This window comes from Candidatus Goldiibacteriota bacterium HGW-Goldbacteria-1 (assembly GCA_002839855.1).
GTDB lineage: Bacteria > Oederibacteriota > PGYV01 > PGYV01 > PGYV01 > PGYV01.
This window is the reverse complement of sequence record PGYV01000001.1, coordinates 173,015-230,685: the sequence shown is the minus strand read 5'-3', so window position 1 is coordinate 230,685 and position 57,671 is coordinate 173,015. Positions and strand designations below refer to the sequence as shown.

Annotated in this window: 51 protein-coding genes and 1 tRNA gene (2 of these 52 running past the window's edge); 43 read left to right on the top strand and 9 right to left on the bottom strand. The window is 42.3% G+C overall.

Features of this window, described 5'->3' with window-relative positions:
* The 28 genes from CVV21_00915 to CVV21_00780 all read left to right on the top strand — a co-directional run.
* Window positions 1–429, top strand: partial view of a hypothetical protein gene (locus CVV21_00915; protein ID PKL92936.1) — the 3' end only. 3,411 nt of this gene lie to the left of the window's left edge; the window shows 429 of its 3,840 coding nt (coding positions 3,412–3,840); its start codon lies off the left edge, out of view; its stop codon occupies window positions 427–429.
* A gap of 662 nt (window positions 430–1,091) precedes the next feature.
* Window positions 1,092–7,418 (top strand): hypothetical protein, encoded by a 6,327-nt coding sequence (locus CVV21_00910; protein ID PKL92935.1) that lies wholly within the window; start codon window positions 1,092–1,094, stop codon window positions 7,416–7,418.
* Between the two features lie 661 nt (window positions 7,419–8,079).
* Window positions 8,080–8,892, top strand: coding sequence for a hypothetical protein (locus CVV21_00905; GenBank protein PKL92934.1), 813 nt, complete (start codon window positions 8,080–8,082; stop codon window positions 8,890–8,892).
* Between the two features lie 63 nt (window positions 8,893–8,955).
* Window positions 8,956–9,393, top strand: coding sequence for a hypothetical protein (locus CVV21_00900; GenBank protein ID PKL92933.1), 438 nt, complete (start codon window positions 8,956–8,958; stop codon window positions 9,391–9,393).
* A 249-nt stretch (window positions 9,394–9,642) separates the two neighbouring features.
* Window positions 9,643–10,827: an AAA family ATPase gene (locus tag CVV21_00895; GenBank protein ID PKL92932.1), complete on the top strand. Its 1,185-nt coding sequence runs from the start codon at window positions 9,643–9,645 to the stop codon at window positions 10,825–10,827.
* Between the two features lie 23 nt (window positions 10,828–10,850).
* On the top strand, window positions 10,851–11,666 hold the full coding sequence (locus tag CVV21_00890; GenBank protein PKL92931.1) for a hypothetical protein: 816 nt from the start codon (window positions 10,851–10,853) through the stop codon (window positions 11,664–11,666).
* Window positions 11,656–12,792 (top strand): hypothetical protein, encoded by a 1,137-nt coding sequence (locus CVV21_00885; GenBank protein ID PKL92930.1) that lies wholly within the window; start codon window positions 11,656–11,658, stop codon window positions 12,790–12,792. Before CVV21_00890 ends, CVV21_00885 begins: the two co-directional genes overlap by 11 nt.
* Entirely contained in the window at window positions 12,789–13,781 is a 993-nt protein-coding gene (locus tag CVV21_00880; protein ID PKL92929.1) for a hypothetical protein, read from the top strand. Before CVV21_00885 ends, CVV21_00880 begins: the two co-directional genes overlap by 4 nt.
* A 53-nt stretch (window positions 13,782–13,834) precedes the next feature.
* A complete protein-coding gene (locus tag CVV21_00875; GenBank protein PKL92928.1) occupies window positions 13,835–14,896 on the top strand; it encodes an epimerase in 1,062 nt (353 codons plus the stop codon).
* 645 nt (window positions 14,897–15,541) lie between these two features.
* A complete protein-coding gene (locus CVV21_00870) occupies window positions 15,542–18,073 on the top strand; it encodes a hypothetical protein (GenBank protein ID PKL92927.1) in 2,532 nt (843 codons plus the stop codon).
* A 99-nt stretch (window positions 18,074–18,172) separates the two neighbouring features.
* Window positions 18,173–18,997 (top strand): AAA family ATPase, encoded by an 825-nt coding sequence (locus tag CVV21_00865; GenBank protein PKL92926.1) that lies wholly within the window; start codon window positions 18,173–18,175, stop codon window positions 18,995–18,997.
* A 10-nt stretch (window positions 18,998–19,007) separates the two neighbouring features.
* Window positions 19,008–19,832 carry a hypothetical protein gene (locus CVV21_00860; GenBank protein ID PKL92925.1) on the top strand — a complete coding sequence of 275 codons (825 nt, stop codon included), beginning with the start codon at window positions 19,008–19,010 and terminating at the stop codon, window positions 19,830–19,832.
* A 96-nt stretch (window positions 19,833–19,928) separates the two neighbouring features.
* A tRNA-Gly gene (locus tag CVV21_00855) sits at window positions 19,929–20,003 on the top strand.
* A 39-nt stretch (window positions 20,004–20,042) separates the two neighbouring features.
* Window positions 20,043–20,261, top strand: a complete 219-nt coding sequence (locus tag CVV21_00850; GenBank protein PKL92924.1) for a hypothetical protein — start codon at window positions 20,043–20,045, stop codon at window positions 20,259–20,261.
* Window positions 20,233–20,748 carry a hypothetical protein gene (locus CVV21_00845; GenBank protein ID PKL92923.1) on the top strand — a complete coding sequence of 172 codons (516 nt, stop codon included), beginning with the start codon at window positions 20,233–20,235 and terminating at the stop codon, window positions 20,746–20,748. Before CVV21_00850 ends, CVV21_00845 begins: the two co-directional genes overlap by 29 nt.
* Before the next feature lie 98 nt (window positions 20,749–20,846).
* Window positions 20,847–23,858, top strand: a complete 3,012-nt coding sequence (locus tag CVV21_00840) for a hypothetical protein (protein PKL92922.1) — start codon at window positions 20,847–20,849, stop codon at window positions 23,856–23,858.
* The gene (locus CVV21_00835) at window positions 23,855–25,540 is read left to right on the top strand and encodes a hypothetical protein (GenBank protein PKL92921.1); all 1,686 of its coding nucleotides are present in this window, start codon (window positions 23,855–23,857) and stop codon (window positions 25,538–25,540) included. The genes CVV21_00840 and CVV21_00835 overlap by 4 nt, the downstream gene beginning before the upstream one ends.
* A gap of 39 nt (window positions 25,541–25,579) precedes the next feature.
* Window positions 25,580–26,194, top strand: coding sequence for a MotA/TolQ/ExbB proton channel family protein (locus CVV21_00830; GenBank protein PKL92920.1), 615 nt, complete (start codon window positions 25,580–25,582; stop codon window positions 26,192–26,194).
* Window positions 26,195–26,203: 9 nt separating this feature from the next.
* On the top strand, window positions 26,204–26,635 hold the full coding sequence (locus tag CVV21_00825) for a biopolymer transporter ExbD (GenBank protein ID PKL92919.1): 432 nt from the start codon (window positions 26,204–26,206) through the stop codon (window positions 26,633–26,635).
* Complete coding sequence (locus tag CVV21_00820; GenBank protein PKL92918.1) at window positions 26,632–27,354, top strand: hypothetical protein; 723 nt, start codon at window positions 26,632–26,634, stop codon at window positions 27,352–27,354. Before CVV21_00825 ends, CVV21_00820 begins: the two co-directional genes overlap by 4 nt.
* Window positions 27,351–27,716 (top strand): ribosome silencing factor, encoded by a 366-nt coding sequence (rsfS, locus tag CVV21_00815; protein PKL92917.1) that lies wholly within the window; start codon window positions 27,351–27,353, stop codon window positions 27,714–27,716. The genes CVV21_00820 and rsfS overlap by 4 nt, the downstream gene beginning before the upstream one ends.
* Complete coding sequence (locus tag CVV21_00810) at window positions 27,716–27,991, top strand: hypothetical protein (GenBank protein PKL92916.1); 276 nt, start codon at window positions 27,716–27,718, stop codon at window positions 27,989–27,991. Before rsfS ends, CVV21_00810 begins: the two co-directional genes overlap by 1 nt.
* Window positions 27,992–28,122: 131 nt before the next feature.
* A complete protein-coding gene (locus tag CVV21_00805; GenBank protein PKL93053.1) occupies window positions 28,123–28,698 on the top strand; it encodes a ribonuclease HII in 576 nt (191 codons plus the stop codon).
* Between the two features lie 28 nt (window positions 28,699–28,726).
* Window positions 28,727–29,098, top strand: a complete 372-nt coding sequence (locus CVV21_00800; protein ID PKL92915.1) for a YraN family protein — start codon at window positions 28,727–28,729, stop codon at window positions 29,096–29,098.
* 77 nt (window positions 29,099–29,175) lie between these two features.
* Window positions 29,176–29,499: a hypothetical protein gene (locus CVV21_00795; GenBank protein ID PKL92914.1), complete on the top strand. Its 324-nt coding sequence runs from the start codon at window positions 29,176–29,178 to the stop codon at window positions 29,497–29,499.
* A gap of 268 nt (window positions 29,500–29,767) precedes the next feature.
* Complete coding sequence (locus CVV21_00790) at window positions 29,768–30,904, top strand: hypothetical protein (protein ID PKL92913.1); 1,137 nt, start codon at window positions 29,768–29,770, stop codon at window positions 30,902–30,904.
* A 16-nt stretch (window positions 30,905–30,920) separates the two neighbouring features.
* Entirely contained in the window at window positions 30,921–31,865 is a 945-nt protein-coding gene (locus tag CVV21_00785) for a hypothetical protein (protein PKL92912.1), read from the top strand.
* 59 nt (window positions 31,866–31,924) lie between these two features.
* Window positions 31,925–32,305, top strand: a complete 381-nt coding sequence (locus tag CVV21_00780) for a hypothetical protein (GenBank protein PKL92911.1) — start codon at window positions 31,925–31,927, stop codon at window positions 32,303–32,305.
* A gap of 341 nt (window positions 32,306–32,646) precedes the next feature.
* On the opposite strand, the gene CVV21_00775 is transcribed toward CVV21_00780, so the two are convergent.
* A complete protein-coding gene (locus CVV21_00775) occupies window positions 32,647–33,579 on the bottom strand; it encodes a methionyl-tRNA formyltransferase (protein PKL92910.1) in 933 nt (310 codons plus the stop codon).
* Window positions 33,576–34,100: a peptide deformylase gene (gene def, locus CVV21_00770; protein ID PKL92909.1), complete on the bottom strand. Its 525-nt coding sequence runs from the start codon at window positions 34,098–34,100 to the stop codon at window positions 33,576–33,578. The genes CVV21_00775 and def overlap by 4 nt, the downstream gene beginning before the upstream one ends.
* 169 nt (window positions 34,101–34,269) lie before the next feature.
* Here def and CVV21_00765 point away from each other — a divergent pair, with 169 nt between their 5' ends.
* The 3 genes from CVV21_00765 to trxB are packed head-to-tail and all read left to right on the top strand — an operon-like array spanning window position 34,270 to window position 36,680.
* Window positions 34,270–34,593 (top strand): transcriptional regulator, encoded by a 324-nt coding sequence (locus CVV21_00765; protein PKL92908.1) that lies wholly within the window; start codon window positions 34,270–34,272, stop codon window positions 34,591–34,593.
* Window positions 34,517–35,659, top strand: a complete 1,143-nt coding sequence (gene trxA / locus CVV21_00760; protein ID PKL92907.1) for a thioredoxin — start codon at window positions 34,517–34,519, stop codon at window positions 35,657–35,659. Before CVV21_00765 ends, trxA begins: the two co-directional genes overlap by 77 nt.
* Before the next feature lie 31 nt (window positions 35,660–35,690).
* Window positions 35,691–36,680 (top strand): thioredoxin-disulfide reductase, encoded by a 990-nt coding sequence (trxB, locus tag CVV21_00755; GenBank protein ID PKL92906.1) that lies wholly within the window; start codon window positions 35,691–35,693, stop codon window positions 36,678–36,680.
* A gap of 432 nt (window positions 36,681–37,112) precedes the next feature.
* Here the strand turns inward: trxB and CVV21_00750 are convergent, their stop codons facing one another.
* From CVV21_00750 to aroQ, 5 genes are read right to left on the bottom strand one after another with little or no spacing between them, the layout of a single operon-like run.
* Window positions 37,113–38,246 (bottom strand): hypothetical protein, encoded by a 1,134-nt coding sequence (locus tag CVV21_00750; GenBank protein PKL92905.1) that lies wholly within the window; start codon window positions 38,244–38,246, stop codon window positions 37,113–37,115.
* Between the two features lie 44 nt (window positions 38,247–38,290).
* Window positions 38,291–38,710, bottom strand: a complete 420-nt coding sequence (locus CVV21_00745; GenBank protein PKL92904.1) for a hypothetical protein — start codon at window positions 38,708–38,710, stop codon at window positions 38,291–38,293.
* 59 nt (window positions 38,711–38,769) lie between these two features.
* Window positions 38,770–40,983 (bottom strand): hypothetical protein, encoded by a 2,214-nt coding sequence (locus CVV21_00740; protein PKL92903.1) that lies wholly within the window; start codon window positions 40,981–40,983, stop codon window positions 38,770–38,772.
* A complete protein-coding gene (locus CVV21_00735) occupies window positions 40,980–44,252 on the bottom strand; it encodes a hypothetical protein (protein ID PKL92902.1) in 3,273 nt (1,090 codons plus the stop codon). The genes CVV21_00740 and CVV21_00735 overlap by 4 nt, the downstream gene beginning before the upstream one ends.
* The gene (gene aroQ, locus CVV21_00730; GenBank protein PKL92901.1) at window positions 44,249–44,683 is read right to left on the bottom strand and encodes a type II 3-dehydroquinate dehydratase; all 435 of its coding nucleotides are present in this window, start codon (window positions 44,681–44,683) and stop codon (window positions 44,249–44,251) included. Before aroQ ends, CVV21_00735 begins: the two co-directional genes overlap by 4 nt.
* Window positions 44,684–44,833: 150 nt before the next feature.
* Here aroQ and CVV21_00725 point away from each other — a divergent pair, with 150 nt between their 5' ends.
* The 8 genes from CVV21_00725 to CVV21_00690 all read left to right on the top strand — a co-directional run bounded on the left by CVV21_00725 (window position 44,834) and on the right by CVV21_00690 (window position 53,600).
* A complete protein-coding gene (locus tag CVV21_00725; GenBank protein PKL92900.1) occupies window positions 44,834–45,745 on the top strand; it encodes a hypothetical protein in 912 nt (303 codons plus the stop codon).
* A gap of 92 nt (window positions 45,746–45,837) precedes the next feature.
* Window positions 45,838–46,596, top strand: a complete 759-nt coding sequence (locus tag CVV21_00720) for an ABC transporter ATP-binding protein (protein PKL92899.1) — start codon at window positions 45,838–45,840, stop codon at window positions 46,594–46,596.
* A complete protein-coding gene (locus CVV21_00715) occupies window positions 46,574–47,383 on the top strand; it encodes an ABC transporter permease (GenBank protein ID PKL92898.1) in 810 nt (269 codons plus the stop codon). The genes CVV21_00720 and CVV21_00715 overlap by 23 nt, the downstream gene beginning before the upstream one ends.
* 184 nt (window positions 47,384–47,567) lie before the next feature.
* Window positions 47,568–49,706, top strand: coding sequence for a hypothetical protein (locus CVV21_00710; protein PKL92897.1), 2,139 nt, complete (start codon window positions 47,568–47,570; stop codon window positions 49,704–49,706).
* A gap of 51 nt (window positions 49,707–49,757) precedes the next feature.
* Window positions 49,758–50,171 (top strand): two-component system response regulator, encoded by a 414-nt coding sequence (locus CVV21_00705; protein PKL92896.1) that lies wholly within the window; start codon window positions 49,758–49,760, stop codon window positions 50,169–50,171.
* Window positions 50,172–50,292: 121 nt separating this feature from the next.
* Window positions 50,293–50,682, top strand: coding sequence for a diacylglycerol kinase (locus tag CVV21_00700; protein ID PKL92895.1), 390 nt, complete (start codon window positions 50,293–50,295; stop codon window positions 50,680–50,682).
* Window positions 50,683–50,845: 163 nt separating this feature from the next.
* Window positions 50,846–52,000, top strand: coding sequence for an aminotransferase (locus CVV21_00695; protein ID PKL92894.1), 1,155 nt, complete (start codon window positions 50,846–50,848; stop codon window positions 51,998–52,000).
* A 16-nt stretch (window positions 52,001–52,016) separates the two neighbouring features.
* The gene (locus CVV21_00690) at window positions 52,017–53,600 is read left to right on the top strand and encodes a phosphoglycerate dehydrogenase (GenBank protein ID PKL92893.1); all 1,584 of its coding nucleotides are present in this window, start codon (window positions 52,017–52,019) and stop codon (window positions 53,598–53,600) included.
* Here the strand turns inward: CVV21_00690 and CVV21_00685 are convergent.
* Window positions 53,595–53,861, bottom strand: coding sequence for a hypothetical protein (locus CVV21_00685; protein ID PKL92892.1), 267 nt, complete (start codon window positions 53,859–53,861; stop codon window positions 53,595–53,597). The two genes, CVV21_00690 and CVV21_00685, sit on opposite strands and share 6 nt — an antisense overlap.
* Window positions 53,862–54,331: 470 nt before the next feature.
* On the opposite strand from CVV21_00685, the gene CVV21_00680 reads away from it, so the two are divergent.
* From CVV21_00680 to CVV21_00665, 4 genes are all read left to right on the top strand, one after another.
* Complete coding sequence (locus CVV21_00680) at window positions 54,332–55,612, top strand: adenylosuccinate synthase (GenBank protein ID PKL92891.1); 1,281 nt, start codon at window positions 54,332–54,334, stop codon at window positions 55,610–55,612.
* Window positions 55,613–55,657: 45 nt separating this feature from the next.
* On the top strand, window positions 55,658–56,005 hold the full coding sequence (locus tag CVV21_00675; GenBank protein PKL92890.1) for a hypothetical protein: 348 nt from the start codon (window positions 55,658–55,660) through the stop codon (window positions 56,003–56,005).
* A gap of 8 nt (window positions 56,006–56,013) precedes the next feature.
* The gene (locus tag CVV21_00670) at window positions 56,014–56,343 is read left to right on the top strand and encodes a hypothetical protein (GenBank protein PKL92889.1); all 330 of its coding nucleotides are present in this window, start codon (window positions 56,014–56,016) and stop codon (window positions 56,341–56,343) included.
* Window positions 56,344–56,410: 67 nt separating this feature from the next.
* Window positions 56,411–56,974, top strand: a complete 564-nt coding sequence (locus CVV21_00665; protein PKL92888.1) for a hypothetical protein — start codon at window positions 56,411–56,413, stop codon at window positions 56,972–56,974.
* A gap of 340 nt (window positions 56,975–57,314) precedes the next feature.
* On the opposite strand, the gene CVV21_00660 is transcribed toward CVV21_00665, so the two are convergent.
* Window positions 57,315–57,671, bottom strand: the end of a protein-coding gene (locus CVV21_00660) for an aconitate hydratase (protein PKL92887.1). Its footprint extends 1,575 nt past the window's final position; 357 of the gene's 1,932 nt are visible here — the last part of the coding sequence; its start codon lies beyond the right edge, outside the window — the gene reads right to left on this strand; the stop codon is at window positions 57,315–57,317.

Genomic DNA, 57,671 nt, shown 5'->3' with positions numbered 1-57,671 from the left:
GATATTCGAAGTATACCATTTAGATATGCATATAAAAACTTTGAATGGGAATATTATCATAGCATTTTAAATCAGGGAACACATCCATATGTTCCCGATAAACAATTGGCAAAAAAATTGAAGTTATATATAAATCCAGTAGATTATAGCTTTTATAATAGCAATGGTGATGTTGTTATATTTCCTTTAAAAAAAGAGAAAGATTTCAATAATCAAGAGGACTTTCTTTTCATTCGAAAAGACAAATTGGATGCATATCTTAAGAGTTCTAAAATGGAATTTATTTGGATAATTCAAGGTGAACGCAAGTGCGTAGAGTATAATGAGAATAATGAAAGAATAAGATCAAATCGTGATTATAAGCAATTTGATAAGATAATTACTTATGAGTCCATAAAAAATGTGAGGAAAAAAGCTGCTCACATATAGTTTTAACCGCATTCTGAAACATTATTAAATAACATAACTGTAGCGGGTTGTCCAAGTATGGGTGTTTATGGTTTAATAATGCCGATGATGATAATAAATAGGGGGTGGTTTTGATGGCTAAGTTAGTTTCGTGTACAGTTAAAATTGAGGAGACTAAAAGGAATTTAATGCGGGATTTTTGTGAAAAGAAGGGAATAGAAATCTGGGCTTTCCTGGGTAATGCCATTTAGAATGAGATTGAGCGTGAGACACGCAAAGAGGATTTGATGATGCATGAGGAATATGTTAAATATGGCAAAAAGACCGCCACTGATTTTGATGAATTCGCAAAGAAGCTGGGGTGCAAATCAAAACAGCGGTAATTAAGTTTTATCTGAATCACCAACCCTCCATAAGTAAATTGATAAAAAATAAACTTAATTCTGTAGTGTAAAACAGCCATATTCCGGGTGTTTTTGGGGAAAAGCAAATTTTTTTAAAATAATTCTTGACAAACATGGTTTATGGGTGTAAATTTGTATTAAAGTATGAACGTTCATATACAGCAAATAACAGGGAGATACAAATAGGTTTTTTTAAGGGAATAAATATGAACGTTCATATAAAAGTGAGACTAAAAATAATTGAGATGAAACAAAAATAAAAGTAAAGGGGAGCGGAAAATGAAAAAAGTCAGTATGTTGTTGGTTGTGCTTTTGATGTTGTTTGTTCCGGTTCTGCATGCGGGTACATGTACCGTTGATGCAGGCACCACGTATCAGTACATCCGTGCCATTGGCGTATCAAGCGCATGGTATGGTTTGGCAGGAGGGAATGCAACAACCCTTTTTGCCGATGACAATGTAAACGGGCATATCGGGATTTCATCGTTAAGGGCCAGGATAGACCCAAACGGAAATCACACCGCTGAAGTAAACAATCTTGTAGCGGCTAAGGCTGCCTATTCAAACCTGCTTTGCTGGGCTGCTGAATGGTCTCCTCCGCCGGAGTACAAGGCAAATAATAATGTAAACGGAGATGTGCCAAATAACAAATTCCTTGGCGCGGAATCCGGAGCGCCTAACTGGGCGGATACCGGGTACGCAAATTATCTGGTTTCATATATTCAATACGCCAAAAGCCGCGGCATAGACCTTTATGCAGTATCGCCGCAGAACGAACCCAACTGGAACCCGGATTATGAATCATGCCTTTGGACAGCCGGTCAGTTTGAAGTTTTTGTCCGCGCGTTTAAAAGCGCGCTTAATGCAGCGGGGCTTACAACCAAGATTATGATACCGGAACCCATTAACCCGGGCGGCATGAATCTGGCCGCGACAGCCATGAACAACCCCACAACTGCGTCTTATGTGGGCATACTTGGAACGCACCTTTACGGCGCGATGCCAAACCCGCTTTCTTCATACGGTTTTTCACAGGTTACCAATCAGGAATTCTGGGAAACTGAAATATCCGCCAACACTACCGATATTTCCGGCGCATTGCAGCAGGCGGGATGGGTACAGACATGCCTTGTTAACGCAAGCATGAACGCTTTCCATTACTGGTGGCTTCAGGATATGATAACGAACGGCCAGCCCAATATAAAAGCTTACGCGCTGGGAAGTTACAGCAAGTTTATCAGGCCGGGATATTACAGAATGGCCGCGACAGCATCGCCCACATCCGGCGTGCAGGTAAGCGCGTTTAAGAACACAAACAATTCGTCCCCTTCAAAGATAGTCTTTGTGGCTATCAATAATAATTCTTCTTCTGTCAGCCAGACATTCGCTTTAAACAGCGTTAGTGTAACATCCATAACACCGTGGATTACAAGCGCCAGCGTAAACCTTGTGGCGCAGCCCGCGGTTTCCGTATCAGGCAACACATTCACATACACGCTTCCGGCGCGCAGCATTGTTTCTTTTGTGGGGACAAGCGCTGTAGGCCCTACGGCAACAAATACCCCGTGCGCGGCAACCGCTATAACGCCTTATCTTCAGGTTAACGGCGGCGCGTGGACACAGGCAAGCAGTGCAACGGTTGCTTCTATTCCGGCAACAGTAAACCTTGGGCCTCAGCCGACAACCGGCGGCACATGGAGCTGGACCGGCCCTAACGGATTCACATCCACTTTAAGGGAGCTGACAGCAATACCTTTAAGCTTGGGAACAAATGTATTTACCGCTACATATACAAACGCGTGCGGTGCAAAATCCACACAGGCGTTTACAATTACAGTGCAGAGCGGCGCAACCAATACACCTACCACTGTGGTTACACCGGTAAACACGCCGATAACCACACTCTTTGGCGGCAATCCGCTGATGTATCAGAAATACACCGCAGACCCCAATGCCTGCTGGTTTAACGGCAGGATGTATATTTACAATTCGCACGATAAAGACGGGGCAACAGGTTATGACATAACAGATGTAACTTTGATGTCTTCAGATGACCTTGTAAACTGGACAGACGAAGGCGAAACTTTCAAGGCGTCAAGCACCACATGGGCGGGCCTTACATACGCGCCTGCCGCGATTTACAGGAACGGCTATTATTACCTTTATTACGGCAACGGCGGCGGAAGCATAGGTGTTGTAAGAAGCACAACCCCGACAGGCCCATGGACAGACCCGGTAGGACGCGCGATAATCACAGGCAGCACGCCCGGATGCAGCGGCATGACATATGTATTTGACCCGGGAGTATTTGTTGACGACGACGGCCAGGCATACATGTATTTTGGCGGCGGCGGGCCGGGCAATTTAAGGGTAATAAAGCTTAACGCGGATATGATAAGCATAAGCGGCTCGGCTGTAACTATAGACGCGCCAAGGTATTTTGAAGCGCCGTTTATGAATAAGAGAAACGGAATATATTATCTTTCGTATTCAACTGATTTTTCGGCTTCACCTGCGGCGACAATTGACTACATGACCAGCAGCAATCCGATGACGGGCTTTACGCACCGCGGAACAATACTGGCTAATCCGCCGGATAACTGCGGCAACAACAACCACGCTTCAATTGTTAATATAGGTGATGACTGGTACATAGCGTATCACACAAGAAGGCTGTCAAACACTAATCTTGGAAATTGTAATGGAATTTATCAGAGAAGCGTTGCGCTTGACAGGATGTATTTTAACGCGGACGGCACCATACAGAAAGTGGTAACAACCACAACGGGCGTAAACGCGCTTAAATTAGTGAATCCGTATGCTGTAAATAAAGCGGTTACAATGGCAAAGGAATCCGGAATTCAGACCGAAACATGTTCTGAAGGCGGGTTAAATGTAGGGTTTATAGAAAACGGCGACTGGATTCAGGTAAAGAATTTTGATTTTGGAACAGGCGCTTCAAGTTTTGAAGCACGCGTTGCAAGCGCGGGTGCCGGCGGCAATATAGAAATACGCGTAGGCAGCATTACAGGCACAATTGCAGGCACATGCGCTGTTCCCGTAACAGGCGGATGGCAGACATGGCAGAACGTTACATGCAATGTAACCGGATTATCCGGTGTAAAAGACATATTCTTTAAGTTCACGGGCGGCACGGGCAACCTTTTCAATATTTATACATACCGTTTCTATCCGTCCGGCGCTGTAACGCCAACCAACACTGCTGTGGTTACGTCAACATTCACAAGGACAAATACACCGACAAACACGCAGGGTACTGCTTCACCCACACCGACAAGAACACCCACAATTCCTGTTGTAACAGGCGGATTAAGGGATCTTGCCGCGGCAAAGGGAATGCTGTTTGGAGCGGAAGCGGCAAACAGCCCGCTTCAGAGTGAAACCATATACAGAACCACGCTTGCCAAAGAATTTAACTGGCTTGGCGGAGAAAATGAATTTAAGGCGTATCTGTGGACAGCTCCTTATTCCTATAATTTTACAACCACAGATTATTACAGGAATTTCAGAGACGCAAATAATATGGACATGAGGGGACACGTGCTTGTTTATTACACCGTTGTCCCAAGCTGGATGAGTTCCGGAAATTACACCAGCGCTCAGGTAAGCGACATGCTTAAAAGCTATGTTCAGACAATATCAGCCAGGTATGCGGGCAAGATGAATCAGTGGGATGTTGTAAACGAAGCCGTAACAGACGGCGCGCCTTACGGCTACCGCTCCAACGACTTCTGGTATCAGAAGCTTGGCGATTACATCCCCAACGCTTTCAGATGGGCAAGGGAAGCTGACCCGAACGCGAAACTTTATTACAATGACTACGGCAATGAAGGTTTAAACGGCAAATCAAACTATATTTACGATATGGTTAAAAATTTAAAAGCACAGAACGTGCCTATTGACGGCGTGGGCTGGCAGTGCCATGTAAGCAGCAGCTGGCGTTTAAACGACGATATTTATGAAAACGCGCAGAGGCTGACCGCGCTTGGGCTGGAAATCACCGTAACAGAACTTGACGTGGCAATACCGGTTCCTGTTGACGCGGCAAAACTGCAGTCGCAGGCAAAGGCGTACGCTGATATGACATTCTTTACCATGACTCACCCGAATATAAAGAAAATGTTCCTGTGGGGCTTTACCGACAAACATTCCTGGATACCGGGCTTTACCGACGGAGCATCCGACGCTGCGCTTATTTTTGACACGAATTATAATAAAAAGCCGGCGTATTACGCGATACAGACTGTACTTGGTTTAAATCCCGTAAACGGTATTTACAACGGCGGATTTGAAAGCTCCGTATACTGCTTCAATGAAATGTCCGGCGGCGCGATAGCCGAAGAAACATCAATAGTCCACAGCGGGTCAAAGTCCGCAAGGGTTTCAAACAGGTCGCAGGCATATCAGGGCATAGGCCAGCATATACTGTGGTACCTGCTGCAGAACGGGCAGGGCACATACAGCGCAAGCACATGGGCAAGGCTTGCATCAGGCACGGATAACGCCAAACTTACACTTTACATAAAGGACGACGAAGGCGGAAAATACATAAGCTTAGGTTCGGCTGCGGCCAACAGCACGCAGTGGAGCCAGGTAAGCGGTTCCGCGAATGTTACATGGACCGGGCTTTTAAGGGTGGCAAGGCTTTTTGTGGAAACAGATACCACCACCGGAAACTTCTACGTTGATGACCTGACTTTTGCAAAACAGGGCGCTTCAACACCAACGCCTGTTTTAACCGCGACAGCAACGGCAACAGCAACTTTAACTGCAACGGCTACAGCAACTGCAACTCCTGTAACTGCCGCAACATGGCGCGTGCTTGCGGGAAGCGAAACAGCGTATGTGGATTCCAAAGGCTTTACGTGGTCAGCCGACACCAACTTTGACGGCGGAACAGCGTACAGCACCACAAAAACAGTTTCAGGCGCGCTGCCTGCATCGTCAGACATGGCGCTGTATCAGAGCGAACGTTACGGCAATCCGTTTACGTATACGTTTAATGTACCCGCGGGTTCTTATCAGGTGACATTAAAGATGGCAGAGACATATTTCACGGCAGCAGGTTCACGCAGCTTTAATGTCTCTGTAAACGGAACAGAAGTGATGGCAAATTATGATATCTTTGCGGCAGCAGGCGCGGACAAAGCGGTTGATATGGTATTTAACAACATAGCGCCGGCCGGCGGAAAAATTACTATTGTATTTGGACCGGCAGCTGTGGATAACGCGAAAGTATGCGCTATTCAGATAATACCGCAGCCTGTAATTGTAACTGCCACTCCGACAGCCACAAACACATCAACCAATACGGCAACTAATACAGCGACAAAGACCGCAACCAACACACCGACGAACACCGCGACAAACACGGCTGTGCCTCCGACATCCACATCAACAAACACATCAGTACCGCCGACAAACACAGCTACCAATACAGAAGTGCCGCCTACATCAACAGGCACAATAATACCGCCTACATCCACATCCACATCCACATCTACATCAGTACCTCCGACATCAACATCTACAAACACATCAGTACCTCCGACGGCAACATCGACAAACACATCGGTACCTCCGACATCCACATCAACAAACACATCGGTACCACCGACAGCAACATCAACAAACACATCAGTACCTCCGACAGCAACAAAGACAAATACTTTAGTACCTCCGACATCAACAGCCACAAACACGGCAGTACCTCCTACAGCAACAAGCACGCAGGTTGTGGTGGCAAACTTCAGTATTATGCTTAAGAATTCGGATGCGGAAAACGTATCAAGCCCGCACCCTTCATTCAGGGTGGTAAATACCGGAAACGCGGCGCTTAACTTAAATGGAATGGAAGTAAGGTACTGGATAAACTCTGATTCGGCATCAGGACAGCAGGTTCAGGGTTTCATTGACTGGGCGGGAAAACTTCCGCAGGGAAGTACCATCACGCAGAACATGTCAGTATCTGCCGTGCAGACAGCTCTGGGAACCCAGAATTACTACATAAGCTTCAAGTTTAATTCTTCGATAGTGCTTGCGCCTAATGAATTCGCGGAAGTTCAGGCAAGGTTTAACAAAACAGACTGGAGCTCTATGCTGCAGTCAAATGACTGGAGCTTTGCTTCAAGCCAGGTTTACGCGCGTACAGACAGAATGACAGCCTATGTTTCCGGAGCCTTGGTATACGGAAACGAACCGTCAGCGCAGACCACCAACCTTACAGCAAGCATAAGCAGCGTGCTTAGCTACCCCAACCCGGCTGTAAGCGGCGGGACAACATATCTGCAGTACACTGTTGAAGGCGGCGCGATACAGTCACAGTCAGCGGATAATAAATTAATGACTGTGGATGATCCGAATGCTGTTGTAACCCTTGGGGTTTACACAGCACAGGGAAGGCTTATGTGGAAGCAGGTTGTAACCGGCATTTCCAATGTGTGCGCGGGCAAGCATTCAATACAGTGGGACGGCAAGTCCGCGTCAGGCCATAAGCTTGCAGCAGGCACCTATGTGCTGAAAGTAAGCATTAAATCAAAAGGTGTTGAGAACAGCAAAAACTTCGTGATACTGATTCTTAATTAAGAATTAAGTTATATCAAAAAGCCCCGGGCATCCGCCCGGGGCTTTTTTTTTGGTTGTTTTTTATTTTTTAACGTAGAGACGTATCATGATACGTCTCGTATTTAAATATTTTAGAATTTGTAGGGATAGCGCTCCCGCGCTGTCCGGTTCTTGTATTAGTAATTTATTGTTTTGGCTTCCAATAACAGGTTTGTATTTGCTTTGGTAGGCGCGGGCTTCAGCCCGGGGCAGTTTGATTTTTAAGTGCTGTTAATCTGTGTCATATATTGAAAGTACAACCTTCTGCCTGCAGCTATTTACGCCGTAATTACTACTGAATTGAAATTTTAATTTATGTGTGGTAAGGTAACAAATATAGCGAAAAAAGGGCATTGTTCTATGTGATGGAAAATATCTGTTTTTGTGTTCTCGGGTTTTGGTATCGATTTTATCGTTCTGGTAGACGCGGGTCTTTAGCCCGCGGTAGTTGATTATATTTTTATGTGGTGTTGTAAAAATATAAAGGGGAAAAGCATCATTTGAGGGGCAATAACTACAAGAAACTGTCTGATGTGATTTAGTTTATGTTTTCAAGATCTGATAGGGTTATTTGTTATTATCTGTGGAATATAGATTATCGCAAAGGTTGACCCCTGTTCCTATATGTTTCAATGGAGGTTTTATGAAATCAAATTTTATCAAGTGTAAAGTAAATATAAGATTCAGTGGTTTTGTAAAAGTATTTGTTGTTATAATTTGTTTTGTGCTTATCTCCATAGGGTGTTCAAGGCATATTAGTCCGGAACCAATAACGGAAGGTCTGATTAATCTGACACCTACACCGCTTCCGGATATTTTTGTTATAGATGATTTTGAAGATAATAATTTAATGACTAATATAACTGCTGATTCTTTGAATACATGGACGGCTACTGAAAGAACAGGCGTTAAGTTAATAAATATTTTTGATGGAGCAATATATGGGTCATATGCTCTTAATACAACTGCAACGGTGAGGGCATCTGATTATATCTCCGGTATTAATAATTCAGTTATCTGGGGACACCGCGGGTATTGCACAACTACATATGTCAGAACAACTTCAACTATAAAAGGTGATGATAATGGTCTGGATATTAGAACTTACAATAGTCTGAGTTTCGCTTTAGCTGTCAAAGTAACGCCTTTAGCCTCTGTAAGTAATTTTAAATTCAGCGTAGTTCTATATAAGTATATATATGATTACAACGTTATGACCAGCAGTACAATGTATACGATACATGCTGACTATGTTCCTGTAGATTTAAATGGGACATGGGGTATAGTCACAATACCTCTTAGTGATTTTCGCAACGATTTAGGAGAGACGTTGAGTAATAATCTGGTATTTGAGGAAATGAGTGTTATGACATGGTCTTATCAATATGAAGCGCCTATGCAGGGTATGAGCGTGTGGCTTGATTTTAAAATGGATGACGTAAAATTTATCCGGTAATAAAAAATCGATTCCAGGTATAAAAAATAGAAGTTAATAGTATTTTCAAATACGTGCAGAAGAATGGGAATTTGGGTGGAAACGATAAATAATAAAGAACTTACAGATGAAAAAACATATCCGGATGAGGCAGTGCTTAAAGCTATCCTCGGGAAATCGTATACGGCGTATACCCTACTGATTGAACTGTTCAACAGCCACGAAATGGTTCATGAATGGCGGTATTACCGTGACGGCAAGGCGTGGTTATGCAAGGTTCAGAAAAAGAAGCGCACAATAGTCTGGATGTCTGCCTGGAAAGGGTATATGAAGGCAACAGTATATATCCCGCAAAAATACCTGCGGCAAATATATAAACTGGATATTTCCGGTAAATCAAAGGACAAAATTAGGCTGACAAAAAATGTGGGCAAATCAAAGCCATGCATATTTGAGATAATAAACAAAAAAGTTATTAAAGATTTTGAGAAAGTTATGCTGTTTAAAATTGACTGCAAATAGTGATTTATTGTTTTATGAATATGCAGGATATAAGTCAGAAATATCGTATATTTGATTGGTTTTACTGCCGCCTGGATGATTATAGGTTGACTTTTTGTCAGAAAAAGTATGTATTTTTTCTGACAGATAAAAGGCGGCAGGGCGTTTTGAAGGATGCTTTAAGGGCTTGACTTTACTCAATATATTGAGTAAAATTACTCAAAGCATTGAGTAAAACTACTCAACGTATTGAGTAAAACGGAGATAAATATGTATAAAAGGCCCATATTCGGGGAGTTATTAAAAAGGTTTGCTGAACCAAGGCGTTTTATGCAGGTTCTTATCGGGCCGCGGCAGGTGGGAAAGACCACAATTGCATCCCAGCTTGCCCAAAGCGTTAAAATGCCCGTACATTCAGTTTCCTGTGACGAGCCTGAATATAAATCTGTTTCGTGGATAGAACAGCAGTGGCAGAGCGCAAGAATCGCCGCGGGTAAAAACGGGAAAAAGGCGCTTCTTATAATAGATGAAATTCAGAAGATACAGGGATGGTCTGAAACAGTTAAAAAACTGTGGGACGAAGATACAAAGGCAAAAACTTCTGTTTATGTGCTGCTTTTAGGTTCTTCTTCAATGCTTATTCAAAAAGGGCTTGGCGACAGCCTGGCAGGCCGTTTTGAAGTATTACATGCTTCACACTGGTCATTCGGAGAAATGAGCAGTGCGTTTGGAATTTCATTTGACCAATACACATATTACGGCGGTTATCCCGGTGCTGCCGCGCTTATAAATAACAGCGCAAGATGGGGCTCTTACATTTCTGAATCGCTTATAGAAACTACGGTTTCCAAAGACATACTGCAGATGACAAGGGTTGATAAACCGGCGCTGCTGCGCAGGCTGCTTGAACTTGGATGCTCTTACTCGGGGCAGGTATTATCCTATACAAAAATCATGGGGCAGCTGCAGGATGCAGGCAACACAACAACCCTTGCGCATTATCTGGACCTGCTGTCAGGCGCGGGTATCCTTTGCGGGCTTAATAAATACTCCGGACAGAAAGTCAGGCAAAGGGGTTCCAGCCCGAAATTCCAGGTATATGACAATGCGTTAATTACAGTGCAGTCTAAATTAAAATTCAGTGAGGCAAAGGCAGACGCGGAATTCTGGGGCAGGCTGACAGAAAGCTGCATTGGTTCCCATCTGCTTAATTCGGTTAAAGGTAAAGGGTTGGAGCTGTTTTACTGGGAAGACGGAAGCAGCGAACTGGACTTTGTGCTTGCAAAAAAAGGCAAAGCCGCGGCCATTGAGGTTAAAAGCGGAAGGAAAAAGCAGAAAGCACCGGGTATTGACAGGTTCTCTAAAGAATTTAACACGGACAAAAAATATCTGGTAGGCACAGGCGGAATACCTTTTGAAGAGTTTGTTAAAATAGACATAGAGGAATTGATATGAATAATTTTATAAGCGGAGGCGTGATGAGGGTTTTTATAAGAGTTCTTTATATGACTGCAATTGTTGCGCTTGCTATATTTATTTTTAAGAACGAGTCCTTAATTAAAATTGAAAACCCGAATTACAAAACACTGGATAAAAGTATCAAAATAAGGGATTATTTTATTGAAGTTAAAAAAACAGAACTGAGTCATGATTTTATATTTTACAATTATATAATTTATAAAAATGGGAATAAAATTATGGATATCAGAGAAGATCTTGGTTTAGATGCAACAGATGGACGGGTAAATGCTTATTATGCAGGAAAAGATATTAATCATGACGGGGAACCTGAAATAATTTTTGAGATACCAAATAGATGTTATGAGTTTAACGTATATACATTGGGAAAGGAATTTAAGAAAATATTTAATATTCGTTCTAGAGGCGGAATAGATAAAGTACAAATCAATCCGTTTGATTTTAATCCGGCAGCGAAAATAAAATTCAAAAGCGCTTTTTATATGGGTGATTATCGTTGTATGTGGTGCGGGCCAAATCCTGATCTTGTTTATGCGTATAGAAATGGAAAATATGTTCTGGCTTTTGATTTGATGAAAGAAAGGCCCCCAAGTGAAAAGGTCTTTCAAGAAATGGTAAAATATATAAATTCTAATACGCAAGATGTTGAAAAACCTTTTCAATGGTTTGGTCAACTTCTTTTTTCTGGCAATGTAACGACTGCAGAACGATTCGTTGAACAAATAGAAGATCTTTATAACAAAGAATCATATTTGCGTATTATGAATTTTGTGAAAGAAAAAGACATAAAGGGGAAGGGTGCAAATGGACATTAAAGGCAAACATATGATAGAGGCGGGGCATGTGACGGAAGTTTATGGGCCGGTGCAGGCGCTTAGAAATTATCTTCAGCAGCAGGAGTGCACTTTTACCTTTATCTCCCACCCTTTTTCCTACACGGGGCTGGAAGGTACTAAAGCTGAAGTTTATGAAAATGGTGTCCTGAAAACAACCAAAACAGGGCATAAAAAAAGCGGGAATCTCCTGGTTCAGTGGACAAAAGATTTTTTCTTTAACCTGAATTATGGATTTAAAAATAAATGTGATTTTTTTATGGCTGTGGATAATTTAAACGGGGTGTCTGCTGTCATATTAAAACTTTTCGGCAGGGCTAAAAAAACCGGGTATTACGTCATTGACCATATGGACAGACGGTTTAAAAATCCCGTCTTTAACTTTGTCTACGAAACGCTGGACTATATCTGCCTTAAATACTGCGATACGGTCTGGATACTGTCTGACCGCATGGCTGATGCCAAAAGAAAGAAGTTTAAACTTAAAGGGAATAATTTCCAGATTGTGCCTGTTGGTGTTGAACTTGATAAAGTGGATAAATTCTCGGAAAGTGAAAAACTTAAAGAAAAAACAATGGTCTTAATGAGCTACCTTGATGAAACCAAGGGCGTGCAGTTAATGATAGACGCTATGGAAATAATATTAAAACTGGTTTCGGATGCTCAGCTGCTTATAATAGGAACAGGGCCTTATGAAAACGCCCTTAAAGAACAGGCAAAAAAGCTTAAACTTGAAAAAAATGTCAAATTTCTTGGGCTTATGCAGCACACAGAACTGTTCAAATATATCCCGCACCGCCGCATAAGCATCGCGCCGTATATAGATGATAAGAACAACTACACCTGGTACGCTGACCCTACCAAACCCAAAGAATACCTTGCCTGCGGCCTGCCCATGGTTATAACAGACGTTCCGTGGGTGGCAGAGGAAGTACGGCGCCGCCCAATGGGGGTTGTCTGCGCATATAATAAGGAAGAGCTTGCAGCTTCATGCGTAAAACTTTTAAGTGATGACGCTTTTTATTCCATCTGTCTTAAAAACGCGCTGGAATTCACGTCAACCCTGTCATGGCCTGTCATATATAGCAAAGCCGTGAGCCAATCATGATAAACGCTTTAAAAAGGTTCTACACTCCCGAAATGTTTCAGGGCATAAGCCGCAAAAAACATTACTTTGAAGGGTGGTATTATAAAAACGTAAGCGCTGACAGTTCGTCCGCTATTGCGGTTATTCCCGGTATCTCTATCGTGGATAAAAACGACACGCACAGTTTCATACAGTTTTTTAATGCCAGGGAAAAGTCCGCTTATTATTTCAGGTACGGCGCGGATGAATTTAAATATAATAAAAAAGAGTTTAAAGTAAATATAGGCAAATCTGAATTCACAAAACAGGGAATTAAGCTTGATATTGAAACGCCGGAAGCTGTTATAAAGGGCGAACTGTCCTATTCTGAAATGACAGGCTGGCCTGTGTCACTGCTGTCGCCCGGCGCCATGGGGTGGTACGCTTTTGTGCCAAGGATGGAATGCTACCACGGTATCATGGGTTTTGACCATGCTATCAAAGGTAAAATTACTGTAAACGGACATGAGTATGATATGAATAACGGGCGCGGCTACATGGAAAAAGACTGGGGCACTTCAATGCCGTCATCATGGATATGGGCGCAGTCCAACCATTTTGAAAAGCCCAATGCATCCGTATTTGTATCAATAGCCAAAATCCCGTGGTTTGGAAAAAGTTTTACCGGGTATTTGTGTGGGTTTTATCTTGACGGAAAAGTTTACAGGTTTACAACTTACCTGGGCGCAAAAATTATCGGGCTTAAAGCGGACGAGCACAATATTCATTTTACAATAGAGGATAATAAATATTTTATGGAAGTAACCGGCAAACGTGCCGACGGGGCTGTGTTGGCGGCGCCGTCTTTTGGCGGTATGTCCACAAAAATAAAAGAAAGCCTGCAGTCAGAATTAAAAGTTACATTCGGCAGAAAAACCGGCAAAAACCGCGAAGTGATTTTTGAAGGTACGGGCAAAAACGCGGGGCTTGAATATGTGGGCGACATTGGGGAGCTTGTATCAGGGCTTTAAACACGGGCTTTTGTGTTGTATAATAATTCATCATATTAAAGGAGGAATAATAAATGGCAAAACTTGTTGTGACCGGCGGCGCGGGATTTTTAGGGTTTCACATCTGCAAAAAACTTGCGGATAAATATGAAAAAATTCTTGTGCTTGACATTGACACATTCAGAAAAGAAGAGTACGCGGCAAATGTGGAGTATAAGAAAGTTGATGTAAGGGATTTTGAAGCTGTAAAAGAGGCCTTTAAAGGTTATGACGCCGTGGTAAACGCGGCGGCAGCGCTTCCTTTGTGGAGCAAAAAAGATATCTATTCCACCAACGTGGACGGCATAAAAAACGTTCTTGAAGCGGCAAAAGCAAACAATATCAACAGGGTGGTACAGGTAAGCTCCACAGCTGTTTACGGCGTGCCGGAAAAGCACCCGCTTTTTGAAACAGACCCGCTTATAGGCGTAGGGCCTTACGGCGAAACAAAAATAACAGCCGAAAAAATATGCGAAGAGTACAGGACAAAAGGCATGACAGTTCCTGTTGTCAGGCCCAAGACTTTTATCGGTACAGAAAGGCTTGGAGTCTTTCAGATACTGTATGACTGGGTGGAAGCAGGCGCCCTTATCCCGTGCATAGGCAACGGCAATAACAGGTATGAACTGCTTGAAGTTCAGGACCTGGTGGACGCAATTTACCTTATGCTCACAAAACCCGCGGAAATCGCCAATGACACATTTAACGTGGGCGCTAAAAATACGCCGCCTGTAAAACAATACCTTGAAGAATTTTTCAGCAGGGTGGGTTCCAAATCACGCGTTATGAAAACTCCGGCAGGGCTTTTGATATTTTTCCTTGAAATATTCTGGATGCTGCGCATATCGCCCCTTTACAAATGGGTATACGGCACCGCGCATAAGGATTCCTTTGTATCAATAGAAAAAGCGGAAACAAAGCTTGGCTGGTCGCCAAAGTTTACCGAAGCAGACGCCCTTGTCCACTCCTACGAATGGTATATAAAGCACGAAAAAGAGGTAAAAGGCGCAAGCGGGGTAACCCACAGGGTGGCATGGAAGCAGGGAATTCTGGCGCCGTTTAAGGGATTTATGGTGATGTTAAACAAGAATAAGTAATAATAAACATAAATACAAAAACCCCTGAACATAATAATACTTTTTTGTTCAGGGGTTTTTGTATTAAGAAATGTATTTTTGTTGTTTAATTTTTCTTCCGTCCTTTTGTTTTACCGGGTTTATCCTTCCAATTTTCCAATTTCGAATTTTCAATATTTGTTTTATCATTGCCTTTACTTCCGACCCTCCGTGCATCCGACCATCCGTCCCTCTGCTTTACCGGGTTTGGGTATATGCAGTGGTAGGCGCGTCCCTTTAGGGCGCGGCAGTTGATTCAGGATTTTACCAAGCATCTAAACGTCCAAGTCTCCAAGCGTCTGCCGTACCGGGCTTGGGTATATTTTTTCAGTACGCGCCGCAAATTGGTATTCTTGCAGGCAAACAAACTTGAAATCGCCGGTGTGTTAACGTCATTGGCAACTGTGAGCCCGCGGCACATCCGAATATGCCGGCGCAGCATTAAACCGCTCCTGCCGCATACACAGTGAGTTAGGGCGGCACGCACTGAAAAAACACACCCAACCCCTGTGGTTTTCTTCTAATCTTCCAATTTCGAATTTTCAAATTTGTTTTTTTGCCTTTACTTCCGTCCCTCCGTGCATCCGACCATCCGTCCCTCTGTTTTACCGGGTTTGGGTATATGCAGTGGTAGGCGCGTCCTTTCAGGGCGCGGCAGTTGATTTAGGATTTTACCAAGCATCTAAACATCCAAGCATTCAAGCCTCCTGTTTAACGGTAAAATTCTTTGGCTTTACTTTGACTTTTACATGGTATATAATCGCAATAGAAGGTTTTTTGTCAGTTTTTAACATTAGCATGGTTATAACCATGCCTGAATATATATTATTTTATGAGGTAAAAATGGCGGTAGATAATAAAGCAAACATAAAAAAGATGGCTATGATTTATTCCCAGGAAGGCAGATGGGATAAAGCCATTGTAGAGTATAAAAAGCTGCTTGCGCTTGACCCTACCGATTTTACAACTCACAATATGCTTGGGGATGTATATAAAAAGAAGAACGAAGACGAGCTTGCCTATCAGGAATATATGATTGCCGCGGAAGCGCACATAAAACAGGGGCTGGCGGATAAGGCTCAGATAATTTATAAAAAAATAGGGCTGCTTGATTCTTCAAAATTAAACGACAGCGATAGAAAACGCCAGATAATGATAAAAAAACACACAGAAGCGGACAAACTTATTGAAAGCGGCGAAATAGACAAGGCAATTGAAGCGTATAAGGAAATTATAAAAATAAGCCCTGAAAGCCTTGATACCTATCAGAAATTGGGCGAACTTTACGCGCAGAAGGGCGATAAAAAAGAGTCGCTGGTCTATTATGAAAAAATAGTGGAAGTATATTTTAATAAAAGGATGTATAAAAAAGCCCTTCCCATTTACCAGAAAATAATGGATATTCAGCCGGATAATATTGAAGTAAGGGAAAAAATAGCGGAGATTTATGAAAGGGAAGGCAATGATTCCGACGCCAAAAGGGAATTTCTTTTTCTGGCGGAATATTACTGGAAAGAACAGAATGTTGAACGCACCGAATTTTACGCGCAGAAAGCCGTGGAGTTTAAAAGCATAGAAGCGCACTATTTTAAGGGCGCCGCCCTGTTTCATAAGAAAGTGTATGACGAAGCGAAAAAAGAACTTGATATGCTTTTAAAATTCAAGGCCAACCATGTGGGGGCCCTTCAGATTATGGCCAATATCCACAATGACCTTGGGCAGACCGACGAGGCGCTTTCAATATACAACAAGATAATAAAAGCGGAAGAAGAAAATACAGAAGCGCATGAAATGATAGCCCAGCTTATGCTTAATAAAGGGCAGAAAAAAGAAGCTGTCGCAAAGTTTGTAATGATTTCCAATATACATACAAAAAAGCAGGAATATGATAAAGCGGTAGGCGTCTTAAATAAAGTGCTTGCGACAGAGGCGGAAAATCTTGAAGTGCTGCAGAAACTTGCGGATACTTACCTGCTTATGAAGAAAAAGAAAGAAGCAGCGGATACATTTATTAAAATATCTGACATTTATACAAAAGAAAATCTGCCTGATAAGGCACAGGAAGCGTATAAACACGCGGAAGAAAATGACCCGGCCAATAAAGAAATAATAAGCAGGGCTAAAAAATTATCAGGGGCTCCGGAGCCTGTGCAATTTTCAGCGCCTCCGCCGGTGGAACCTGTTCCTGAAAAACAGGCGCCGCCTGTTTTTATCCGGCAGGAAATGCCTGTTTTTGATCTGCCGCCTGTTGCTGCTGCGCCGCCGGAAGTAATAATGCCAAAAATCAAGCCTTCTGATGCAATTGAAAACGTTAAGATAGACTATACGCCGGCCGCGGCGCACGAACAGACAAAAGAGGATATTCCGGCTCTTTTAGCCATGGCGGAAACATTTATTAACAGCGGCTCTTTTGATGAAGGAATTGAGCTTTTTCAGAAAGCCATACTGCTTGACCCGGGAAATCCCCAGATAAAGAAAAAATTAAACGCGGCATATTCTCAGTATGCCGGAATACCGGAAACTCCGGCCGTTGATGAAAAGGCCGCGGCAAAAGAAGAAGAAATAAAAAGGCAGAAAGAAGAAGATAACAGGAGAAAAGAAGAGGAAGAGGTAAAGAAAAAGCAGAAAGAACTTACTGCGGAACTGGAATCCGAAAAAAAGAAAAGGGCGCAGGAAGAAGAAAACGTAAAGAAACGGCAGCAGGACCTTATAAAGAAAATGGAAGAAGATAAGAAGAAAAGGGCTGAAGAAGAGGAAAATAAGAAGAAAAATGAAGAAGCCGGCAGAAATAAAAAAGAAGAAGAGAAAAACGCAATAAAAGAAAGAGAAGACATTAAAAAGAAAGATGATGAACACAGAAAAAAGACCGCTGACGAAGAAAGAAAACGTGATTCCATAGAAAGCCCTCGCGGGCAAAGCGCCGCCGAAGCGGATGAAAGCGCGCTGGATTTTGTGACTGTCATGGCGGCGGATATATTTATGAAACAGGGGCTGATGGCAGAGGCTGAAAGGATACTTAAAAAGATAGCTTTAAAAGAACCGGATAACGCGGAAGCCAAACTTAAACTTGAAGATATATTAAAAAGGCACGACCACCACGGCAAAAAAGAAGAAAGCGCCGAGTCAGGAAAAAAACAGAGCAAGGTTTCATACATATAATTAACCATGCGGCTTAAAAGATAAAAGCATATCAGAAAGCGGTATGCTTTTATCTTTTAAGTCACGGTGAAAAATTTTTACCGGCCTACGGAGGTTACATTGAGCTACGAACAGTATTTTGGACTTACAGAACAGCCTTTTTCCAACGCGCCTGATTCAAGGTTTTATTATGACAGTGAGATGCATCAGGAAGCCATGGTGAAAATAATGCATGCGGCCGAAACCATGAAAGGCCTTGTGGTTATGCTGGGGGAAATTGGCGCGGGTAAAACCCTGCTTGCCAGGAAAGTGCTTGAAAAACTGGAAGCGGATGATTCATTTGTGGAATCGCTGCTTGTAATAGTGCATTCGGAAATTACGGCATCCTGGCTGTTAAAACGGATAGCTTTTCAGATAGGCATAAAGAATCCCGCGGAAAAAAAGGAAGAACTTCTTCCTCAGCTGTATCAAAGGTTATTAGGCCTTTACGAAGAAGGCAAGAAAGCTGTTATTCTTATTGATGAAGCCAACATGCTTAAAACAAGGGAAATTTTTGAAGAATTCAGGGGGCTTTTAAACCTTGAAGTGCCGGGCAGAAAACTTTTGACCCTTGTCCTTATAGGAATGCCGGAGCTGGAACAGAACATAGCGCTTGACCCGCCGCTGGAGCAGAGAATAGCCATAAAGTTTAAACTGCGAAAACTGGAAAGGGGCACTACAATAAATTATATAAAACACAGGATGAAAGTAGCGGGAAATGAAAATGATATTTTTTCCGACATGGCGCTGGATGCCATATTTGAATACGCCGGCGGAACTCCGCGCCTGATAAACACCATATGCGATAACGCCCTGTTAGAGGCGTATCTGATGAAAAGGGAAAGAATAGATTTTGAAATAATAGAACATGTATGCCAGGATTTGGGGTTAAAAAGAAAAATTTAAAGGGGTAATTATGAAAATAGGACTTGCATTGGGCGGGGGAGCCGCATATGGTTACGCTCACATTGGGGTTTTAAAAGTTTTTGAAAAATACGGTATAAAACCCGATATTATAACCGGTACCAGTGTTGGAAGCCTTGTAGGCGGAGGAATAGCGTCAGGCCTTACAGTTGAAGAGTTTGAAAAAATTGCCCTTGAATTAAAATGGAGCGATATTGCTTCCCTTAATATTCCCAAGGAAGGGCTTATAGACCTTGATAAGATAGAAACTTTTATAGATAAGCATTTTAAAGTGAAAAAAATTCAGGATACAAAGGTAAAATTCGCAGCTGTGGTAACTGACCTTATAACGGCAACCGGGCATGTAATTAAAGAAGGCCCTATTGCTCCCGCTATCAGGGCAAGCTGCAGCATTCCGGGAATCTTTACCCCGGCTACCATAGGGGGCACCATCTGCGTTGACGGCGGAATTGTAGATAATGTGCCTGTGGCAGCCGCAAGGGAATTAGGCGCGGATTTTGTAATAGCAGTTGATGTGCTTGCGGGCAACAGGACTGATATTTCAAAACACAGGGATATTTTCAATCTGGTGTGGAGAAGCTGGCAGGTGGCTATAATAAACAGCACTAAGCTAAGGGAAGGCAGGGGCGGCGAAGCGGATTTTACAATTTCCCCGGAAATTGTGGGAATAGGGCCGTTTGACATACATAGAAAGGAAGACCTGATAAAAATGGGGGAAAGGAGCGCTGAAAAATCAATTGAGGGACTGTCTAAAATTATAGGTGAAAAGGGCAGCTTTATGGGAATGATAAAGGGCATATTTACCAGGCAGCTTTAAGTTTTTATCTTATATATAAGACGTTTTTGGGAACGCCAAAAATAGTTTGACAATAAAGTTAAATATATATATAATAATTGAACAATTTTGTGAAGAGCGGGAATAGCTCAGTGGTAGAGCACCTCCTTGCCAAGGAGGGGGTCGCGGGTTCAAATCCCGTTTCCCGCTCCATAAAAAATTCCTTAAAACAATTTAAGGAGGGAGACCTATATGAAAAGGTTCGGGATTATGTTTTTTCTTTTTTCATTACTGGTAATGCTTAATGTTCACACTGTTTTAGTTGCAGCGGATGATTTTGACCTTCCGCCACCGCCGGACGCGGATGAAGAACTTTTACCCCCGGGAGATGACTTTGGCGGGGATGAAATACCGCCGCCGCCGGGAGACGATTTTGCAAGCGATGACATGCCTCCTCNCCCCGGGAGATGACTTTGGCGGGGATGAAATACCGCCGCCGCCGGGAGACGATTTTGCAAGCGATGACATGCCTCCTCCTGCTGACGAATTTGCGGAAAGCGATGTTCCGCCGCCTGCTGAAGAAGAAAGTGAAGATGTACCTCCCCCTCCTTCTGATGAAGAGTACGCAGAAGAAGAGGAAGAAGAAGCGCCTGCTCCCGTTAAGGTTGCAAGCAGCAAGTCAGGAAAACTTTCAAAATACAGGGTCAGCAGCGGCGACAGCCTTTGGAGAATATCCGGCAAAAGCAAAATTTACGGCGATTCTTTCAAGTGGCCCCTTATTTATAAAGCCAATAAGGCTTTAATTGAAGACCCGGACTTGATTTATCCAAGGCAGAACTTTGAAATAAATCAGAACTTCTCTGATGATGTTATAGATGATGCGGTCGGTAAAGCAAAAGAAACACCGCGTTATGAACCTCACACGGAACCAAGGAAAAAGCTTCCTATAAAGTATTAATCGGGATGTGGAATATAAAAAAGCCTCTATCTTCTTGTGAGATAGGGGCTTTTTTACTTTTTTTTAGACGGTAATAAATCAGGCGATATTAAAAAAGCATGAAGGCGGTAAATTTGAAAAAACTTTTATTAACCTGTGTGTTTATTTCTGCTGTATGCACGCAGATTCCGGCGTACACATCCGCGGAACAGGAAGAGTATGATTTTGCGTACTCTCTTTTTCTGAATAATAATTTTTCTATCGCTGAAAACCTGCTTAAAAATTTTATTGTAAACCGTCCGGAAGCGGCTCTGGCAGGCAGCGCTTATTTTGTAAGGGCTGAAGCTTTTTATAAAAAAGGCGAATACTCAAAAGCTCTTTCTGCTTATATGAGCATTCCGCAGAAATATCCGCAGGATGTAAACAAATTCCGCAAAGAACTCTACTACAGGATGGCGGAGTGTTATTTTAATTTAAAGGATTATCAGTCGGCTGCCAAATACTCGGAAATTGTACTTAAAGAATACCCTGACAGTTATATTGCCAAAGACGCCTGCCTTCTTGCGGCTGAAAACCTGTTCTTATCCGGGGATTATGACGGCGCTCTTTCTTACCTTGGCAGGCTTGAAAAATATTCCGACTATGCCAATTTTGACTATGCTTATTATATGACCGGGCGGGTTTATTATGAAAAATCACTTGCAGCCAACGGGGATGAAAAAAAACGGATGGCGAAGGAATCTTTAAGGTTCTTTGACAGGGTGAAAAATGAATATCCCGGCAGTGAAATAATAAACCATTCGGAATTCAGGCGCGCCAACACGCTTTATTCGCTTGAACAATACAAAGATGCTGTAAAAATCTGCGATGTACTGCTTGAAAAAAATGTAAATGACAATAAATTTAAGGCTATGGTGGAATATTTCCGCGCCTGGAACTATTTCATGCTTTCCTATTATGACAGGGCATTTTCAGCTTTTAATTCAATTATAAAAAATTACCCGGGCGACATGCTTTCTATCTGGTCGGAATATAAAAAGGGGCTGTGCTATGAGGCAAAAAATGACAGCAAAGCAGCCATGGAGCAGTATCAAAAAGTAATGACAGACTATCCGGACACCTTGCCTGCCGCGTATTCTGAATATGCGATGGCCTATCTGAATCAAAAGCAGGGCGAGTATTACGGGGCTTTAAATCTTTACGGAGGTATCATAAGCAAGTACAGCATAGAAGAACTTACAAGGGCTTCCTATTTCATGACGGCGGAAATTTATACGAAGATGGACCGGTTTGCCGAAGCCGCGCAGACATATTCGGTGATAGAAAATAAATATCCTGAAGACGCGAATATTGCCAGATTTATGAAGGCGTGGTGCGATTCCAATAACGGCAACAGGGACAGCGCACAGGCTGCATATAATGGAATTCTGTCGGATGATAAAGCGGAACGCGGCCTTAAGGCAAAAAGCACGGTAAAACTTGGGGATATATTTTTTGAAAAAGAAAACCCCGTTGAAGCGGCAAGATATTATAAGAAAGCAATAGATGAATTTGACGATGTGTCCGGAATAAAAGCAGAGGCGCGTTATGGGCTGGGGTGGATACATTACGCCGCAAACAGGTTTGATTCCGCAAGGCTGGAATTTGACGGCGCCGCAAAGGAAGCCGCTTTTGCGGGGGATGCCGAATTAAAAACAAGGGCGCTTTTTATGAGCGCCAATTCGCTTTACGGAGCGTATGAATTTGACAGGGCTTATGGAATATACTCCTCCATATTGTCATCAAAAGACGCGCCTGCGGAGATAAAACAGGAAGCGCTGTTTTACGCGGCTTTCTGCCGCTACAGAAAGGAAGATTTTGACACCGCGGCTTCTATGTGGCGCGATTATCTGAACAAAACAACCGACAGGGTAAAAAAAGCAGAGGCTTATTTCAGGATAGGGTGGGCGTATTTCAGGAAGAATGATTTTGATGCGGCAGTTAAAAACTTTGATGAAATTATAAAAAATTACGGCGATACCCATCTTAACCAGGAAGCGCTGTTAAAAAAAGGCGACAGCTTCTATAATAAGGCGGAATACGCGCAGGCGGTGGTTTCGTACAGGGAGCTTGTGGAAAAATACCCCGAACATTACAGGGTGCCCGAAGCGCTGTATGGAATACAGTGGTCTTATTATCAGCTTGGGGACACGGAAAAAGCGGTGGAAGTGTCCCGGCAGTTTCTGGAAAAATACAGCGGCAGTTCCTATGCGCCGGAGATAATGTACAGGGTGGCGGAGCATTATTACAACTCTTCAAAGTATGAAACCGCGGTATCGGAATTCGCGAAATTTACTTCCAAACACCCTTCCCATGAACTGGCTGACAACGCGTGGTACTTCAGCGGCGTTTCAAATTATTACCTTAGAAATTACCAGATGTCCATTAATGATTTCAGGACAATCATAAATAAATTCCCGGATTCGGCATTTGTAGACAAAGCGCTTTTCAGGACGGCAAACTCATACTACAAACTTCATGATTACAAAAGCGCCGCGGAAAATTACGTGCTTTTTATTAACAAGTATCCCAATTCGGAAAATAGCTGCGAATCACACTTTAATGCCGCCATGTCTTATAAAAGGACAGACGACATGGATAATGCGGTTAAAATGTATCTTGCCATAATTGACACTATGCCGGGCTGCAAACTGCATGAAAGGGCGCATATGAACCTTGCTTACCTTTATCAGGACATAAAAAAATATGAAGAAGCCATAAATATATTTGAAAAACTTTCCGCGGCAAAAGGCAAAAAAGCGGCAGAGGCGCAGTTTTGGATAGGCGACATTTATCAGGCACAGGGAAAAGATAACGAAGCTGCCGCTGCTTTTAATAAGGTTTATGACAATTTTCCTCAGGACGAAGAATGGTTTGTGCCTGCGCTTGACGGCGCGGGTAAAATATATGAAAAACAGGGAAATTTGAAGGCGGCTATTTCAGCGTATAAAAAAATAGTAAAATCCGCAAAAGATGTTAAATATACATCTGTGGCAAAAAAGAGAGCGGAGCTTCTGGAAGAACAGTATAAACTGATGAATCCGGCCCCTGCCGTAAAACCAACGGTAAAGCCTTCCGGGGTGACGCAATGAAAAAATTAATTATGCTTCTTATGGTAATGTTCCTTAATACTGTTTTATGTTTCGCGGCCGCGGAAGATACAATTGAAGACGTAAATGAACAGCCGGGACAGTTTAAGGACGGGCAGTATAAAGCCGAAAGCAATGAATTATTGCCTTCTGTTACAAAAGGGCAGGGTTTTGACTTTAAGGCGCCGGAGATTCTTATTAAAGGAAAGATAGATACAAAAATATCGGTTAAAAGGGAAATGAGAGCACTTGAAAACCTTCAGGATGTAAAAAATGTCCTGTATGAAAAAGAAAAAGTGGGCATTCCGGAATATTACCTTAAAGATGACGCTTTCGGGCTGCACGGTGTACGTGAAACTGAAAGTGATTTTGCCGGCAGGGTAAAGGCGTATGTGGGGTCAATGAGCACGTTATTTATAGATGCCATGGCGGGAAAAAATCTGGGGGATGATTCTGCTTTTACAGCAAGGCTTTTTCACTTTAACAGGGATAATGAACCTGTAAATAACAGGAAAACATGGCTTAATAATAATGATTTAGACCTGTCGTTTTCCATGAAACACGGCGTTGTGAACGCGTATTACACTGCTGGTGCCGGTTTTAATGCGCGGCTTAACCCTTTTCCTGATAATCTCTTTGGCAGCCAGTTTAACCGCGGCAGCGCGTTTTTAGCCGCGCTGTATTCGGGCGAACATAACGGTTATTTCTATGACGCGGGTTTTAAATACAGCCATGAAAATATTTCTTCTGTCAGCGCCGGCGGCGTGTACCGCGAAAACAGGGGGACGCTGTTTATTGACGCAGAAAAAGATTTTGAAATGGAACAGGGGCGCAAAGTCAGGGCGTTTGCTTCGTTTAAGACAAGACTGTCAAATATATTTTCTGCGGGCGAAAATTTTCCAAGCGCTTTTAATATGGACCTTGCCGTAAAAAGCGTATTTAATTTTGACCCGGTATCACTTATGCTTGGGATAAGGCTGCAGGATGATATGCTGACGCTTAACACAATGAGGGTCAGCCCGTATCTTAATATTAACTGTCCTTTATTCTCATACGCGGAGCTGTACTTTATATTTGACCCAAAAATGAACGCGCCGGATTATTCAGCGGCAGGCGATTATACATATGTAAACCGTGATTTTAAAATTCCTTCGGAAAATATCAGTTTAAAGACAGGCGGCACGCTGAACTTATTTGAAATATATACGGATGTATTTTTTGGAATGAAAAGTATTGACGATTACGGTTATTATGAAGAGTCATCTCAAACCGGCGTTTTTATTTTGGTTAACGCGGATGTGGACTATACTTATGCCGGTGTAAGCATTCAGACGTTAAAGGCGGAAAATTTCAGTTTACACGCGGAATACAAGTATAACCACATCGTTAAAACATCCGCCGATGTAAATAATTTTGCCAATAATGTTTTTTCAGTAAAAGTGAATTTTGAAAAATACGGCTGGCTGGCGTCTGCTCAGGCGCAGGGGCAGAGTGCTGTTTACGGGAAAAAAGGCGCAAAAAATCCCGCTTTCTGCGGGTTAAATGTATCTCTTTCAAAAAATATAACTGATAATATAAAGGTCTTCGGGTATGTAAATAACCTGTTGAATAACCCGCAGTATGTATTGTATTATTATAAAGAACCCGGGATAAACCTTGGGCTTGGCGCTGAATTTAATTTCTAACAGATAATAAAAGCAAAAACATATTTTCAGGAGGAACAAATGTTTGGAGATACTTCGTTCTGGCAGCTTTTCATTAAAGGCGGAGCTGCCGTATTTTTTCTGCTTGGCGTGTCTGTCCTGTCCTGGTGGATAATTATTGACAGGGCAATATGTTTTTCCAGAATAAAAGTGAATACCCTGGATTTTATGGACAGGGTTAAAAAGATGCTGGCAAAAAAGGACAAACAGGGCGTGCTTACACTCTGCCAGACAACACCGGGCCCGTTAAGCGCTGTGATACGCTCCGGAATGGAAGCGTCCGGGGATGGCAGGGAAAAAATGGAAGCTGCCATGCAGAGGACCCTTAATTATGAAGCGGCAAGAATGCAGAAGTTTCTTGGAATTCTTGCCACGGTGGGAAGTGTTTCGCCGTTTGTAGGGCTTTTTGGAACCATCCTTGGAATAATAAAGGCATTCAGGGACCTGGCGCTTGCGCACGGCGGCGGGCCTTCTGTCGTGGCAAACGGTATCGCGGAAGCGCTTGTAGCCACCGCTATGGGTATTTTTGTCGCCATTCCTGCAGTTGTGGGCTACAACTTATTTGTACGTGCCATTGATAATACAGAAACTGAAACCATAAACGCCGCGTCTGAACTTGCGGACCTGATGGATTAGGCTGTAGCCATGCTGAAAAAAAGGGAACGTGAAACTCTTAATTCCGAAATAAATGTGGTGCCTCTTGTGGATGTCATGATGGTGCTTCTTATAATATTCATGGTCACAACCCCGTTTATCATGCAGGGCAGCATTAAAATTAACCTTCCTTCCGCGAACGCGACAACTGACGAACTTCCTGACAAGAATATAATAATAGGCGTGTCAGAGGCAGGGGAATTTTTTCTTAACGGAAACAGGGCTGTAAATGAAAGCGACCTTATTTTGCAGCTTAAAAAATTGATTCTGGATACGGGCAATACGCGCGTAATAATCGAAGGTGATAAATCAGCCCGGCATGGCGCTATAGTGGCTGCCATGGGCGCTGCAAGGGAAGCCGGAGCGGAAAAACTTGCGGTTTCCACGATACCTGATGATAATAAAATACAGGAAGTTCAATGAACTACGAACGCACCGAACTGATTTCAGCGGGAATATCCATGCTTCTGCATGCTGTAGTCATTATTTTAATGACTATGATAATGGTGCAGCAGCCCGTAAAAAGAGTGGCTTTAATTACCGACGTTACGCTTATTGACCTTGGTAAAGATGCCGGTATAAAAGGCATGGAAGAAAAAGCGGCGGTGGGCGCGGCGGAGAAACAGGAAAAAATAGCGGAAACAGCAAAACCACAGCCGGTAAAAAAACCGCAGCAGCAGGCAAAGCCGGCGGAAAAACAGCCCGATGTAAAGGAGCTGCTTAAAAAAATAGAGCGCGAAAAATCAGCGCTGGATATGGGAATTTCCAGGGAAAAGTTAAGGACTGCTTCGGCTGATGTTTCTGAAACATCTGAAGGGCGTGAAGAAGAAGCGTATGAAGGCGAAACTGTGGCAGGCGGCGATCCGGAAGTAACAGGGGCGCTGTCCGCCAGAAAATACGCGAAGATAGACTGGCGTTTTCCGGCAAACCTTCCGGAAGAATCAGAACTTGCCGTGGAATTAATTGTCATGCCTTCGGGAGTAATCAGAAGCGTAAAACTTGTAAGAACATCCGGTTATCCTGACCTTGACAGGCAGGCGGTATCTCAGGCAAGAAAACTATCATTTGAACCATTGCCCTCAGGGTCTTCTCAGGAAGACCAGATGGGGATTCTGCTGTTCAAGTTTGGAGCGCAAAGATGAATAAATTCGGATCAGTAAATGTGGACGCGGCTTTAAAAGGGCTTGATGACAAGAAAGCCATGGATATAAGGGTATTTGACGTAAGCGAGGTTTCACCTTTTTGGGATTACTTCATAATTGCCACGGGCACTTCCAAGACGCACCTTACGGCGCTGTTTAAAAGCGCGGAAGACGAAGTGCAGAAAGCCGGCGGAGTTATTGTGCACAAGGAAAAAGGCGGCGATTCCAACTGGATGCTTGTGGATACCGGGGACGTGCTTGTTCATGTTTTTGACAATGAGACAAGGCAGTACTATTCCCTTGAAAAACTATGGGGTGAAAAAGAAGTTTTTGGAAAGAAAAGCAAAAAGGAATTAAAGTAATGGCTGTTAAGAAAAAGAAAATGATATCCGAAAAGACAATCAGGATTGATGACAGAATAATAGCCATTCTAAAAGATTATTGTAAAGAGCACGGTATAGAGCCGGGTAAATTCATTGAAGAAGCAATTCTGGAAAAACTTGAGATTGACGGCATAAAAGAAGACATGTATTTGTACGATGATTTTGAAGAAATACAGGACGATGCGCCGGCTCCTGTTGACGGGCTTCACGTGTATTCTGAAATGGACCCTGATCCGGGAAAGAAAAAGCACTGAAAAATTACAGGTATTTGTGTTATGTATTTCTGCGGTATAACTTCAAACTGCCTCGTAAGTTTTTTATCTGAATTAAAATAAGGAGAAATGCGTTGCCAAGTTTGGCGGAATTTGACAGTCAATATAAAGGCATGATATGCGGCGTGGATGAAGCCGGGCGCGGCCCGTGGGCAGGCCCCGTGGTTGTGGCTGCCGCGGTTATAGACCCGGACAGAATTAATACATTATCCGCTGTAAATGACTCCAAAAAACTTACAGAGAAAAAAAGGGAAGAACTGTTTCAGGTGGTTATTAACGCCTGCTACACATATTCTATATCTGAAATATCTTCAAAAATTATAGACCGTTCTGATATCCTTTCAACCACTTTAAGCGGAATGAAAAGCTGCGTGGAAAAACTTTCAAAAAACCCCGATATTGTTATTATTGACGGCAATAAGGCGCCGGATCTGCCCGGATATAACGTAATAACCGTGGTGGATGGGGATGCAAAAAGCCTTTCAGTGGCCGCCGCTTCAATACTTGCAAAGGTTTACAGGGACAGGGTTATGAGAAATTTTGATAAACTGTACCCCGGCTATGGTTTTGCAAAGCATAAAGGGTACGGGACAAAAGAACATGTGGAAGCCTTAAATAAACTGGGGGTATGCGCCATTCACAGGTTAAGTTATAAGCCTGTTGCGGCTATCGCGGCAAAACATAAGTAATAGAATAACACATAGGGGGTATGTGCGGATGGACGGGGTAAATCTAAGGCGGCAGGGGAATTATTACGAACAGAAAACCGCGGAAAAGATGAAGCGTGAAGGGTATGAAATTCTGGACGTTAATTATTATGCCAAGGGCGCGGAACTTGATATCATCGCAAGAAAAGGGGAAATACTGGTTTTTGTGGAGGTAAAAGCCCGCAAGAAATCCACCGGGTTAAGCCCGTTCGGCGCGGTTGACAGAAAAAAACAGAAGAAGATAATAATGGGGGCAAAACAATACATCTTTGAAAAAAATCTTTATAAAAATTACGTGCGCTTTGATGTGGCGGGAGTTTTTCCGGATGGCAATGGCAGCGAAAAAATAGAGATTATTAAAGACGCTTTTCAGGAATCCTGACAGTACACTTCTTGCTTTATGGCATTTTTGCGGATATGATTTGTATGGATATGTAAATAAGGCAGGGGGTGTAAAAGATGAACGCGGAAAAAGAAGTGATTTTGAACGTCAGCGAGCCGAAAAAATTCACTAATGCAATTAAAAAAAGCGTTAATGAAGCCGTGGAAAAAGGATACGATATAGACCTTCAGTTTGGCGGGCCGGAAGAATTTCCCACGCACGAGTATTTTAATAACGATATTGAGTTTAAGAAAGCCGCGGTTTATGCCGCTGATTACTGGACCAGGATGCATATTACCGTTGCCGGCAAAAGCGACAGTGAAAATATTCAGGAATTAAATGAGATTCTTAACGGGATAAAAGACCAGATAGACAATCACGCTGAACCAAGATTTCATTGATAATATAAAGTAAATGGTTTGCTTTTTGGATTTTTTGTCCTGGTAGCCGCGCCTTTTAAGGCGCGTTGTTTATGGTTTTTGTGATTTATGTCCTGGTAGACGCGGGTCTTTAGCCCGCGTTTTTTTATTTATTGGATATGGATTAAATGTTTATTTATGGGATATTGGATAATAGTTTATGGGATAATTATTCTTCTCGCTTTACTGATTTACAAATCCCGCCCTTCATGATATTTTATCTTAATGTATTGAATTAACCGGAGGATTTATGCCGCCTGTTGTATATCTTAAAAAGTGTGAAAATTACGAAATTTTAAAGCTGACAGCGGTAATTGAAGAGGGATTCAGGGAGCTTGGCGGAATTGAAAAATTCATAGTAAAAGGCGACACTGTCCTTTTAAAGCCCAACTGCCTGGCTGCGGCAGCGCCTGAAACGGCCATCACTACGCATCCTGAATTTTTACGCGCTGTAATAAGGGTAATAAAGCCGCTTGCCGGAAAAATAATGGTGGGGGACAGCCCCGGTTACGGCAGTTTTATAGGCGCCTGCGCTAAAAATGGAATGAAAAAAGTGTGCGATGAAGAAGGCGCTGAAATTATAGAGTTTAAGCCTGACACGCGCGCGGATGTGGAAAATCAGCTCTTATACGGCAATTTTATGATTGATTCAAGGGTTATGAAAGCGGATAAGATAATAAACCTTCCCAAGTTAAAGACCCACATGCTTATGTACATGTCCATGTGCGTGAAAAATACTTTTGGCCTTATATCAGGCATAAAAAAAGTGGAATACCACGCTAAAGCGGAAAAAGACAAATTTCTTTTTGCTAAAATGCTTGTGGACCTTCATAGGGCAAAACTGCCGGTATTAAATATTCTTGACGGTATTCTGGCGATGGAAGGCAACGGGCCGGGCGCTGACGGTACGCCTTTTAATATGGGGCTTGTAGCCATGTCTGCTGACGGTTTTGCGCTGGATACGGCTGCGGCAAAAGCCGCGGGCGTAGACCCGTATAAGATATACACGAATTATGTCTATAAAGAGTCTGTTAATAATGGAAAGGATATTGAATTTGAAATAAAAGGGAATCAGATAAATGAGGTTTTTCATAAAATAAAGACTCCTCCCGGTGAGCCTAAGGGTTCAGCTTTCCGCGGCCTTATTAATTTTATAAGGGATCATGGAACCCCAAAGCCGGTGTTTCGCGTCAAATTATGTACGGGATGCAAAATTTGCGTAACACACTGCCCCGTAAATGCGTTAAAATATGTAAACAAGGAAAAAGGCATTAAATGTGATTATAATAAATGCATCAGATGTTACTGTTGTCATGAAATGTGCCCGGAAAACGCAATTAAAACCACCAGGCCGCTGATTTCAATATTGATTGATAAATTCAGTTAAATATTTGGAGGGTGAAGTGAAGAAAAAATCTTTATTGGTCTTATTATTAATTCTTGTTATGGCAGCTGCTGTATATGCTGTCATTACCGTGGAAGCTGTGGCTGGTACGGATAAAAAGACAGCTGTGCTGGGGGACTCTATAGTATATACGGTTTCGGTTAACCGCACCGGGGATGCTTCGCAAAGCCCAAGAATAACCCCGCCTGATTTTGAAGGTTTCAGGATGTCAGGAAGCCAGTCATCCAGCAGAATTAACATAATAAACGGGCAGACATCAATAGCCACATCCATGCAGTTTGTCCTTGTCGCGGTAAAAAGCGGGCAGGTGACAATAAAGCCTTCCAAAGTCACTTTTATGAATCCGGACACAAAGGCATATGAAACAATTGAAACAAAACCCGTTATCATTACTGTATCGGGCGGCAGCAGGCAGCAGCAGATGCAGCCTACGGCTTCGCTTCCGGCGGCGGTACCTACAATAGTGCCGCAGAGCCAGATTAAAGAAATAAGGGTAAGCCTGGATTTCAGGCCTGAAAAATACCTGCCGTATCTGATACTTCTTGCTGTGCTTATAACCGCTGCATATTTTATAATTAAAAAGTTAAAGGGTAAAAAACAGCCTAAGCCGGTAAAACAGCAGGTAATAGATTTCAGAAAGGATGCTTTAAACAGGCTGGATGCAGCGGCAGACTTTATTAAAACAGAACCCAAGCTGTTTTATTTTGAAGCTTATGAAGTTATAAGATTATTTCTTTCAGGCAAGTATAATGTTTCCTTTAACGAACTTACCACACAGGAAATAATGAAAAAACTGGAAAGCGCCGGCGCCGGGAAAAAAGAAGTACAGGCAATAAAAGAGCTGCTGCAGGAGTGCGACCTTGTAAAATTCGCGGATTATAAACCGGAAATTCCGGAAGCGGTTGAAGTTTACGAAAAGGCAAAGGGCATTATAACCGTATAGCGCTTAATATACATAATTTTTATGCTATAATTAAAAAAACGTGAATAAGGGAGGAAATTATGGCAAAAGAAATTATTTTTACGGACAAAGCCCCAAAACCAATCGGTGCGTATTCACAGGCGGTAAAATGCGGTAATTTATTATTTCTCTCCGGCCTTCTGCCGATTGTTCCCGAAACAGGACATCTATCTACAGAGGGTATACACAAAGAAACTAGGCTTATTTTTCAGAATATGGAAGCTGTTTTACAAACCGCGGGAAGCTCCATTGAAAATGTGCTTAAGATGACGGTATTTATGACAAATCTCGATGATTTTAAATTTGTAAATGAAGTAATGGAAGAGCTATTCGGAAAAAATCTTCCTGCCAGAAGCACTGTACAGGTGGCCGCTCTTCCCAAAGGCGCTAATATTGAAATAGAGGCGATAGCGGAAATATAATAAGAGCGGAAGCTTTGACGTTTAGATGCTTAGAAGCTTGGCAGCTCGGTTTGGACCTGGTAGCCGCGGGCTTTAGCCCGGGGCAGTTGATTTTAAAATAGATAATATTAAGTATAAAGCAATTAGTAAAATAGCCAGTTTAGAATAATGTGTATCCCATCAAAATAGCCAATAAATAAACCTTAAAACAAATAGGTTTTTGTACTATTTATACTTTTTGGTTTATATTCTTTTGGTTAATTCATTATTTATGGGCTATGGCTTATAATCTATGGCTTGAGTTTGATTGGAGAAATGTTTTTATATAAATGGATATGGGTTAAACGGTTATGGGATAATTTTTATTTTAATACCTTCCCCACAATATCCTGATGGCCGGCGATGAAATCTGACGCGGACATTCTTTTTTTACCTTCTGCCTGAATTTCCTTAATCAGCAGTCCGCCTTTTCCCGCAGCTACCATGAATCCCGAACCTTTTTCAATTCCATAAACGGTGCCGGGAGGGTGAACTTCCGCGTTGTCAATACACGTAGCACTGAATATTTTCAGGATTTTTCCGTCAAGCCCGCAATAAGAGACAGGCCATGGGAGAAGCCCGCGTACCATATTAAAGATATCCCTGTTTGATTTTTTAAAATCTATCTTTCCATCTTCTTTTTTAAGTGTCTTCACAAGTGTGGTAGCGCTGTCATCCTGTTTTACCCTTTCATATTTCCCGGATTCAAGCAGTTCAAGTACGCGCGGCACAGAATTGCCGGCAAGGGCGGAGAGTTTTGAATAAAGGGTAATTGAATCATCACCATCCTGTATTTCATATCTATCCATATGCATTATGTCACCGCAGTCAAGCCGCTTGTCTATAAACTGGTAGCTTACCCCGGTTTCTTTATCACCCGCCATTATGGCGGCGTTTATCGGCGCCGCGCCGCGCCACCTGGGAAGAAGTGAAGCGTGGATGTTTATACTGTGGAATTTTGGGTGGTAAATTATTTCGTCAGGCAGTATCTGTCCAAACGCCGCGATAAGGTTAAGGTCCGGTTTTGACTGCAGATACTGTTCCATAAATTCCGGTGACTTGACTTTTTCCGGCTGTAATACCGGGATTGCAAGTTCAAGGGCGGTTTTTTTTACGGGGGTGGGAAGTATTTCCTGTTTTCTGCCTGCAGGGCGGTCCGGTTGTGAAACCGCGAAAAGAATTTTATGGCCGGATGCGGCAGCGGCTTTTAAAGAGGGAACTGCAAATTCAGGAGTTCCAAAAAAAACTATGTTCATTTAAGTTTTGCCCCGGTTTTTGTTGCTGTTTTTAATTCTTTAAGTTCCTTGCCGTGTGTGAATTTTCTTGCAGGGGACATGCGGTCAATAAAAACCACCCCGTTTAAATGGTCTATTTCGTGCTGAAGCACTATGGCAAGAAAGCCTTCTGCCTCTATTTTTAAAGGTTTACCGTATGGGTCAAACGCGCTTACCGTAATTTTAGCAGGCCTGTCAATTTTTTCAAAAATGCCCGGGAAGCTTAAGCACCCCTCTTCAAAGGTTACTTTATCTTTTGAAACAGAGGTAACCACGGGATTTGCCAGGTACAATATAACGCGGTCCTCCTCCCTGGAAGTATCAATTGTTATCATCTGTTTTAAGATACCCACCTGATTTGCTGCAAGGCCGACGCCGTTAAAAGCGTACATAGTTTCCAGCATGTCATCAAAAATCTTTTTTAAATCCTCGCCAAATTCTGTCACCGGTTCCGCTTTCTTTTTTAATACCGGGTCTCCGTATTTCTTAATTTCATAAGTCATTTGTAACCGTCCTTTTGATAATGTGTAATAATTATATACTATACAAAAAAAAGTTCAATGGTTTATAGGTAATAATAAAGGGATGTCAGGGTTTATAGATTTTTCCGCTGTGATTGACAATTATACAGCTATGTGTATAATTGTAATATACCCAATCAGGAGGTAATGTATGACAATGTATGAAATGCAGGCGGAACAGTTTAAAGCGCTTTCCCACCCTTCAAGGGTGAAGATAATTCAGATATTAAGCGAAAATAACTGCTGTGTCACAAATCTGGCAAAGTTGTGCGGAGAACCGCAGCCGCAGACTTCCAGGCATCTGGGGGCTTTAAAAAAAGCGGGAATACTTATATGTGAAAAAAAAGGAACCAAGACCTGCTACAAAGCCAGCTGTGCAGAGGTGTTTAAGATGGTGGATGCCGCCGGAAAGATTGCCGAAAAGCGCGGCCTTGATATTGCGGGCGGAAGTAAAAAGAAAAAGGGAGGCAGATAAAATGGACAGGCTTATTGATGAAAATTCCGTTAAAGAAATAAAAAATAAATTTGACGCGGAGCTTAAGGAAAGTGTGGATGTGGTTATTTACAGCGGAAAGGACGGTGTATCTGAAAGCGAGCAGGAAAAGCAGCTTGTCACTTTTGCGAAGAGGTTTTTAAAGGAATTGTCAGAAATAGACGGCAGAATTTTGGTTGAAGAAAAGTCAGCGGATTCTGACGAAGCAAAAAAAATAGGAATAATCACTTCACCCAGTATTTCTTTGGGGTTAAAAAAGGGATATAAAATAATTTTTAACGGCGCTCCGCTTGGCCATGAAGCCACAAGTTTAATTGAAATAATTATTATGCTGTCCGGCGGTAAAACAGGGCTGTCTGATGAAGATAAGGCGCTGCTTACAAGTGCGGATAAAGAAGCCAAGATACAGGTTTTTATCACTCCCACATGCCCGTATTGCCCAAGGTCTGTTATTCTTGCGGCTAAGATTGCCGTTGAAACAAAAGGCAAAATCACTGCGGAATGCGTTGAATCTATGGAAAATCAGCAGTTATCCGAAAAATTTAATGTGGGTTCGGTGCCGCAGCAGGTTATAAATTCAGACCCTGCTTCAATCACGGTAGGCGCACAGAATGACAGGGCGCTTATAATGCAGGTTTTAAAGTACAGCGCGCCGGAAAAAGCGGCCGCTTTGGAAGCAGAGGCAATGAAAATAAAAGCGCAGAAAGAAAAACTTACAGACAGCCCAAAAGAAACAATCTATGTAACGGACAGTAATTTTAAGCAGGCGCTGGCCAAATATCCAGCGCTTGTGGTGGACTGCTGGGCGGAATGGTGCATGCCGTGCAAAATGTTATCCCCTGAAATTGACCAGCTTGCGCAGGAAGAGGCCGGTAAAATTGTTTTTGCAAAGCTTAACGTTGATGAAAACCGCGAAACAGCCGAGACACACGGGATTATGTCCATACCCACCATTATGGTGTTCAAGAACGGCATAAAAACCGGCGATATTGTGGGGCTTCAGCCAAAACCGATGCTTTTAAGCAGGATACAGGAACTTTTAAAATAGAAGATTTATTAAAATACAGGGAGGAATTAATATGGATACGGGTATATCAATTAATCTTTCAAATTCACAGGGTGGAAGCGTGTCAAATAAAGCGGATGTAATTATTATAGGCGGCGGGCCTGCGGGCCTTACAGCTGCCATTTATAATTGCAGGGCGGGCTTAAAAGTAATGATGATTGAAAAACTTGCCGTGGGAGGGCAGATATTTTTAACCGCTGAAATTGAAAATTATCCGGGATTTGAAAATGTTTCAGGGCCGGAGCTTATACAAAAAATGGAAAAGCAGGCTGATAACTTTGGCCTGGTTAAAGTATTTGATGAGGTGTTAAAAATTGAAAGTGAAAGCGGCGGAATTAAAAAAGTTCATTGTGCGTCCGGGACAGTATATGAAGCAAAAGCAATAATAGTGGCCACCGGCGCCAGATATAGGGACATAGGGGTGCCGGGGGAAGCTGAATTCAGGGGCAGGGGAGTTTCAAACTGCGCGACATGCGACGGAGCATTTTACCGGAATCTGGAAGTGGCGGTGATAGGCGGGGGAGATACCGCGGTAGAAGAGGGTATTTATCTTACAAAATTTGCGTCCAAAGTGCATATTATACACAGGCGTGACAGGCTAAGGGCCGCTAAAATAATACAGGACAGGGCTTTTGCAAATCCTAAAATAAGTTTTATTCTTGATTCGGCTGTAACCTCTATTTTTGGGGCAAAAGGTGTTGATGGCGTTAAAATTAAAAATCTTAAAACCGGTACGGAAACTGATTTAAAAGTGTCAGGGGTTTTTGTATTTATAGGGCTGATACCCGGGACGGAATTCATGAAAGGGACACTGGAAATGGATTCACAGGGATATATAAAAACAGACACGGACATGAAAACAAGCGTTGACGGTATTTTTGCCTGCGGCGACTGTATTGAAAAAAAGTTAAGGCAGGCAGTAACCGCGGCGGGCGACGGAGCCATAGCAGCCTATTCCGCGGAGCATTATATTGAAAAGATAGAGGGAACGGAATACGTTTAAGACCTAAGCCATAGCGCATAAGCCATAGCCCATAAATAATCAAAATCAAGCCATAACGTATAAGCCATAAAGGTTAAATAGAAATAAAAGATAAATCTGCGGTTTTGCAGTTGTTTAAGGTTTATTTATAGGCTATGGGTTATGAGCTTTGGGCTATTGTGTAAACCATAGCCCATAAATAATCAGAATCAAGCCATAACGTATAAGCCATAAAGGTTAAATAGAACTAAAAGATAAAGCTGCGATTTTGTAGTTGTTTAAGGTTTATTTATGGGCTATGGCTTATATATAAAATCCGCTCAAGGCGACCAGCATTTCCGCTGCAAGACGACCAGCCGGAACGCTCATGCGACCACTCAATCCGTTAATGACGACCAGCCGGTAAGTCAAGAATAATTCTCGTCAAAAACTTTGAATCAATTATCCTTTATTTTAATTGCTTTGAATTTCTTTAATTTTATCATCTGCTTGTTTATAGCCCAGAGAAGAGGCTGTTTTTAAATCTTTAAGCGCGCCAGTTTTATCGCCGAGTTTGAATCTGGCAATAGCACGATGGTAATAGGGGTAGGGATCCGCATAATTATTTGCAAGCTCAATAGCCTTACTGAAATCTTTTATAGCATTTTTGTAATTAGATAAATTATTTTCAATTTCTCCGCGTGTGCAGTATCCGATAAGCATTTTTGGATTAAGTTCTATTGACTTATTAACATCTTTAAGTGCCCCGGAAAAATCGCCGGTTTTATTTTTTATATCAGCCCGTTCGTTATAAGCAAATGAATTATTTGGGTTAATAGACAATACTGCGTTTATGTCTTCAAGTGTTCCTTTACTATCACCCATTGTGTTTTTTGCAGAAGCCCTCCACAAATGTAATTCTTCCAATTCCTTGCTATTTGGTTTTAATAATATTGCTTTTGTAAAATCATTAATAGCTCCTTTATGGTCATCGAGTCTAAGTTTTACTCGTCCTCGCTGCATGTAAGCATCTTCAAATTTTGAATCAAGTGCTATTGCTTTATTAAAATCAATTAAAGCGTTTTTAAAGTCTTCCGTATCGGCAATAATGATGCCGCGAGAAAAATGAGCAATCTTATGGTTTGGATTTAACTCTATTGTCTTATTAAAATCATCAAGCGCGCCTTTGAAATCTCCTAATTGCCATTTTACATTGCCGCGTTCTCCATAACTATATGAATCTTTTGGATTTAACTCTATTGCTTTGGAATAATCTTTAAGGGCATCTTTTTTGTTACCCAAAAAATTTTCAACCATTCCCCTTCTGTAATAAGCCTGTTGCAAACCCGGGTCAATAGTCACCGACTTGTTAAAATCATCTATTGCACTATTATATTCATTTAATTGTGATTTAACTATTCCCCGGAGGCAATAAAGCTTTGCGTTTTTTGGATTTTTGTTAATCAATTTGTCATACTCTTCAAGCGCCCCTTTATTATCCCCAATTGTCTGCCTGATTAAGCCCATTAATTGACCGTTTGTTAAATTTGAACAGGAAACCAGAAACAAACTCATTAGAATCATAAGAATTGCTATAATCTTTTTCATAAACCCTCCTGAAAATTAAGGCCTTTGAACTCCCTTATCCGCATTTAAAATATACCGCAATCCAATGCCTTATTCAATGTTTTTTGTGGTTTCCGCATAGAGCCTCCTCGCAATTCGAATTTATACGATATATGAAGAAGTCTGTCCATGACCGCATCCGCGATTGTAGGCTTGCCCATGAATTTGTTCCATTCTTTGATTGGAAATTGGATGGTGATAATCGTTGAACCGGCCATGTATCTGTTTGAGATAATTTCAAGAAAATATTTTCTGTCATAATCGAAAAGGGCGCTAATTCCGAAATCGTCGATGAGCAGCAGGTTGGTTTTGGATAACTTTTTAAGATGCTTTAAATAATTACTGGCGTCTTTAGAGGCCATTATGTCTCCGAAAAGTCGCGGCCACCGGAAGTGAGAAACCGTAAATCCATTTCTGCAGAACAAATTACCGAAAGCGCAGGCGATATATGTTTAAGGTTTATTTATGGGCTATGGCTTATACGTTATGGGCTATACTCTTTGGGCTACCTTTTTAATGATATAAGTTTTACCACGCCAAGCACAAGGCAGAAAATAAAAATCAGGGAAAACAGTATTTTGTAATAAGTATAATTTTCAGGGGTATAGTTTAAAAGAATTTCATGTACTCCCGGCTGAAGTTTTAGCCCCATATAAAGGCCAAAAGCCGGTTCTATTTTTGCCGACATGTTATCCACATATGCAGTCCAGCCGGGGTATTGGCTGTTGCAGAAAATAAGCCAGCCTTCCTGCCCGTTTGTAACGTTAACCTTTAAATTTCCAAACTGATGTTCGTTTTTTCTGGACCATGAGATTTGGGAAATAAGCATTTTTGGAATTTTAGTATCCTGTGAAACGAAGAACAGCGGGTAAGCTTTTTCGTTTTTAAAAACCTTTATTGAATTTTTGTTGAATATTTTTTCATATTTCTTACTGTCAAGTTCAACAGGCGATATTATGTATTTGAGATTTAAGAGGTTTATTATGTCGCTGTTGTATCCATCATCGCGGTTTAAGCGGTTTACAAACCGCGTATAATTTAAAAGTTTTAAGTCGTTCTGTCCAAAAGCGTCAAAGAGGCCGTATGTCATTCCCGAAGAAGAAGGCAGTGAAAGTTTAAAGTTTTTTTCGGAGCGTGTTACATAATTAAGCCGGTAAACAGAGCCTGCTTCAGGCAGCTGTATATGCCCGTATTTATAGGAAGAAGTGCGGATTAATTCCGCGGTTTTTGGCGTGAACTGCGGGCCGAAAATGCCGGACTGTGCTGTTACGGGGTTTGTTCGGGACATAAAGGTATAAAGTTCACAAAAGATTAAAGCTATCAGCAGGGCGTGATAAATAGCCGGCCTGATGAGTTTTTTATTGAAAAGGGTATAAAGCGTAAAATTAAGAGAATACATTGCAAGCACAAAGAGAGAAGCTTTTGTAAGTTCAATCATACTTATATTGTCCAAACCAAAAGCTGCGGAGGCCTGCCTGTTAAAAAGGGCAAGAAGTGCGGGGATAAGTAAAAGGAAGTAAAGCAGGTATTTAAGGAATACTTTTTCTGATTTTTTACCGGTGTCAGGTTCGGATAAAACTGAAAGCGAGTTTGCCGCGATTAACCCGGCCGGAAGCATAAGAAGCGAAAGGGCTGTGCCCGGAAACCGGGCTTCCGTAAAGAACGGGGCAAATTTTAGTATGAAAGAGTGAAGCGGGGTATTTTTGCCCAGGGCTAAAAGCAGCGCTAAAATAAAGACAATAAATGAAAAATAGAACAGGTGGTTTTTCTTTCTAAACGCGGAAATAACAAGCAGAAAGAAAAAAGTGGCGGATAAAAATAAGTTTATACCCCTTGAATAACCGCTCCATCCTGATAAAGAAGCGTAACCTGCATGCGGCGGCGCCGACATGGTGAACAGGTTTATGAATTTCATTGAATTAACGGCAAGGGTTTCGTAGTCCGGGATTACTGACGCGGCGGAATTGAAAAGAAGTTCAAAGAAAAGCCCTGACTGCGGCATCGTGATAATAAGAGACATAACCAGCGCGGAAGCCAGAAAAATAAAAAGCTTAAGCAGCCTTGTTATTCTGAATCCTTTTCCATAAAAAGAAATGTAGTAAATGCCGAAAAGCAGGCAGAAAAGCAGGTTGTTAATGTAAGTCCTGTAATGCCCCGCAAGAAAAGATAGCGCCAGAAGCGCGGAGCCCAGTATAAAGAAAGTGGCTTTTTTTCTGTCAATGAACACCTTAAAAGTGTAAAGTATGGCTGGTAGAAAAGAGGCTGAACCAAGAGCTGCAAGGTTGTTGATTTTAGAGGCAAAAAAAGAATTAAATATAAATATCAAAGCCGCCGCAAAAGCCGGCGCGGGATCGCACCCTAAAGCCCTTGCCAAAACGTATGCGGAAAAACCGGCAATGATAAAGTGCACCACAAGATAAATCTTTAAGGCAATAGGAAAATCAAAAAGCAGAAATACGATTCCCGGCGGATACATTATCCCTTTTTGTACGTCCGCGATAAAAGGTACGCCTGAAAAAACATAGGGGTTCCAGAATGGCACTGTGCCGGACTGCAGTGAATTTCTTGCAAAATCTTTCCACGGATAAAACTGGGTATAAAGGTCGCCGATAAAAAATGTCCTGTCAGTAAACAGGATACCGGAAAAATATAAAGTTACCGCGCCTGCTATCATTATAAAAGGCAATAATGTGTCCGGGTATGTGAAATTTTTTTTCATTTTGCCCGTTCACCGCATATTTCGGGGAATTTTTTTAAAAATTCCGGTGTTTTTTTCAGGTGCGCCGCGTCTTTAAGATACTCGCACGCTTCGTCTTTCTTGCCAAGCTGGTTTAATATTAAGGCTTTGTTAAAATAAAGTATGTGTATGTCAGGGAAATTAAGAAGCTCTGTCTCGTAGTCGGTTCTGGGGATAACGCTGGTCAGAATAAATTCAACCTGATTTAGTTCTTTCAGGGCGCTTTCGGCATCGCCTTTTGACCTGTAAATAAGCGCCAGGTTGTGCCTTGCAGACGCGTAATTTGGCTCATATTCCACTGCCTTGCTCAATAATGCTTCAGCGCGGGCAAAATCATTATTTTTACTTATCAGATAATTGGAGTATTCCAGTAGGGTAAAAACCCTGTAAGGATTTGCTGTTATGGCAAGTTCGTAATATTCAGCGGTAAGAAGCGGTTTGTTAAGCAGGCTGCCCACGCGGGCGGCATGCAGCAGAGACAGGGTGTGATACTTTGAATAAATTGAGACTTTTTCAAAACATGCAAGGGCTTCGTTAAAATTTCCGGTTTTTTCTGCATACAGCCCTTTTTCATAAAGTATATTGGCGTTGAAAGGTTCTGTAAGCAGTGCCATATTAAGAAGCGAAATACCCGCCGTTTTTTGCCATTTATCTTTTGCGTAATAGGCTACGGCAGGCCGTATAGCCATGCTGAATATTATAGCTGTAAGAATAAGCGCCGGAAAATAATGAACTTTGGTAAAAACAAGCGCTTCTTTTGACAGGGTGCTTATGGAGCCTTTTTCCGGCACCGCAATGGAGGCCAGTGCAGCCGCGGTAAAAAAGATACCGGGCAGGTGAAGGTTGAAATCCACCATTGAATGAAGCGCTATGCCTGTAAGGGCAAAATAGGCGCCTGTTTCAGCCGCCCAGTTTTTTTTGTGTTCGCGGTTTTTTGGGATGTTTTTGAAGATGAAAAATAAAAGCGTTAACAGGGCTGCCAGGCCCAAAAGTCCAAGTTCTGCGGCGGCCTGAAGATATTCGTTGTGGGCATAATCTGCCTGCATCTGATAGCGCGCAGGCGCGTCTATCGGGAAATTGTACGCGGGGAAAATGGCGGCAAAACTGCCTATGCCATGGCCCAGAAGCGGTTTATCCGCTGCCATTTTAAGCGAGGATTTAAAAATGGACAGCCTGTTGAAATAAAAAGGGTCTTCCTTAACAGAAATTATCTTGCTTCCGGAAGGTGAAATGCCGGTAAAAGACGCTGCAATTAAAATCACCGCCGCAATGCTTATAAATTTTGATTTAAAAGCAACCCTTGCCGGTGTGTCTTTGACGTTTTCCCGGCTGAAGTAATAATAGAGGCATGAAATAAAAAAGACAAAAAGCAAAGAGAGCATGCCCCCCCTTGAACGCAGCGCTGATATGGTAATTGCAATATAGGCAAGCCCTGCTATTTTAAACGGCAGGTAGTCTATTTTTTTCTCCAGCAGCACCCTGCTTAACAGCAGTGAAAAAGATATTACAAGGTATCCTGCCAGAAGGTTCTGGTTGGGGAAAAAACCGTTCATTGTTGTATGCCTGCCTGATATAACCGAGTATATTACCTGCCCCCACGCTGCCGCTGACAGGGCAAGCCCCGCCCAGACCAGAATATTGGCAATTACTATCCTGTAATCTGACCTGCGCAAAAATTGCGAGCAGAGATAAAAAATAGTGACTGCGGAGAGTATTATCTTAAGGGAATTTATGCCTGAATTTATGTCCGGAGTATAAAGTATTGAAAAAATAGAGAGTATTATAAGTACACCCGCCGGAATTTCCAGGCCTGTAATTTTAAAATCCTCTTTACTTATTGCCCATAAACCAAAACCTCCCGCCACAAGGATTCCGGCGGCGGAATAAGCATAAGGATGTTTAAGGCCGGTCACGGCGCTTAGAATAAGTATGGTGATAATGAAAGCAAATATAATGTCGCGCCGCAGCCCCGGATTAATGCCAAGCAGGTAAGACAGTTTGAATTTACGCAGTTCAAGGTGGCCGATCTTAATCTGGCTCATCAAAGCGGCGCTTAACGCGGTAAAAAGTAAAGTGATTTCAAGGTTGTAAATGTCAAAGTCTGAAAGGTTATGTAAAAGCGAAGCGGTGATGCCTGTAAGAAACGCAAGTACATGAGTCTTGGTTTTTGGAGTGCGCAGAAAATAAAAGTTTTTAATTATTGAACGGTATCCCCGAAAAATTAAGTAGGCAAAAAGAATAAGCCCTATAAGGCCTATTTCTATCATTGCCTGCATCGGGGCGTTATGCGCAAATTTAAGGTAAGAAACATTTTCCGGCCTTAAATTATTATAGACGGTTTCAAACAGCCCGGGGCCGTAGCCGGTAATAAGGCTGTTTTTGATGAGCGTAAGCATGTAAAAGAAACTATCTATTTTTCCTGAAAGGCTTGAAGAAAGGCTTTCCATCCCGCGTATATAAACGGTAAAAGCAAGCGCGACGGCGCACAGCCCAAGAAAAGCACCCATTAGCATCCTGTATTTTTTAAGGTGGACGTCCCTGAAAAGGAAAGATAAAAGCACGGCAACAAAAAGCGATGCAAAAGCGCCTGCCGATTTTGTCAGCACAAGGCAGCCAAGCATAAGCACAACAACACCGGTCAATACAAAACGGTACTTTTTTTCTGTCCGAATAAAACCAAAGACGGGGGGGATAAGAAGTATTAAATATCCGGCAAAGGTATTAGGATATATGAAAAATGAAAAAATTCTTCTGCTTTCAAGCCTGGCTTTTATGTCCGAAAATCCCGGGGTTGCAGCAGACAGGTTTTTTAGGTCCTCGGTGAAACTGAAAAAATACTGGTGCAGCCCTTTAAAACAGGCGATTACAGCTATGGCAATTAAAAAGAAAGCTATATATTTAAAGTATCTGCGGGAATAAACATACATAAGATAATAAAACAGAAGAAAAACGCAGAAAGAAACAGCTGTGTTCAATGACATGGCGTGGTTGCCGGACAGCGGAACTGATATCCATACCCAGGCAAAAAGTAAAAACAGCGGCCCGTCTACAGGCGTTTCAAGCGTTTCCTGGGATATCCTGAAAAATTTTGAAGCCATTATGTACATAAAGGAGCACAATATCAGCCCTGTTTTGTAAAAAATTGCGGCTTCAGGAAAAAGGTACGAAGGAAATATAACGGATAAAACAAGCACTGCCGTTATTAATGAAAGAATTGCCGTATCGGTATAGCGAATTATCCTTTCGTTCATTGTATCAGTTTAGAGGCCGCTTCAAGGGCAAGGTAATAGCTTTCAGCGCCGAAACCGGAAATCTGGCCTTCTGCCACCTGTGCCACAAAAGATTTTTGCCTGAAGTCCTCTCTTTTGTAGATGTTTGAAAGGTGTACTTCAATTGTAGGTATTGCCACCGCGGATAAGGCATCCCTTATGGCAACGGATGTGTGGGTGTAGGCGGCAGGGTTTATTATTATGCACTGCGCCCAGTTAATTGCCTGATGAATGGCATCAACCAGCTCTCCTTCGTGATTGCTTTGGACTATTTTAAGTTCTATACCTGCGGTTGATGCCATCTGAGTCAGTTTGTCATTTATGTCAGACAGTTTTACGTTTCCGTAAACATCAGGCTCCCTCTGTCCCAGCAGGTTAAGGTTTGGCCCGTGTATAACAAGAATTTTTTTCATTAATGCTCCCTTTTTTACCCGCCGTTTTATCAATAAAACACATATACGGGATTTTTTACAGTATATCAAAAGTTTCCGTGAATTCAATATCAAAATTTGATATAATTGTTTGTCTTTAATGCATATAATAAGGAAAGGCGAAAATAAAAAATGATTTCAAACAGTACAATACCGGTTTTTCCTGATTCTGTCCCTTTAGCGCTTGAACACAGGGAAATTGTTGAAAAAGCCCTTGAAAAAAGGCAGCCCGTGGTGTCAGAGCATAATTTTACGGAAATTTTCATGTGGAAGGACAGCAGGGCATTAACCCTTTCAATGCTGGATAACTGCCTGATAATTTCAGGAAAAGCGCCGGATATGCACTTTATGCACCTGCCCCTGGGTAATGAAGGCGTGCCATCGGCGATTAAAAAAGCGCTTGGTTATTTCAGGGACAAAGGGATTAAATGCGGTTTATACGCCCTTGTACCGGAAGAATTTGAAAAGTTTGGCGTGGATTCACCTGAATTTATCAGGGAGCCGTTAAGGGATCAGTTTGATTACGTGTATTTAAGGGAAGACCTTGCGCGGCTTGAAGGCAGAAAGTATGACGGCAAAAGGAACCTGATAAAGAAATTCAAAGAGGCAAATTCTTTTAGTTTTGAAAAGATAAGCAGCGCGAATATAGAAGAGTGTATTGTTTTTCAGGAGCACTGGTGTAAAGTAAGAAACTGCCCGGATGATTTGTCTTTAAATGAAGAAAGCACCGGTGTAATGGAAGTGCTTAAAAATTTTAACAGCCTTTCCTGTATTGGCGGTGCGTTAAGGATAGACGGGGCCATACAGGGGATTACCGTTGCCAGCAGGCTTAATGAAAATACGGTACTGGTGCACATTGAAAAAGCCAATGCCAGCTATAAAGGCATTTATCAGGTGATAAATAATGTATTTGTGAATGAAATGCCGGGCGAATTTGTGTTTATAAACAGAGAGCAGGATGTGGGTGTTGAAGGTTTAAGAAAAGCTAAATTGTCCTATTATCCCCACCATATGGTGGAAAAACATATGGTATCGCTGAAGTAAAAAAAGTCCGGCGATATGTCATTTAATCTTTATGGCTGCAGTTTATTTAAAAATGTAATATCCGGAATTAATTATTTAATGGAGATGGTTTGATGGATGAAATAGCGGTAAAGGCACAGGGTATATGCAAGACATATAGGGCCGGTATTTTTAAAAAAAGGGAAACAAAAGCCCTGTTAGGTATTGATTTAGAAGTGCATAAAGGCGAACTTTTTGGAATTCTTGGGCCTAACGGCGCCGGTAAAACCACATTTCTTAATATAATTATGGGAATACTGGCACGCGACTGCGGCACCCTTTCTATTCTTGATGAAAACATTGAACATGGTTTTCCTGAAAGGCTTAAAATGAGAATGAATATGAGCTCCGGCAATGCCAACTTTCCATGGTCGCTGACAGTAAGGGAAAACATTATTTTTTACGGTAAACTTTATGGTATGAAAGGCAAAGCGCTTGCTGATAAAACTGATGAGCTGATGGAATTTGTATCGCTGGAAAAATACAGGGACAAACGTTTTGATGAATTATCAACGGGTAATAAGCAGAAACTGGCGCTGGCAAAATCGCTGATAAATGACCCGGAACTGCTTCTGCTTGATGAACCGACAACCGGTATGGATCCTGATATTTCCGCAAGGATACGCGCCATGGTAAAGGATATAAATAAAAAGCGGGGTATCACGATACTTTTAACCACTCATTATATGAAAGAAGCGGAAGAACTGTGCGGAAGAATAGCTTTTATAAAAGGCGGGGCAATAAGCGCGCTTGGAACAAAAGAAGAGCTGCAGACGCTGGTAAACGCCAGAGATATGGAGGAGGCTTTCATTGAGCTTGCATCAGAAGAATAACAGAATCCGCGCGATGTTTGGAAGGATATTCGCGCTGGCATACCGTAACTATGTATTTTCCATCAGAAACATATCCGCCGTGCTGGAAGTGCTTTTCTGGCCGGTTATAGGTATTGTAAGCATAGGCATGATGGGGTCTTTTCTTAAAGTGGATAAACAGATGCTTGCGTTTCTTTTAACCGGGGCGATAATGGCAGGCGTGCTTCAGGTTGTGCAGCTTGATGTGGCATTCGGCTTTTTATATGACGTGTGGTCCAAAAGCTTAAAACAGACGCTTATGTCGCCCGTGTCTTCTTTTGAATATGTAATAGGGCCGTGGCTTTTCTCAATGGTAAAGGGAACTGTTGCTTTTATTTTTTTAAGCCTGCTTTCCTTCTGGTGGTTTAAGTTTTATCTGCCGCCGCCCGCCACTTTTATTTTTGCTTTTGGCGGGGTGATGTTAAGCGGCCTTATAGTGGGAATGACTGTCATATATTTCCTTATGATTTTTGGATCCAGAATAGATGTGGTGGCGTGGATGATTTCCGTGCTTATGATGCTTGTCTGCGGCATCTATTATCCGGTGACAATGCTGCCTTCCGGTATCGTACTTATCGCCAAACTTATTCCGCTGACTTATTTTCTGGAATATTTCAGGACAGGCTACGGCTTTGCGCTTAACTTTGCCCATCCCCTTCTTAAAGGGTACGGCCTGTCGCTTTTATACATTATTTTTCTTTTTTTTATGATAGAAACCGCGCTGATGAAGGCGAAAAAAACCGGAATGATAGTGAGATTATCAGAATAATAAGGCAATAATATGCAGGGTATATTTGGCCCAAACGGTATGCTTTCCGGTATAAAAGGGCGTTTATCCTTTGCAGCCTTTAATATGTTGAAGTTTGACGGGCGTAAGTGTAGAATGAGAATATGCCCGTAAATAACGGGCCGCAGCCTTAAAAAATGCATTAATACGAAAGGGAAAACGGGGAATGGAAGAAAGCGGCAAAACGGCACAGCTTGATACAGCCAAGGTTTTTAACCTTAGGGTATGGGAAGGTATTCAGTACAAACTTTCCAGCGTGCTTGGCATTGCGGTAAGGGTGATAAGCGAAGATGGCTCTATTATAACCGAAGAAACCAATTTTTCTGAATTCTTCCGGTATTTACACTCTTCTGAAAAAGGGCGCCGGGTGCTGGAAATAAAACCCGAAGAATTAAAAGATGCCGAAAAAGAGGTAAAGGTATATGCCGGCCTTACTTATCTTTTTTCTTCCACATATTTTTACGGAAAAAAATTTAATATTATTGTCGGTGTAACCGGCAAAAGCGAAAAGCCGCAGGAAATTCTTAAAGGGATAAGCGATACCACGGGTTTAAAATATGAAGAACTTCTGAAAACATATGAAGCCATTGAAGTGATACCGGAAGAAAAAATATCCAAACTTTCTGACCTTATTGTGGATCTTTTTAATATAGTCGTGGAACTGTCTGTACAGGAACACATCACCCAGAGCGCCAACAAGGCAAAGGAAGAAGAAATAGCAAAGATGGCCGCCCTTATGGAAGCCAGCGTGATTATAAATTCCACAAGAAATCTGGCGCAGCTTTTAAGGATTATCATGCAGTCAGCGGAAAAAGTAATGCAGGCAGAGGCTTCTTCTGTCTTTCTTATAGACAGCAGCAGCAATGAACTGTATTTTGAGATTGCAACAGGGCCAAAGGAAGAAGAGGTAAAAAAGATAAGGCTGAAAATGGGCGAAGGCATTGCGGGATGGGTTGCTTACACGGGAGAATCACTGCTTGTTCCGGACGCGTCGCAGGACCCGCGTTTTGCAAAAAGGGTGGATGAAAAAACCAGGTTTATAACAAAGTCGGTAATTTGCGTGCCTTTAAAGGTGCGCAATCAGATAATAGGCGTGGTTCAGGTATTAAACAGGATAGGGGGCGGTACTTTTAACAAGTCTGAAATAAAATTTCTGGAAGCCCTTGCCTCGCAGGCTGCCATTGCCATAGAAAATACCAATCTGTATGAACACCTTGAAGAACGCGCGGAAATGTTAAACAAGGAATTAAAAGACGCTATGGATAAACTTGGCTTTGAAAAAATGCGCGTGGAATCAATGATAAAATCCATGGATGACGCTGTTGTGGCTGCCGACAGGGACGGCAAAATAGTTATGTTAAACAGGGTGGCAGAGGATATTTTTGGAATTACCGCGGCAAGTTCATATGGGAAGCCCGTGGCTGATGTAATTAAGGACAGGTCAATTGTTGATAATTACAAGGTGGTGGCCGCGCTTAAATCCACCACAAAAAATGAAGTTAAAATAAAAAGGGGAAATAAGGAACACATTTTTGCAGCTGTCTCCGCGCCTATACTTGATGACAGGGGCGAATACGCCGGCGGTGTGGCGGTGTTAAGGGATATTACAGAGATAAAGGAACTTGATAAAATGAAGTCAGAGTTCTTAAATATGGTTTCGCATGAATTAAGGACTCCGTTGACCCCCATTCAGGCTTACAGCGAACTTATGCTGGTAAGGAATGTCAGCGAAGAAAAGGTAAAAAAATACGCTGATATAATAAACAAGGAAACACAGAGGCTGGGTTCGCTTATCGGCGACCTTTTAGACCTGTCCAGAATAGAATCAGGAAAAGGGTTAAGCCTGTCCATAGAAGAATTTGATTTTAAAGCGTTTTTGTCCGGCGTACACGAAACTTTCCGCAGCGCAAGCGTGAAACACAAAATTATTTTGACAATGCCTGATAAAAGTGAGAAAATAAAGGCTGATAGAAACAAAATGATACAGGTTATGTCCAACCTTCTGTCAAATGCCATAAAGTACTCGCCTGACGGCGGGAACATTTACATTACAATGACGGAAACCGAAGACAAAATGTATGTAAGCGTAAGGGACGAGGGGCTTGGGGTGGCAAAGGGAGACCTGGATAAGATCTTTGAGAAATTTTACAGGGTTGAAAATGAAAAAATAAAGAAGATAGGCGGAACAGGGATAGGGCTTCCGATAGTCAAATATATACTGGAACTGCATAACGGGGATATTGAAGTGATAAGCGAAGAAGGAAAAGGCAGCGAATTTAAATTTTACATTCCCAAAATAAAATAAGAAAGCATTCCGGCGCCGTTTAAGCGGTGCGGGAAAATCAAGGAGGGCAATATGTCAGAGAAAAAGAAAATTGTAATTGCGGATGACGAACCATTTATTCTGTCCGCGCTTCAGGATACTTTATCGGATGATTACACGGTTTTTTCAGCTTCAAACGGTAAAGAAGCTGTGGCTCTTGTGGGAAAGACAATGCCGGATCTGGCGATTCTTGATGTAATGATGCCGGAAATGGACGGGCTTGAAGCCTGCAAGGTATTAAAGAAAGACAGTTCCACAAAGAGTGTGCCGGTTATTTTGCTTACCGCAAAAGGGCAGATAACGGACATTGAAAAAGGATTTAAGTCCGGCGCTGATGCTTACGTGGTTAAGCCTTTTTCGCCGGCAAGGCTTATGGAAAAAGTGGAAGAGATATTTGAAAAAGTACAGATGAGAAAAAAGATAATTGAGGATAAAAAGAAAGCATAGGGGATTTAATACAAAAAAAGCCGCGGTTGTGCGTACAGCATACCGCGGCTTTTTTTGTATGATTAACACAGGGTTTTTGGCATTTAATAAAACTGACTGTTAAACAGGGGGAGGACAGCACATGTTTGAACTGATAAACAAATTAATTAAAAGTACAATGTACGGGCTGCAGGGGCTTTGGTACGGGTTTTACACAAAGAAGAATATAATCACAACGTTTGTAATCCTGTTTATTTATATTTTCACAATCTGGTATTTTGACGTGGATGTAATAAGGGCGGTAATAATACTTCTTGCCTGCCTTGTCATAATAGTAGCGGAAGTTCTAAATACGGCGATAGAAAAGGTTATTGATGTACTGTCCCCAAAATACAACAGGGGCCTTGGGCTGGCAAAAGACATATCCGCCGGCGCAGTGGTTGTGGCTTCGCTTGCGGCGCTGACAGTATCAGTGATTTTATTGTGGAAGCCCGTTATGACAAAGCTGGCAGAACTTATAGTAACAAAATAATAAGTCCAATAGGGCATATAGGACCTATTTAATTGTGAAATATTTCACTAATTGTGGATAAAAAACCTCAAAAAAATCCTTGACATAAAAAGACTTGTTTTATATACTTTAATCACAAGTTAGTGAAATTTATCACACCAATACCATATAGGAGGTAATAATTATGAGAAAAAAGTACATCATGGCACCCGGACCCACAGAAGTACCCGCAGAAGTCCTTGTAGAAGCGGCAAAACCGGTAATTCACCACAGAACCCCGCAGTATCGCAAGATTTTAACAGAAGTTGTGGATGGAATGAAATATGTATTGGGTACTGAAAATAATGTGTATGTAATCGGCGCAAGCGGAACAGGCGCAATGGAAATGGCTGTTGCCAATACCGTTAATGCCGGGGATAAAATCATAGTGGCTTCCATCGGCGTTTTTGGCGACAGATGGGATGCAATTGCAAAAGTTTACGGCGCCAATATAGTTAAAATTGCCGCGGAATGGGGAACTGCTGTAAAACCGGCAGAGCTTAAAAAAGCGCTTGATGAAAACCCGGACGCGGTTGCGGTATTTACCACCCTTAATGAAACGTCAACAGGCGTTTATAATGACATTGAAGCATTTGGAAAACTGACAGCAAACCACAAGGCACTTCTTGTAGTGGACGGGATAAGCGGAATTGGCGCCCAGCCTTTTTATATGGATAAGTGGAACGTGGATATAATTGCTGTGGGCTCGCAGAAAGGCCTTATGATACCGCCGGGGCTTGCTTATATAGCTGCAAGCAAAAAAGCATGGGCTGTAATTGAAAACTGCAAATCACCTAAATTCTATTTTGACATGAAAAAATATGAAAAAGCAACAACCAAGGAAAAAATGCCTGATACGCCTTTCACATCAGCTGTGTCTTTAGTATGCCAGCAGGCTGCCGCGCTTAAACTTATAAAGGAAGAAGGAATTGAAAAGGTATGGGAACGCCATGAAAAACTTTCAAAAGCGGTGCGCGAAGGCATTAAGGCGCTTGGCCTTGAACTGTTCGCCAAAGAAAATCCCGCTGTTGTCCTCTGCTCGGTGGTTGTACCTGAAGGCATTGACGGCAAGTTGCTTATGAAAAAAATCCGCGATGAATACGGAATTTCTATGGCAGGCGGACAGGGAAAGATGGAAGGCAAGTTATTAAGAATAGGCACGCTTGGATACACAGACAGGTTTGACGCGGTTATGGGCGTTGCGGCGGCAGAGATGGCGCTTAAAGACATGGGCGCAAAGATAGAAATAGGAAAAGGCGTTAAAAGGACAATGGAAGTCCTTATGGAAGAAAAATACTAAAAACGGAGGATACACCATGCAGAAAATATTTATCAGCGACAAATTAAGCGATGATGCTTTAAAGCTGCTTGAAAATGAAAAGAGTGTTGAATACACAATGAAGCCGGGTCTGACCGAAGATGAACTTGCGGAAGAACTGAAAAACTATGACGCGCTTATTATAAGAAGCGGCACTACGGTTACCGCCAAAGTGCTTTCCAAGACCACAAGGCTGAAAATTATCGGCCGCGCCGGAGTGGGCGTTGACAATGTGGATATTCAGACCGCAAGCCAGAAGGGTATTATTGTCATGAACACGCCGGACGCAAATACGCTTTCAACCTGCGAGCAGACAATAGCCCTTATCATGGCAACCGCAAGAAATACGCCGCAGGCGTACGCGTCGCTTAAGGCAAAAAAATGGGACCGCAGCAAACTTACAGGCATTGAATTATACGGAAAGACCCTTGGCGTTGTGGGCCTTGGCAGGATAGGCGCGGAAGTGGCAAAAAGAATGGAATCTTTTGGAATGAAGATAATAGGTTATGACCCGTTTGTCACAAAAGAAAAAGCGGATGCTATGGGGATTGAAGTGATGGAACTGGCCGAGCTTTATAAACAGGCGGATATCATCACCATCCATGTCCCAAAGACAAAAGACACAAAGGACCTGATAGGAAAAGCACAGATAGACACAATGAAAAAAAGCGTAATCCTTATCAACTGCGCGCGCGGCGGCATTATCAACGAGCAGGCGCTGTATGAAGCTTTAAAATCCGGAAGGATTCAGAAAGCCGCCCTTGACGTTTTTGATAAAGAACCTCCTTTTGACAGCCCGCTTCTGGAACTTGAAAATATCATACTTACCCCTCACCTTGGCGCGTCAACTGTTGAAGCTCAGGAAAAAGTGGGTACGGGTATTATTGATCAGGTGGTGGAAGCGTTAAAAGGCGGCATGGTAAGAAACGCGGTTAATATCCCCGCAATAGACCCGGAACTGTTAAAAGAAATGCAGCCTTACCTGAACCTGAACGAAAAGCTTGGAAGCTTTGTGGCGCAGATTGTTGAAGGCAATATAAAGAGCATGACGGTGGAATACAGCGGAAGCGTGACCGGTTATGACCTTAAGATACTTACCATTGCGGCTATAAAGGGAATTCTTATGCCCGCTTCAAGCGACGGGGTAAATTACGTTAATGCCAACATCCTTGCAAAAGCCAGGGGCATTGAAGTAATTCAGAAGACAACAGATATAAAGAGCGACTTCCCAAACATGATAAGCGTGACAATAGAGACAGATAAAGAAAAGAGAAAAGTATACGGTGTGCTGTCCATAAACAAAGAAGCCAGGATAGTAAAAGTGGATAACTTTGAAATGGAAATTACGCCGGAAAAGAACATGTTAATCTATAAGAACGTGGATAAACCCGGTATTATCGGGCGCGTTGGTACCATCCTTGGCGAAAAGGGCGTAAACATAGCGTCGTTTGACGTAGGCCGCTGCAGGGAAGACAAAGTGGCAATGGGTATAATCACCGTTGACAGCGACGTCCCCAAAGACGTGGTTGACAGTATTAAAAACGTGGCAGACATTCTGGAGATAAAGTCAGTAGTTTTATAAGCTGAATAATATTGTAGCAAAAAAAAGCGCGGGCATACACCCGCGCTTTTTTTTTATGTTATTGTTTGTTATGTCTTGGTAGACGCGGGTCTTTAGCCCGCGGCAGTTATGTTTTATTTTACACCCGACCCTCTGACCATCCGTGCATCCGACCCTCCGTTTTACAGGTTTTAGGTATAGGTAGTGGTAGTGGTAGGCGCATCCCTTTAGGGTGCGGCAGTTGATTTGGGATTTTGTTTTTTCTTCCGTCCCTCCGTGCATCTGTCCCTCCGTCCCTCGTGTTTCCCGGGGTTGGGTATATTTTTTCAGCGCGCGCCGCAAAATTGGTATTCTTGCAGGCAAACAAATTTGAAATCAACAGGCATGTTAATTCATTGGCAATCGGGAACTCCCGGCACATCCAAATATGCCGGCGCAGCATTAAACCGCTCCTGCCGCATACACAGTTAGTTAGAGCAGCACGCACTGAAAAAACATACCCAACCCCTGTTTTGCTTCTGCCCTTCCAATTTTCAAATTTTGAATTTTCAATATTTGTTTTATGTTTGTTTTTACTTCCGTCCTTCCGTTCTTCTGACCTTCCGACCCTCCGACCCTCCGACCCTCTGTCCCTCCGTCAGTACGGCTCCTCTAAATTATTCTTGCATGCGGGGATAATTAATATATAATAGGAAAGGTTTGTGCGCGCTGATTTAGACGGGCGCGGATTACATATTTCAAGGAGTGCTGATATGCCTGCAGATGTTATAATAGGTTCGCAGTGGGGAGATGAAGGAAAAGGAAAGATAGTTGACCTTTTTTCGGAGAAATATGACGTTATAGTGCGCTATCAGGGCGGCGCTAACGCCGGCCATACGGTAATCATAGGAAATAAAAAATACATAATGCACCTTCTGCCTTCCGGTATCCTTCACGGCAACAAACTTAATATAATCGGAAACAGCGTTGTACTGGACTTAAACGCGCTGGTGGAAGAAATAAACGGGTTAAAGGCGCAGGGGATAAAAATCACATCCAAGAACCTTATCATCAGTGATAACGCGCATGTGGTTCTGCCGTACCATAAGGCAATTGACAAAGCAAGGGAAGGCAAAAAGACAGGCGATAAAAAAATAGGCACGACAGGCCGCGGAATTGGGCCCGCGTATACGGATAAATACACCAGGACAGGCATCAGGGTAAGGGATTTATTTAAAACAAAGACACTTGAAGAAAAAGTCACAGAGAACCTTGATGAAAAGAATTTTTTATTAAAAGAATTTTACGGGGCTGAACCTGTTTCCAAAAAAATGGTTATGGATGAACTTGCAAAGTTAAGCAAAATAATAAAGCCGTTTGTGGGGGACACCTCATCGGTTATTAATGCCGCGCATAAAAAAGGCAAAAAAATTCTTTTTGAAGGCGCGCAGGGAGCCCTATTAGACATAGATTTTGGCACATATCCGTTTGTTACTTCCAGCAACCCCACAATCGGCGGGGTAATGACAGGCGCCGGCATTTCACACAAAGTGATTAATAAAGTATGGGGAATAACAAAAGCTTATCAGACAAGGGTGGGCAACGGGCCTATGCCTACAGAGATGGATGAAAAGACAGGCGAAAAAACAAGAAAAGAAGGCGGCGAGTTTGGCGCGACAACAGGCAGGCCAAGGCGCTGCGGATGGCTTGACCTTGTGGCATTAAAATATGTATGCGAATTAAACGGGCTTACGGATATAATACTTACAAAGATTGATGTTTTATCCATATTTGATGAAATTAAGGTTTGCACAGAGTATATGGTTAAGGGCAAGAAAACAAAGTCTTTTGTGGCCGACGGCGAAGAACTGTATTCCGCGAAACCTGTATATAAGACATTAAAAGGGTGGGGTGCGGACCTGTCAAAGATAAAAAAATACGCACAGATGCCCGCAACCGTGAAAAAATATATTAAATTCATAGAAGATTACACCGGTGTAAAAGTGTCCATAGTTTCAGTGGGGCCGGAACGCGAGCAGATAATAATAAAATAAAGCAGACAATAAATATAAACTGTTAAATGGCGGGTTATTCAGTCTGTGAAAAATAGAAATTTAGTGTTTTTAATGCTTATGGCGGCTGTATTATCTTTTATATCTTCCTGCGCAATTTTTGAAATCACATCCGGGCAGGAAACATCCGAAGAACAAGCTGTGCTTGATACACAGAACCTGCCGACAGGCGATGATTCCGGATATCAGCCGGCAGCTTCAACCGCTGCTGAAGATGAAATTGTTTCATGGGAAGATATTGACGCAGCCGAAGCTCAAAAAGAGATTGAATCGGCCGACATACAGGGCGCGTCAGAAGAAGGGTTTGATAAAATGGTTTTAGAGCCCACCCCTGCCGCTGTTACCGCGCCAAAAGAACTTGAAGAAGAGGAATAATTAAAAAAATGAAAACCGTATTGCTGCTTGTAATTTCAAATATTTTCATGACCTTTGCCTGGTATGGCCATCTTAAATTTAAAGACCAGCCGCTTTTTAAAGTGATACTTATAAGCTGGATAATAGCGTTTGTGGAGTACTGTTTTCAGGTGCCGGCAAACAGGATAGGGCACGGTCAGTTTTCTGCGGCAGAACTAAAGACCATTCAGGAAGTAATAACACTTATTGTTTTTGCGGTTTTTTCTGTATTTTACCTGAAAGAACCCATGAGATGGAACCATGCGGCAGGATTCGCGCTTATTGTACTGGCTGTTTTTGTTATTTTTAAGGAGTGGTAAAAATTATCTCTTGAAATAATGTTTTTTAGGGTATAATTGTTATATTAGAAAGAAACGGGCGGTGTAAATGGAAGTTAACAGGAATATGATGGTTTTACTTCCGGAGTTTATCAGAAAAAATTTCGGAGAAGAAAATTTTCAGGCATGGCTGAAGAAAATTCCCAAAACAGCCGAAAAGTTATATTCTCTGCGGAAGTTTACCGCTGAATGGTATGATTCCGACGATTACTTTGTAAAACCATCCCTTAAAATGTGCGAAATGTTTTATGATGGCGATATTTCGGGCTGCAGGGAGTATTCAAAGTATGACACAAAAAAATGGTTTTCGGGGTTAACCGGACTTTTTGTAAAAATTATGCCGGTATCTTTTCTGGCAGATAGATTTCTTATACCCAACCTTCATTCCCATTACAGGATAGTTGACGTTAAAACAATCAAACACGATAAAGGGCACTGGGTTTATTCCATCCTTGGCCTTGACGGCACGCAGGGCGCCGCGGCTGAACATTTTGCCGGAGTAATAGAAGTGCTTCTTGAGATGAAAAAAAAGAAGGATATAAAAGTCTGCGTGGAGACCTCAAGAAAAAAGCACAAGCTTTATACGATGTATGAAGTGATATATAAAGACTGAAAACTTATCCCATAAATAATAGCAGAGGCTTGGATGTTTAGAGGCTTGGATGCTTAGAGGCTTGGATGCTTGGTAAAGGCTTAATTCATAAAGCGTTATCTTAAAAATAAAAGAATCAGTCAGGTTTTGTATTGGTAGGCGCACCTTTTAAGGTGCGGCAGTTGATTTTGTAATTGGTATTATAATTAAAAGAACACGCACCCTAAAGGGTGCGGCTACCAAACCTATAAATTTTCACGATTTAACTTTAACCAAGCCGCCGGGCCGCTAAACTTTTGAGCTGCTTGTTTTCACGGTTTAGTTTTACCAAACCTCCAAGCATCTAAACCTCCAAGCCTCTTTACTTAATAAGTCTCTTAATATAATCTATCGTCCCGCCGGCAAGAAGAATTTCGCGGTCGCGTTCTGACAGTGAATATGTAAGTGTTATTTTTGTGCCGTTTTCCAATACTGATGCTATGTCACTGCCGTTTTTTATTGACGCCGCAAGATTTTCAAAATTTATGGCAACGCCTTCTTTACATTTTGCGTAATCTTCGGGATTTTTGAAAGTAAGGGGAAGAATACCAAAGTTTATTAGGTTTGCTTTGTGAATACGGGCAAATGATTTTACGATAACCGCTTTTATGCCAAGATACATAGGCGCAAGGGCGGCGTGTTCGCGCGAGCTTCCCTGGCCGTAATTTTCCCCGCCCAC

What these genes read in the sequence shown, in the direction of transcription:
- CVV21_00790 (PKL92913.1), top strand. Translation starts at nt 29,768, where the DNA reads ATGCCGCCTGTTGTATATCTTAAAAAGTGTGAAAATTACGAAATTTTA.
- CVV21_00680 (PKL92891.1), top strand. Translation starts at nt 54,332, where the DNA reads ATGCCTGCAGATGTTATAATAGGTTCGCAGTGGGGAGATGAAGGAAAA.
- CVV21_00800 (PKL92915.1), top strand. Translation starts at nt 28,727, where the DNA reads ATGGACGGGGTAAATCTAAGGCGGCAGGGGAATTATTACGAACAGAAA.
- CVV21_00765 (PKL92908.1), top strand. Translation starts at nt 34,270, where the DNA reads ATGACAATGTATGAAATGCAGGCGGAACAGTTTAAAGCGCTTTCCCAC.
- CVV21_00690 (PKL92893.1), top strand. Translation starts at nt 52,017, where the DNA reads ATGCAGAAAATATTTATCAGCGACAAATTAAGCGATGATGCTTTAAAG.
- CVV21_00860 (PKL92925.1), top strand. Translation starts at nt 19,008, where the DNA reads ATGAAAATAGGACTTGCATTGGGCGGGGGAGCCGCATATGGTTACGCT.
- trxA (PKL92907.1), top strand. Translation starts at nt 34,517, where the DNA reads ATGCCGCCGGAAAGATTGCCGAAAAGCGCGGCCTTGATATTGCGGGCG.
- CVV21_00805 (PKL93053.1), top strand. Translation starts at nt 28,123, where the DNA reads ATGATATGCGGCGTGGATGAAGCCGGGCGCGGCCCGTGGGCAGGCCCC.
- rsfS (PKL92917.1), top strand. Translation starts at nt 27,351, where the DNA reads ATGAATAAATTCGGATCAGTAAATGTGGACGCGGCTTTAAAAGGGCTT.
- CVV21_00910 (PKL92935.1), top strand. Translation starts at nt 1,092, where the DNA reads ATGAAAAAAGTCAGTATGTTGTTGGTTGTGCTTTTGATGTTGTTTGTT.
- CVV21_00830 (PKL92920.1), top strand. Translation starts at nt 25,580, where the DNA reads ATGTTTGGAGATACTTCGTTCTGGCAGCTTTTCATTAAAGGCGGAGCT.
- CVV21_00880 (PKL92929.1), top strand. Translation starts at nt 12,789, where the DNA reads ATGATAAACGCTTTAAAAAGGTTCTACACTCCCGAAATGTTTCAGGGC.
- CVV21_00900 (PKL92933.1), top strand. Translation starts at nt 8,956, where the DNA reads ATGGGAATTTGGGTGGAAACGATAAATAATAAAGAACTTACAGATGAA.
- CVV21_00885 (PKL92930.1), top strand. Translation starts at nt 11,656, where the DNA reads ATGGACATTAAAGGCAAACATATGATAGAGGCGGGGCATGTGACGGAA.
- CVV21_00835 (PKL92921.1), top strand. Translation starts at nt 23,855, where the DNA reads ATGAAAAAATTAATTATGCTTCTTATGGTAATGTTCCTTAATACTGTT.
- CVV21_00820 (PKL92918.1), top strand. Translation starts at nt 26,632, where the DNA reads ATGAACTACGAACGCACCGAACTGATTTCAGCGGGAATATCCATGCTT.
- CVV21_00840 (PKL92922.1), top strand. Translation starts at nt 20,847, where the DNA reads ATGAAGGCGGTAAATTTGAAAAAACTTTTATTAACCTGTGTGTTTATT.
- CVV21_00720 (PKL92899.1), top strand. Translation starts at nt 45,838, where the DNA reads ATGGATGAAATAGCGGTAAAGGCACAGGGTATATGCAAGACATATAGG.
- CVV21_00875 (PKL92928.1), top strand. Translation starts at nt 13,835, where the DNA reads ATGGCAAAACTTGTTGTGACCGGCGGCGCGGGATTTTTAGGGTTTCAC.
- aroQ (PKL92901.1), bottom strand. Translation starts at nt 44,683, where the DNA reads ATGAAAAAAATTCTTGTTATACACGGGCCAAACCTTAACCTGCTGGGA.
- CVV21_00775 (PKL92910.1), bottom strand. Translation starts at nt 33,579, where the DNA reads ATGAACATAGTTTTTTTTGGAACTCCTGAATTTGCAGTTCCCTCTTTA.
- CVV21_00795 (PKL92914.1), top strand. Translation starts at nt 29,176, where the DNA reads ATGAACGCGGAAAAAGAAGTGATTTTGAACGTCAGCGAGCCGAAAAAA.
- CVV21_00685 (PKL92892.1), bottom strand. Translation starts at nt 53,861, where the DNA reads ATGCACGGAGGGACGGAAGAAAAAACAAAATCCCAAATCAACTGCCGC.
- CVV21_00735 (PKL92902.1), bottom strand. Translation starts at nt 44,252, where the DNA reads ATGAACGAAAGGATAATTCGCTATACCGATACGGCAATTCTTTCATTA.
- CVV21_00670 (PKL92889.1), top strand. Translation starts at nt 56,014, where the DNA reads ATGAAAACCGTATTGCTGCTTGTAATTTCAAATATTTTCATGACCTTT.
- CVV21_00725 (PKL92900.1), top strand. Translation starts at nt 44,834, where the DNA reads ATGATTTCAAACAGTACAATACCGGTTTTTCCTGATTCTGTCCCTTTA.
- CVV21_00810 (PKL92916.1), top strand. Translation starts at nt 27,716, where the DNA reads ATGGCTGTTAAGAAAAAGAAAATGATATCCGAAAAGACAATCAGGATT.
- trxB (PKL92906.1), top strand. Translation starts at nt 35,691, where the DNA reads ATGGATACGGGTATATCAATTAATCTTTCAAATTCACAGGGTGGAAGC.
- CVV21_00895 (PKL92932.1), top strand. Translation starts at nt 9,643, where the DNA reads ATGTATAAAAGGCCCATATTCGGGGAGTTATTAAAAAGGTTTGCTGAA.
- CVV21_00700 (PKL92895.1), top strand. Translation starts at nt 50,293, where the DNA reads ATGTTTGAACTGATAAACAAATTAATTAAAAGTACAATGTACGGGCTG.
- CVV21_00740 (PKL92903.1), bottom strand. Translation starts at nt 40,983, where the DNA reads ATGAAAAAAAATTTCACATACCCGGACACATTATTGCCTTTTATAATG.
- CVV21_00750 (PKL92905.1), bottom strand. Translation starts at nt 38,246, where the DNA reads ATGAAAAAGATTATAGCAATTCTTATGATTCTAATGAGTTTGTTTCTG.
- CVV21_00710 (PKL92897.1), top strand. Translation starts at nt 47,568, where the DNA reads ATGGAAGAAAGCGGCAAAACGGCACAGCTTGATACAGCCAAGGTTTTT.
- CVV21_00825 (PKL92919.1), top strand. Translation starts at nt 26,204, where the DNA reads ATGCTGAAAAAAAGGGAACGTGAAACTCTTAATTCCGAAATAAATGTG.
- CVV21_00665 (PKL92888.1), top strand. Translation starts at nt 56,411, where the DNA reads ATGGAAGTTAACAGGAATATGATGGTTTTACTTCCGGAGTTTATCAGA.
- CVV21_00695 (PKL92894.1), top strand. Translation starts at nt 50,846, where the DNA reads ATGAGAAAAAAGTACATCATGGCACCCGGACCCACAGAAGTACCCGCA.
- def (PKL92909.1), bottom strand. Translation starts at nt 34,100, where the DNA reads ATGACTTATGAAATTAAGAAATACGGAGACCCGGTATTAAAAAAGAAA.
- CVV21_00890 (PKL92931.1), top strand. Translation starts at nt 10,851, where the DNA reads ATGAGGGTTTTTATAAGAGTTCTTTATATGACTGCAATTGTTGCGCTT.
- CVV21_00780 (PKL92911.1), top strand. Translation starts at nt 31,925, where the DNA reads ATGGCAAAAGAAATTATTTTTACGGACAAAGCCCCAAAACCAATCGGT.
- CVV21_00905 (PKL92934.1), top strand. Translation starts at nt 8,080, where the DNA reads ATGAAATCAAATTTTATCAAGTGTAAAGTAAATATAAGATTCAGTGGT.
- CVV21_00705 (PKL92896.1), top strand. Translation starts at nt 49,758, where the DNA reads ATGTCAGAGAAAAAGAAAATTGTAATTGCGGATGACGAACCATTTATT.